The organism is Psychrobacter sp. Ps3 (genome assembly GCF_022129275.1).
GTDB classification, from domain to species: domain Bacteria; phylum Pseudomonadota; class Gammaproteobacteria; order Pseudomonadales; family Moraxellaceae; genus Psychrobacter; species Psychrobacter submarinus.
In genome coordinates this window covers 1-57,671 of the sequence record NZ_JADQAL010000011.1, presented here as the reverse complement: position 1 = coordinate 57,671, position 57,671 = coordinate 1, and the positions used below count along the sequence as shown (strand labels likewise).

44 protein-coding genes and 1 tRNA gene (1 of these 45 running past the window's edge) are annotated in these 57,671 nt (G+C 45.4%); 14 read left to right on the top strand and 31 right to left on the bottom strand.

Translation table 11 applies throughout. The features are described 5' to 3' along the window. The 3 genes in view from I3248_RS05415 to I3248_RS05405 are tightly spaced (at most 45 nt apart) and all read left to right on the top strand, a layout consistent with a single transcriptional unit that may run on beyond the window. Positions 1-1,120, top strand: the 3' portion of a protein-coding gene (locus I3248_RS05415; protein WP_238062845.1) for a cytochrome ubiquinol oxidase subunit I. The gene continues 389 nt to the left of window position 1, outside the view; 1,120 of the gene's 1,509 nt are visible here — the last part of the coding sequence; the start codon falls outside the window, past its left edge; its stop codon occupies positions 1,118-1,120. Further along, positions 1,120-2,136 (top strand): cytochrome d ubiquinol oxidase subunit II, encoded by a 1,017-nt coding sequence (gene cydB / locus I3248_RS05410; protein ID WP_025647067.1) that lies wholly within the window; start codon positions 1,120-1,122, stop codon positions 2,134-2,136. The genes I3248_RS05415 and cydB overlap by 1 nt, the downstream gene beginning before the upstream one ends. 45 nt (positions 2,137-2,181) lie before the next feature. Then, positions 2,182-2,298 (top strand): DUF2474 domain-containing protein, encoded by a 117-nt coding sequence (locus I3248_RS05405; protein ID WP_156923998.1) that lies wholly within the window; start codon positions 2,182-2,184, stop codon positions 2,296-2,298. Between the two features lie 109 nt (positions 2,299-2,407). Here the strand turns inward: I3248_RS05405 and I3248_RS05400 are convergent, their stop codons facing one another. From I3248_RS05400 to I3248_RS05390, 3 genes are all read right to left on the bottom strand, one after another. Further along, positions 2,408-3,157, bottom strand: coding sequence for an MBL fold metallo-hydrolase (locus tag I3248_RS05400; RefSeq protein ID WP_201558057.1), 750 nt, complete (start codon positions 3,155-3,157; stop codon positions 2,408-2,410). Positions 3,158-3,456: 299 nt separating this feature from the next. Further along, positions 3,457-4,185, bottom strand: coding sequence for an N-acetylmuramate alpha-1-phosphate uridylyltransferase MurU (gene murU, locus I3248_RS05395; protein ID WP_238062843.1), 729 nt, complete (start codon positions 4,183-4,185; stop codon positions 3,457-3,459). A 36-nt stretch (positions 4,186-4,221) separates the two neighbouring features. Then, positions 4,222-5,388: a phosphotransferase gene (locus I3248_RS05390; protein ID WP_227501949.1), complete on the bottom strand. Its 1,167-nt coding sequence runs from the start codon at positions 5,386-5,388 to the stop codon at positions 4,222-4,224. Positions 5,389-5,768: 380 nt separating this feature from the next. Here I3248_RS05390 and lptD point away from each other — a divergent pair, with 380 nt between their 5' ends. The 3 genes from lptD (at position 5,769) to I3248_RS05375 (ending at position 11,037) form a co-directional block, all read left to right on the top strand. After that, positions 5,769-8,726 carry an LPS assembly protein LptD gene (gene lptD / locus I3248_RS05385; protein ID WP_238062841.1) on the top strand — a complete coding sequence of 986 codons (2,958 nt, stop codon included), beginning with the start codon at positions 5,769-5,771 and terminating at the stop codon, positions 8,724-8,726. A gap of 101 nt (positions 8,727-8,827) precedes the next feature. Beyond that, complete coding sequence (locus I3248_RS05380; RefSeq protein WP_238062839.1) at positions 8,828-10,225, top strand: peptidylprolyl isomerase; 1,398 nt, start codon at positions 8,828-8,830, stop codon at positions 10,223-10,225. Positions 10,226-10,764: 539 nt separating this feature from the next. Next, complete coding sequence (locus tag I3248_RS05375) at positions 10,765-11,037, top strand: hypothetical protein (RefSeq protein ID WP_238062837.1); 273 nt, start codon at positions 10,765-10,767, stop codon at positions 11,035-11,037. Positions 11,038-11,454: 417 nt separating this feature from the next. Here I3248_RS05375 and I3248_RS05370 read toward each other — a convergent pair whose 3' ends face one another. After that, on the bottom strand, positions 11,455-12,609 hold the full coding sequence (locus I3248_RS05370) for an endonuclease/exonuclease/phosphatase family protein (protein WP_238062836.1): 1,155 nt from the start codon (positions 12,607-12,609) through the stop codon (positions 11,455-11,457). A gap of 320 nt (positions 12,610-12,929) precedes the next feature. On the opposite strand from I3248_RS05370, the gene asd reads away from it, so the two are divergent. Continuing rightward, entirely contained in the window at positions 12,930-14,063 is a 1,134-nt protein-coding gene (gene asd, locus I3248_RS05365) for an aspartate-semialdehyde dehydrogenase (RefSeq protein ID WP_238062834.1), read from the top strand. 238 nt (positions 14,064-14,301) lie between these two features. Next, on the top strand, positions 14,302-15,453 hold the full coding sequence (gene tgt, locus I3248_RS05360; protein WP_238062832.1) for a tRNA guanosine(34) transglycosylase Tgt: 1,152 nt from the start codon (positions 14,302-14,304) through the stop codon (positions 15,451-15,453). Between the two features lie 106 nt (positions 15,454-15,559). On the opposite strand, the gene I3248_RS05355 is transcribed toward tgt, so the two are convergent. From I3248_RS05355 to rimO, 13 genes are all read right to left on the bottom strand, one after another. Further along, positions 15,560-15,694, bottom strand: a complete 135-nt coding sequence (locus I3248_RS05355; RefSeq protein WP_084212669.1) for a methionine/alanine import family NSS transporter small subunit — start codon at positions 15,692-15,694, stop codon at positions 15,560-15,562. A gap of 40 nt (positions 15,695-15,734) precedes the next feature. Next, positions 15,735-17,252, bottom strand: a complete 1,518-nt coding sequence (locus I3248_RS05350) for a sodium-dependent transporter (protein ID WP_238062830.1) — start codon at positions 17,250-17,252, stop codon at positions 15,735-15,737. Positions 17,253-17,535: 283 nt separating this feature from the next. Continuing rightward, complete coding sequence (lpxA, locus tag I3248_RS05345; RefSeq protein ID WP_025647078.1) at positions 17,536-18,315, bottom strand: acyl-ACP--UDP-N-acetylglucosamine O-acyltransferase; 780 nt, start codon at positions 18,313-18,315, stop codon at positions 17,536-17,538. 66 nt (positions 18,316-18,381) lie between these two features. Then, entirely contained in the window at positions 18,382-18,891 is a 510-nt protein-coding gene (gene fabZ / locus I3248_RS05340) for a 3-hydroxyacyl-ACP dehydratase FabZ (protein ID WP_238062829.1), read from the bottom strand. Positions 18,892-19,366: 475 nt separating this feature from the next. Continuing rightward, positions 19,367-20,383 carry a UDP-3-O-(3-hydroxymyristoyl)glucosamine N-acyltransferase gene (gene lpxD, locus I3248_RS05335; RefSeq protein ID WP_238062828.1) on the bottom strand — a complete coding sequence of 339 codons (1,017 nt, stop codon included), beginning with the start codon at positions 20,381-20,383 and terminating at the stop codon, positions 19,367-19,369. Positions 20,384-20,554: 171 nt separating this feature from the next. Next, on the bottom strand, positions 20,555-23,005 hold the full coding sequence (gene bamA, locus I3248_RS05330) for an outer membrane protein assembly factor BamA (protein WP_238062821.1): 2,451 nt from the start codon (positions 23,003-23,005) through the stop codon (positions 20,555-20,557). A gap of 262 nt (positions 23,006-23,267) precedes the next feature. Further along, entirely contained in the window at positions 23,268-24,650 is a 1,383-nt protein-coding gene (gene rseP, locus I3248_RS05325) for an RIP metalloprotease RseP (protein WP_238062819.1), read from the bottom strand. Between the two features lie 34 nt (positions 24,651-24,684). Then, the gene (gene ispC, locus I3248_RS05320) at positions 24,685-25,917 is read right to left on the bottom strand and encodes a 1-deoxy-D-xylulose-5-phosphate reductoisomerase (RefSeq protein WP_238062818.1); all 1,233 of its coding nucleotides are present in this window, start codon (positions 25,915-25,917) and stop codon (positions 24,685-24,687) included. A 54-nt stretch (positions 25,918-25,971) separates the two neighbouring features. Continuing rightward, the gene (locus I3248_RS05315; RefSeq protein ID WP_238062817.1) at positions 25,972-26,781 is read right to left on the bottom strand and encodes a phosphatidate cytidylyltransferase; all 810 of its coding nucleotides are present in this window, start codon (positions 26,779-26,781) and stop codon (positions 25,972-25,974) included. 107 nt (positions 26,782-26,888) lie between these two features. Next, on the bottom strand, positions 26,889-27,638 hold the full coding sequence (gene uppS / locus I3248_RS05310; protein ID WP_238062816.1) for a polyprenyl diphosphate synthase: 750 nt from the start codon (positions 27,636-27,638) through the stop codon (positions 26,889-26,891). 142 nt (positions 27,639-27,780) lie between these two features. Beyond that, positions 27,781-28,335, bottom strand: coding sequence for a ribosome recycling factor (gene frr, locus I3248_RS05305; RefSeq protein WP_025647086.1), 555 nt, complete (start codon positions 28,333-28,335; stop codon positions 27,781-27,783). Between the two features lie 89 nt (positions 28,336-28,424). After that, a complete protein-coding gene (gene pyrH, locus I3248_RS05300) occupies positions 28,425-29,150 on the bottom strand; it encodes a UMP kinase (protein ID WP_025647087.1) in 726 nt (241 codons plus the stop codon). A 203-nt stretch (positions 29,151-29,353) separates the two neighbouring features. Continuing rightward, positions 29,354-30,937, bottom strand: a complete 1,584-nt coding sequence (rimO, locus tag I3248_RS05295) for a 30S ribosomal protein S12 methylthiotransferase RimO (protein ID WP_238062815.1) — start codon at positions 30,935-30,937, stop codon at positions 29,354-29,356. A 160-nt stretch (positions 30,938-31,097) separates the two neighbouring features. Between rimO and I3248_RS05290 the strand changes: the two genes are divergently transcribed. The 3 genes from I3248_RS05290 to I3248_RS05280 all read left to right on the top strand — a co-directional run bounded on the left by I3248_RS05290 (position 31,098) and on the right by I3248_RS05280 (position 34,425). Beyond that, positions 31,098-32,405 carry an ATP-binding protein gene (locus tag I3248_RS05290; protein ID WP_238062813.1) on the top strand — a complete coding sequence of 436 codons (1,308 nt, stop codon included), beginning with the start codon at positions 31,098-31,100 and terminating at the stop codon, positions 32,403-32,405. A 43-nt stretch (positions 32,406-32,448) separates the two neighbouring features. Next, complete coding sequence (locus I3248_RS05285; RefSeq protein WP_238062812.1) at positions 32,449-34,134, top strand: sigma 54-interacting transcriptional regulator; 1,686 nt, start codon at positions 32,449-32,451, stop codon at positions 34,132-34,134. A 206-nt stretch (positions 34,135-34,340) separates the two neighbouring features. Further along, positions 34,341-34,425 (top strand) — tRNA-Leu (locus I3248_RS05280). A gap of 75 nt (positions 34,426-34,500) precedes the next feature. On the opposite strand, the gene I3248_RS05275 is transcribed toward I3248_RS05280, so the two are convergent. Next, complete coding sequence (locus I3248_RS05275; RefSeq protein ID WP_238062811.1) at positions 34,501-35,451, bottom strand: serine/threonine-protein kinase; 951 nt, start codon at positions 35,449-35,451, stop codon at positions 34,501-34,503. Positions 35,452-35,657: 206 nt separating this feature from the next. On the opposite strand from I3248_RS05275, the gene I3248_RS05270 reads away from it, so the two are divergent. Next, positions 35,658-36,638, top strand: coding sequence for an ATP-binding protein (locus I3248_RS05270; protein WP_238062809.1), 981 nt, complete (start codon positions 35,658-35,660; stop codon positions 36,636-36,638). A 265-nt stretch (positions 36,639-36,903) separates the two neighbouring features. Here the strand turns inward: I3248_RS05270 and I3248_RS05265 are convergent, their stop codons facing one another. The 6 genes from I3248_RS05265 to I3248_RS05240 form a co-directional block, all read right to left on the bottom strand. Next, positions 36,904-38,034: an MBL fold metallo-hydrolase gene (locus I3248_RS05265; RefSeq protein ID WP_238062808.1), complete on the bottom strand. Its 1,131-nt coding sequence runs from the start codon at positions 38,032-38,034 to the stop codon at positions 36,904-36,906. Positions 38,035-38,066: 32 nt separating this feature from the next. Continuing rightward, on the bottom strand, positions 38,067-38,294 hold the full coding sequence (locus I3248_RS05260) for a hypothetical protein (protein WP_238062807.1): 228 nt from the start codon (positions 38,292-38,294) through the stop codon (positions 38,067-38,069). A 125-nt stretch (positions 38,295-38,419) separates the two neighbouring features. Next, positions 38,420-39,088 (bottom strand): glutathione S-transferase, encoded by a 669-nt coding sequence (locus tag I3248_RS05255; protein ID WP_201603507.1) that lies wholly within the window; start codon positions 39,086-39,088, stop codon positions 38,420-38,422. Between the two features lie 230 nt (positions 39,089-39,318). Continuing rightward, complete coding sequence (gene rarD, locus I3248_RS05250; RefSeq protein WP_238062806.1) at positions 39,319-40,389, bottom strand: EamA family transporter RarD; 1,071 nt, start codon at positions 40,387-40,389, stop codon at positions 39,319-39,321. 190 nt (positions 40,390-40,579) lie between these two features. Beyond that, a complete protein-coding gene (gene gyrA, locus I3248_RS05245) occupies positions 40,580-43,396 on the bottom strand; it encodes a DNA gyrase subunit A (protein ID WP_238062805.1) in 2,817 nt (938 codons plus the stop codon). Positions 43,397-43,790: 394 nt separating this feature from the next. After that, a complete protein-coding gene (locus I3248_RS05240) occupies positions 43,791-45,530 on the bottom strand; it encodes an alpha/beta fold hydrolase (protein ID WP_238062804.1) in 1,740 nt (579 codons plus the stop codon). Between the two features lie 346 nt (positions 45,531-45,876). On the opposite strand from I3248_RS05240, the gene I3248_RS05235 reads away from it, so the two are divergent. Continuing rightward, on the top strand, positions 45,877-46,152 hold the full coding sequence (locus I3248_RS05235; protein WP_025647099.1) for a hypothetical protein: 276 nt from the start codon (positions 45,877-45,879) through the stop codon (positions 46,150-46,152). Positions 46,153-46,234: 82 nt separating this feature from the next. Then, complete coding sequence (locus tag I3248_RS05230) at positions 46,235-47,113, top strand: methyltransferase domain-containing protein (RefSeq protein WP_238062803.1); 879 nt, start codon at positions 46,235-46,237, stop codon at positions 47,111-47,113. Between the two features lie 35 nt (positions 47,114-47,148). Here the strand turns inward: I3248_RS05230 and I3248_RS05225 are convergent, their stop codons facing one another. The 7 genes from I3248_RS05225 to I3248_RS05195 all read right to left on the bottom strand — a co-directional run bounded on the left by I3248_RS05225 (position 47,149) and on the right by I3248_RS05195 (position 57,491). Then, a complete protein-coding gene (locus I3248_RS05225) occupies positions 47,149-48,579 on the bottom strand; it encodes an ABC transporter ATP-binding protein (RefSeq protein WP_238062802.1) in 1,431 nt (476 codons plus the stop codon). Between the two features lie 165 nt (positions 48,580-48,744). After that, the gene (locus tag I3248_RS05220; RefSeq protein WP_201603502.1) at positions 48,745-50,409 is read right to left on the bottom strand and encodes an iron ABC transporter permease; all 1,665 of its coding nucleotides are present in this window, start codon (positions 50,407-50,409) and stop codon (positions 48,745-48,747) included. A gap of 46 nt (positions 50,410-50,455) precedes the next feature. Beyond that, a complete protein-coding gene (locus I3248_RS05215; RefSeq protein ID WP_238062801.1) occupies positions 50,456-51,571 on the bottom strand; it encodes an extracellular solute-binding protein in 1,116 nt (371 codons plus the stop codon). A gap of 178 nt (positions 51,572-51,749) precedes the next feature. Beyond that, on the bottom strand, positions 51,750-52,538 hold the full coding sequence (locus I3248_RS05210; RefSeq protein ID WP_238062800.1) for a 16S rRNA (uracil(1498)-N(3))-methyltransferase: 789 nt from the start codon (positions 52,536-52,538) through the stop codon (positions 51,750-51,752). After that, on the bottom strand, positions 52,535-54,124 hold the full coding sequence (locus tag I3248_RS05205; RefSeq protein WP_238062799.1) for a 3-deoxy-D-manno-octulosonic acid transferase: 1,590 nt from the start codon (positions 54,122-54,124) through the stop codon (positions 52,535-52,537). Before I3248_RS05205 ends, I3248_RS05210 begins: the two co-directional genes overlap by 4 nt. Positions 54,125-54,257: 133 nt before the next feature. Beyond that, a complete protein-coding gene (locus I3248_RS05200) occupies positions 54,258-55,808 on the bottom strand; it encodes a sel1 repeat family protein (protein ID WP_238062797.1) in 1,551 nt (516 codons plus the stop codon). A 36-nt stretch (positions 55,809-55,844) separates the two neighbouring features. Next, a complete protein-coding gene (locus I3248_RS05195; RefSeq protein ID WP_238062796.1) occupies positions 55,845-57,491 on the bottom strand; it encodes a cardiolipin synthase in 1,647 nt (548 codons plus the stop codon). Positions 57,492-57,671 lie beyond the last annotated feature (180 nt).

Here is a 57,671-nt window from a genome sequence, read left to right as displayed (position 1 = left end):
CAAACGCATGCACTTTGCCTCGACGGCAATTGTCGCTGTCGGCACGCTGATATCAGCCACTTGGATTTTATCAGCTAATAGCTTTATGCAGACGCCGCAAGGCTTTATGATAGGCGCTGATGGCCTTCTGTATCCAACCAATTGGCTTGAGATTATCTTTAACCCCTCCTTCCCTTACCGTCTTGCACATATGGTGACGGCAGCATTTTTGACTACTGCTTTTGTCATCGGTGGTATTGGTGCCTATTACCTGCAGTCCAAAAAGCATCAAGATCATCGCCAACATGGCCGCGTGATGCTAGGTATGGCGATGATTATGGCCATTTTTGTAGCGCCGCTACAAGTGCTCATCGGTGATGAGCATGGCTTGAACACCTTTGAACATCAGCCTGCAAAAGTGGCGGCGATGGAAGGTATTTGGGAAGACGAGCGCGGCGCGGCACTACGTTTATTCGCGATACCTGATCAAGATAACCAAACCAATAAGTACGAGGTGAGTATCCCTTATGTCTCGGGTTTAATTTTGACCCATTCATTAGATGGAGAAGTCAAAGGACTCAAAAATTGGGCTGTCGAGGATCAACCGCCTGTTGCTATTGTCTTTTGGGCATTTAGGATTATGGTGGGTATTGGTATGCTCATGGTACTTGTTGGCTTATTTAGTGTTTACAAGTACTTTAAAAAACAACAATTTAATCCTGAGAGTAAATGGTTCCATAGGGCTTGGATGTTTATGACGCCGATGGGCTTTATTGCGATACTAGCTGGCTGGTTCGTCACCGAAACAGGACGTCAACCCTGGACCGTCTATGAAGTCATTCGTACTAGCGAGAGTATGTCGCCCATTGCAGCACAGCAGGTGGCGACGACTTTGATTGGCTTTATCGTACTGTATATCTTTGTCTTTGGCGCAGGTAGCTTTTACATTATCCGCCTGATTACTCAAGGGCCTAAACCGTACGAGGATCCTTCAGAGGATACTTACTATGATCATTCTGTGACCGAAGCTCAGGGCCGTGCTTTGAGTGGTGATAATGCGCCGCAAGAAAAAACAAAGGATAAGAGTGATGAGCATCTAGACAGTCCTGCTGATGATGTTGATGATGGAGGGTTGCGCTAATGTTTAACTTTGGTGATGTATTAGACTTACCCCTTATCTGGGGCGGACTTATCGCGCTATCGGTCTTTATCTATGTGCTACTCGATGGCTTTGATTTGGGCTGCGGTATTTTGTTTCCCTTTGCAGGCTCAGATAAGAACCGAAGCCGGATAATGAACTCTATCGCCCCATTTTGGGATGGTAACGAGACCTGGCTAGTGCTTGGCGGCGGCGGCTTGTTTGCCGCTTTTCCTGTCGCTTATGGCATTATCATGAGCGGCTTGTATCTACCTGTGACCTTTATGCTCTTTGGACTCATTATGCGCGGGGTGGCCTTTGAGTTTCGCTTTAAAGCCAATACCCGTCGTCATGTTTGGGACACGTTTTTCTTTGTAGGCTCAGTGATCGCTACCTTCTCACAAGGCATTATGCTTGGCGCTTTGGTACAAGGACTCGAGGCCAGCAACCGCTTATATACTGGCGGTCCGTTTGACTGGCTCACGCCCTTCTCTATCGTTTGTGGTTTTGCCATGATTATCGGCTATGCGCTACTGGGTTCCACTTGGCTGATTATTAAGACAGAACACACGCTACAAGTATGGGCGCGCAAAGTCTCAGGTTGGATGCTCTCAGCGCTTATAGCCTCTATGATTGTAGTTACCGCCTTTATGTTCTTCTCTGATATTGAGGCGCTCGAGGGTTGGTTTAGCTTCCCAGGTCTGCTATATCTTGCCCCTATGCCGATTGTCGTATTGGCTCTGTTCTTTTTGATGCGTAAAGACCTTAAAACAGAACGTGAATATCGTCCATTTTTGTTAGCCGTAGCGCTGTTTTTAATGGGTTATATTGGCGTCTGTTTTGCTATATTCCCATATATAGTGCCTTATCAGATGACCATTTATGAAGCGGCAGCCGCCGATACCTCATTGTCGTTTATGCTGATAGGCGCGGTTATCATGTTACCGATTATCTTAAGCTACACTGCGTTTGCCTATTATACGTTCAAGGGCAAATCTGATCACAATCCGATGTACTGATATCTAATCAATAACAGATGTCATAGACAATAAAGGGAGAGGATTATGAAAAAGCTAAGTAAAAAACAAAGCCAATGGGCGTGGTTCGTGGGTTTATATTTGGCAGGGTTTTTAGTCGTTTTTACCTTTGCACAATTAATTAGGCTTGCGATGGGACTATAAACTCCATCAGTAAAAAAACGCAGTCTTGATTATCAAGGCTGCGTTTTTTATTACGCTTATAAGCTGCGTGTCCATTGTTAGTCCTAGAAATTGTTAGTCCTAGAACAGGCTAGCCTTGCGGACTTTGTGTCATTTGGCGACAGTATCCTGCCAAGTTCTCAGGTAAATCCTCTGGACAAACGCCGCACTGCTTATTACCCGGTACCGCATAATCGATAAATTTTGGATACGGCAGGTTTAGATTATTCATAATGACCCTAAACTCCTCTATCGTCGTATCACCGCCAAGTCTTGGGTTGCGCTTTTTTTCTTGCGCAATTGAAGACACAAACCTCTCTTTATAGTCATGTGCAGGATACACTAAGGTCTCATCTGGTAAAGAAAACAGTTTGTCTCTTACAGAATGATACAGGGCGTCTGCGTCACCATTTTGAAAGTCCGTGCGACCGCAGCCTTCAATCAGTAAAGCGTCTCCTGTAAACACCCGCCCATCAAAGATATAGGCAAAATGCCCATCAGTATGCCCTGGTGTATGCAAAGGATGCAAAGTAATGCCATCAAGCTCAAAGGGAACGCCGTCCTCTAAACCAATATCTGCGCACTCCAAGCGATCATAAGCAGGTGCTGCAATCTTACTGCCAACCTCACGCTTCATCTCCAACGCTGCGGTAATATGATCAGCATGAATATGCGTATCAATGGTATAAGCTAGAGTCAAGCCAAGCTTATGTAGCTCAGCGAGGTCGCGATCCATCGTCGCAATGACAGGATCAATCAAGACGGCTTGTCCAGTACTCGTGTCCCCTATCAAATAGGTATAAGTACTAGAGAGCGGTTCATATAATTGCTTAAAAATCATAATCACTCCTTTTTGATATGCGTTGTTTATCGATACTGATATTTTGTAGTTTATCATTTCAGTAAAGTTAATATTTTCTATATTTAATCATTATATATTACATTATAGTATATATAATAATAAATATCTGGGTGCTGTGATAAATTTGGTAACGTACAAGCGATTACTAGTATTACGTTCCATTAACAAGGTTTAATATGCTGTAATCTGAATCAGTACCTGTATTAAAAAGGCTGCACTATTGTAATAGCGCAGCCTTTTTAATGATTGTCACGGTTCAACTGTTCAATCAATGACTTTTAAGAATCAGATTTATCATTTGTAGAATGATGTTTAACAAACGCATTGACTTGCTCTAAGCGCTCAGGCGTACCGACATCTATCCAGTTATCGGTAATCACTTCGGCGGTGATCTGAAACTTAAGCATCGCTTGCTTAAGTAGTGGCGCAAGAGCAGCAGGCTGACCACTGACTAGACCATCTAGTAGTCTTGGTGACATCACACTAATACCAGCGAAAGTATACTTATCCGCATCAGCAATCGGCTGCTCGCTTGCCAAGCCATTATTGATAGCGAAATCACCACCGTTATTATGCTCAGGATTATCAATCAATAATAGGTGCGCGCGTTGATCGGCACTAAGCTCATAGCTTTGTAATTGCGCAAAATCATAAGTCGTCCATACATCAGAATTGACTAAAATAAACGGCTCATCTCGTAGCTTACCCGTTTGCAGCGCCTGAAAAATCCCGCCTGCTGTCTCTAATGGCTCATCGCCTTCTTCTGACCAATGCAAATTTACGCCATATTGTGAGCCATCACCTAGCGCTGCCATCAGCTTGTCAGCGAGCCATGAGATATTGATGGTGATATCAGTAATACCAGCTGCTTGTAGTGCTTTGATATGCCAGACAATCAAAGGCTGTCCACCGACTTCAACGAGTGGTTTTGGTGTCTCAAGGGTCAACGGACGCAGGCGTGTACCTTTGCCTGCTGCTAATATCATCGCTTGCGTTATTGCAGACATATCTGCTCCCTGATGTTATAAATTAGTGTAATAGGTTTAAATATACTGCTGCACAAACTTAGCCTGATAAGCGGGTAATACGGTCTCTTCCATCCACTGCTTAAAGGGAATAAGTGCCTGCTTTACCTCCTCACTACCCTGCTTACTCAGCCAGTCAAGCTCGAAGAGTAAATCGCTCATGACCTTTGGAATATCGGCCAGATAACGACTCTTACCATCACGCTCAAACAAACGAATAAAGATACCGAGCACCTTTAGATGACGCTGAACGCCCATCACATTGACATCGTTTTCAAGCTGCTCAGCACTATCAGTAGTGGTCAGCTCAGCGTTTTTCTGTCTCTGCCAAAAGTCCTTAATCCAGCTAGAGATTTGCACTTCAGGCCAGTCGACATAAGCATCACGGACTAAGGAGACCAAATCATAACTATAAGCGCCGATAACTGCGTCTTGAAAATCGATGACGCCTAAGCGCGAATGATCAGCTTGGTCTTGCATCAGATTACGACTGTGATAATCGCGGTGAACGACGACTTGTGGCTGCCGCAAAATCTCATTAATTAATGTTGTTTTGACAGTCTGCCAAAGACTAGCGTCTAAACTGACCTCAATGTGCGGTATAAACCAGTCACTAAATAAGTCCATCTCGCGATTGAGCAGCTCTTCATTATAATCAGGCAGCTGGTGCTTATCTTTGGCAGTCTCTACCGGCACTTGCTGCAGTGCAATCAAAGTCTGCATAGCCGCTTGATAATACGCATCGACTTGCGCCGGAGTTGCCCCAACCAGTAAGTGCGCAAACTCCACCGTACCAAAATCTTGCAGCACCAAAAACCCTTGCTCCATATCTTGCGCGATAAGGGTTGGTACATTAATCGCTGGTGCCATTAAAGCGGTGACGTTGATAAACTGCTGCATCGCTTGCTGCTCATCAGCTGAGTCCATCACTATATAATGCTCAGCTTCATCACTATCTGATTGGTTTAACCATTGTAGACGATGGTACTGACGACTGCTGGCATCCCCTGGCAAACTGTCGAGCTTAAAGTCTTGACCGGCAAATACTTGCTGCAACCAATGCAGTAGCTGCTGCTGACGCTCATCAGCGGCCTCGGTATCGCTCCCTATTTGCGTTGGGGTTTGGATGCTGATTGTAGAATCAGTATTCTTAAGCATTTTATCTGTCATCGCGCTAGTAGTCATAAAAAAATCGCCGGTTAAATAGAGTGATAAGTCAGGCAAATACTTGCTAAAATAACGAACCATCTGAGAGTGCTTAGTATTTTTATCCGTCTTATTGACTCGCTACTCACGATTAGCCCGCTTATCAATAAGTAAATACCTTGCTGCATTACAAAATTTGCAGCAATAGTGTAGCTGATTTGGTTTTTTTTGACTATCATAAGTCAAAATAATTGTCGCTTTGCTCATTACCCACTCATTGAACAAAGATTAAACTAGTTTTTCGCGTTATAAAGTTGAGTAGCTAACTTTTGGTTTGATACTTGCTTTTAAGATTCATTGACTATCTGTCTCTATCGTCATCCAGTCGGCTAATAGGTTCTACAATCATAGGTGTGCCCTTGTTATATTCTCCGCTCTACCAAAGCATTCGCATGATTTTATTCGGTGCGTTAAGCCTATCTAGCTTAGCCGTTAGTGCTGCTATCACCGATGATGACCAACAGATGAGCGAGCCTTTGGCGACTGAAGGAGCTGAACGCGCAGTGGCGGATCTCGATACAGCTAGCGCTAATGATATGGCCGTGACGTCCCTAGAGAAGAGTACCGCTATAAGCTCAGTAACTGCTGTAGATAACAACACTGCGCTAGAAAACGATGATGCACAAATAGCGGCTAACATGGATACAGAGCAGATTGCGGTTGTTAACTCCACTATCGAGGCTAACACTGATACTGATACTGACATTACTGCTACTAATGTTGAAAATTTAAATTTCGACGACGACACTATTCAAGATAGCTTGATGCGCTTGGCAGAATTTTATGAATTAAAACCCGATAGCGATGTGACTAATGTTAACCAGGCGGCCACCAATACTGCCGCAAGCCTAGTCGATAACGGCGTACCTATCGCGGAGCTAGATAACACCTTAGAGACAAAGCAAACCTTGCCCAAGTTAGGGAGTGATTTAAATGTTGTTCCCATTACTGTCGATACTGCGCCGCGCTGTGAAGGTCAATGGGTCTACCCTGATCGCAATCCAAATTACCAGCGGGCAATAAATGAGGCCAATCGCGACGCCAATGCGCCTCTAAACGATCAAGACTCTATATATGCTGAGTCTGATTATGGTTATTATGATAATGTTGATTATGCTGAGTTGTCTGGCAACGTGATTATCGATCAAGGTGAGCAGCATATCGAGGCCCAAAAAGTAGTTTTGGATCTCAGTAGTGGCGTGGCAGCAGCACAAGGGCAAGTGATGTTCACTGACCAAGCGATTGGCAATGCGCCAAACCGCGGTACGGCAACCGAGCGCCCGGCGGCCACTGTTAATGATAAAGTCTCACAAGGTGGTTTGATTGGCGTCGCTGATAGCTTAGCTTATAATACCCAAAACCAGCAGTCGACGGCCCGCGATGTCGCTTTTGCTAGCGTTCCTTTACAAGCGCATGGTTATGCCAAACAGCTTAACCGCCCTAATGAGAGCCAATACAATCTTGATGGCGTGATGTTCACCACTTGCCCGCCCACTGACCGTAAGTGGCAGCTCGAAGCAAAAAATATCGACTTAGATACCGATACTGGCCGCGGCGAAGCTTATAACACCACCTTTAGAGTCGCTGATGTGCCGGTGCTTTATTTACCTTATTTCAACTTTCCTATCGACTCACGCCGTAGCAGTGGCTTTTTATTGCCTAATGCCAGCATCGATAGTGAAAGCGGCTTAGAGATAGATGTTCCTTATTATTTTAATTTAGCGCCTAACTATGATGCCACGCTCAACACCCATCTTTATACCAATCGTAACCCCATGCTCTCAGGAGAGTTTCGTTATCTAACCGAAAATTATGGTGAAGGTATACTCAGCGGCTCCTATTTGCCTAATGATAAAGAGTATGATGGTGAGGATCGTAGCAGTCTGTTTTATGATCACTATTGGTCCTCTAATAGCATTCCGCGCTTGAGCGGTGATGCCAAATACAGCTATGTCTCTGACGCGGACTATCTTAATGATTTTGATACTTTAGGGTTATCTGACAATACGCTCAACCTGCCGCGCCGGGCTCGGCTCAATTATTACAACGACTATATCAATGGTGAGCTCAAAGTTGAAACCTATCAGACTCTCGACGCTTTTACCAATACTGGCGAGCGCTTAGAAGATAAAGATAAACCTTACTCGCGCTTACCACAGCTATCTCTCAACTATCGCCTGCCTTGGTCTGATAATATAAACTTCACAGGGGTTCATGACTCAGCCTACTTTAAAAAGTCGATTGACGATGGCTCTGAGGCCGAAAAAAGCGGCGTTAGAGTTTATAATAAGCTAAGCGCCGCTTATCCTATCGAGGCTGCGTGGGGGTATATCAACCCTAAGCTGAGTTTACAGCACCTATATACTTCCTATGATCAAGACAGCTTAGACGCTAATAATCTCGATGAAGACGATGGTAGCCAGTCCGTATTTGTCCCGCAAGCAAGCATCGATGCTGGTCTGAACTTTTATCAGTCAGGCTCACCTTTTGGCGCTTTTGATGACACCATGGGTGGTTATCAGCTACTGAGTCCGCGGCTCAAATATACCTACTCTCCTTTTGAAGATCAGAACGATATTCCTAACTTCAACACGCGTATCGCTTCTATTAACTATCAGCAGCTCTTCTCGGACAGCTGGTTTTTGGGGTATGATCGTCTGCAAGATTTGCACGCCATTACCCCTGGTATCAATTATCGTTACATCGATGCAACGGGTGTGACACGTTTTGATGGTAGCATTGCAGAGCAGTTTTATTATGATGATGGCCGAGTAACTTTAGAAGATCAGACGCCAGTATTCGACACTGACTCGTCAGGAATGGTTTGGAATACTAGCACTCAGCCTTATAATAACGTTTGGGTCGATGTCAGCGGCGCGCTAAACAGTAGCTATGATCTAAATTACATCACTACTGAGCTACGGTACCAGCCTTCAAGCAATAGCTTATTCAACGTCGGCTTCGTCAAGCGTCAAGAAGATGAAAACACCAACCAGCTTCCTATTTCAGCGCTAACGGCGTCAGCTATCTTTCCAATAAATAGCAACTGGCGAGTACTAGCACAAGGGCAGTATGACTATCGGCGCAACCAAACCCTCGATGCGTTAGTTGGCATAGATTACGAAGATTGCTGCATTGGCTTTGCCGTTTATGGTCGTCGTTATTATAATGATCTAAATATCAACGATAAACCCAATCAAGCTATCATGGCTGAAATTAGGCTCAATGGTTTAGGCAGTGACAGTGGCCGCTTAACTCGCCTATTAGCAGATAAAGTATTAGGGTTTGAGCCGACACAAACGGCTTGGAAAGACTAGCAAACGATCTACCCTATCGCTATTTAAAGTTGGCTTTTTGCCTACCAGTGCATGCCGCTGATCAACCCATAACCGACATGACGACATCAATAAGGATTATCATGAGACTTTTTTCTTTACGCCAGACGAACCGAGCCATACTCATGAGTATGAGCGCCAGTCTGGGTCTTGTACTCGCGTTGAATGCTCAAGCGGCTACTGTTGAACCGACTAATACTCAAAATGCTAGTGCTCAAAGCCAGAATACCAACCGTCTAACCTCTGCTACCAGTACCGATGGCATCATCGCGCTAGTCAATGATAACGCTATTTTAAAAAGCGATTTGATCAATGCTATCATGCAAACCCGAGCAAGAGCGCAAGCGGCAGGCCAGCCTATTGCCAACTCACCGCAGCTACAATCTGAAGTTCTTAACGGCTTGATTCAGCGCGAGTTACAGCTCTCCCTTGCCAATAGACTTGGCTTACAGCCTGACGATGCGGCTATCAATCAGCGTTTGGCGCAGATTGCTCAAGCAGAAGGCGTTAATAGCCTCGCCGGTCTACAACAAAAACTAGATGCCAACCAGCCAGGTCGTTATGCTGCCCTACGAGCGAAGTTGTTTGAAGATGCCGCTATCCAAGCCTTGCAGCAGCGCCAAGTCAGTAGCCGAGTCCGTATCAGCGAGCAGGATGTCGATGCTTTTTTAGCTTCCCCTGAAGCCAAACGTCTTAACCAAAATGAATATCAGACCATTCACGTGCGTGTGCCTTATATTGACGACTACAGCCGGCTGTCAGCCGCTCAGCGCGAGCAGGCGCTTGCCGTAGCAAAGACTCTGCGCACTCGGTTATTAGAGTCTAATGTCGATGTAGAGGCAGCAATGAGCGCCGCGCAAGGTAGCTACCCTATTCCACTACAAGGTGGCGATATGGGCTTTCATAGCGCTGCTGCGCTGCCAACTGAGCTATCAAGCCAGATTACTAAGCTCGACGTTGGTGAAGTGAGCGCGCCTTTGGTCACTCCAGAAGGAATCGATATCGTCAAGCTAGCCGATAAAACCGTCAATAACAAAATGATTGTGCCCCAATGGGATGTTCGACATATCTTGGTCAAAATCGATGAGTTACAGACTGATAGCCTAGCCCAGCAAAAAATCAACGATCTGTATGAGCAGCTGCGTCAAGGTGCGGATTTTGCCAGCTTAGCCTCGACTTATTCTGATGATCCCGGCTCTGCTGGACGCGGCGGCGATTTGAACTGGGTTGGCGAAGGTGAGATGGTTGGAGAATTCGAAGCGGTAATGAAGAACACTACCGTCGGCGACTATTCTGCACCCTTTAGAAGCCAGTTTGGCTGGCACATACTAAAAGTCGATGATAAGCGCCAACAAGATATCAGTAACGAGTATCGTCGTGACCTAGCTCGCCAAGCCCTGTATCAACGCTTAGCACCACAAGCCACAGAAGACTGGTTACAAGAGCTACGAGCAGGCGCCTACATTCAAGTGATTGAATGATAGCGCTTAGATCGCTCACAGACCCTTATACATTTATCTCATTATCTTAAATCTGTAAGTTCTAGTCTGCGCAGTTACAAAGGGTATATGCCAAAGCATATGCCCTTTTTTTATTCTTCACGCAAAAGTCCATTAGACTCTATTCTAATAATGCTCGAATGATGCAATTATTGCTTCCAAGTCACTATTCGTAACTCATTAAAACCTTGTTAAATCTTTATTGATAATAAGAACTAAACAATTATTCTGCCGATACCATCTAAATCCTAATTATTCACGGTTAGAGTGTACTTTGTACTATGACTCTCTACAATTATCTAGCTTAGCTATAGATTAATTATTAATAAAAACAAACACTTAAATACAAAAAGATGTCTTTTGATACCCAAGTATTATTTTCTATTTTTCATGCTATTGGTAAAATCAACATTAAATACAACCGCTTAGGTTTCGCCACGCTATCAGTGATATTAATAACAAAATACTGATAATAAAGGGCGTACTAATACTAGCGGTAACTAATATCAATAGGAGAATCAGTGATAAATACTGGAGACGTACTCATTTGCACAAGTGGAAATCAATTCTATAAAGAAGGCGAGTTATATACCGTCGGCGACTTTGTGAATGATAAATACTTTATTTTATTTACAGGTCATGACGATGAGCATTGGTATGCCACCATCGGTGAGCAAGGTATATATGTCAGTTTTGAGTGTCTAACTGAAGAGTGCAGCGATGCTTGGTTTGCCGTTACTGAAGACAAGAATGATGACTGGCTTAATGCCTATAATACTCTAGACCACGCTTAAAAATAGCCAAACATTATCTATAAAGTTTTAGAAGTATTAAAAGTTAGCAGCGTGTGTAATTAGCAGCATTTTTTATTAATAAGAGCTTCATCGAAAAAACTATAGATAAGAAAAAACCCGAACCTTGGGCAATAGGTTCGGGTTATTGGTATTTCGTTTTATTATTATTCTATCCTTGATGACTTATAATCAGTCCTCTCTAAGCCATTTTACACCGACTCATAACGCTTGAGCTGACTCAAGGCTATGCTATAAGCCTCAACACTGCATCCTTGACTATCCTTGTGTTGATGAGTCTATTATAGGCTGACCTCACCGCGCAAACTAGACGCCAAAAGCCCTATTTTTTGTACGCTTATGCTTACAGAGGATTTGAGTCATTTGTCTATGTCATATGTAAGTATAATATGAAAATACCTATACCGGTTTTGCTGCCTGGTCTTGTTGTGCTTCGTAGTCTTCTTCAGCATGTTGTTGTGAGACTTTTTCTCCCTCTTCTTTACCTTCTTCGATTTTATGATTGGTCTCTTGGATGTCTTCAGCATCAGCTGTAGGAGCGTTTTGTTCCTGCTTACTGGCCTTTTGCGGCTCGTATTGTAAGGTAGTCATCACCGGGAAATGATCGGAGCCAATAGAGGGCATTCGACTGATATCTACTAGCGTAAAGCACGCACTATGGAAGATATGATCTAACGCCCAACGCAAAAAAGGATATTTGACGTGAAAGGTATTGATAAAATAACGCCCAATACGCGGATCAAGCAAGCCTGAAATGCGCTGAAAACGGCGCGTGGTTTTTGACCATGCCACATCATTGAGATCGCCTGCTAATATAGCCGTTTGCTCATGCTCTTTGATGTGTTTGCCGACCATCAGCAGCTCTGCATCACGCGTCGTGGATTTATCTGCTTCAGTAGGGCTTGGCGGCATAGGATGCAGACAATACAGCCAAATCACTCGGCCACTTTGCAGGCGTAACTGACTGTGAATTGAGGGAATATCATCGATAATCAGATACTTAATCTCAGGATCTATCAGCTCAAGCTTTGAGTACAAGTGCATGCCATATAAGTTGTCTAAGGGAACTTTGACCGTATAAGGATAGTCAGGCTCTATCTGCTCAAGCGCTCGCTCCCACTTCTTATCTGTCTCCAACGCGATCAGAATATCGGGGTTTTTGTCGTTTACCAAATCGACTAAATCTTGCTTTTGCTCATTTGGCGTTAATACATTAGACACCATGATTTTGATCTGGTGCTCAGCCAGCTTTGGGTCATCGGTGGCGTTTTGTACTTCTTTTTTCCATAACTGCGTATAAGGAATCACCATTCTAAGCTGATAAACTAAAGTCAGACTCAAGGCCAAAAACAATAGCCACTGACCTATCTGCCACTCAGAGTAGAATAAAATCATCGCCGCCCAAGCGACGACTCCTAACACCATAATCTGGATGCGCGGAAACTCGACTACTCGGACCCACCAATTATCAAGGGGCATCCAGCCCCAAATGGTCACAAAGGTGATAAACCCTGCTAACCATTGCGCGCCGTAATACAGTAAAGAGATATCCATAATATAGCTAACCATGTATTTAGATAAAAGCTAGGCCAAGAGTAAAGTCTGACTCAATAAATATATTTATTATCATTTTTAATTGTCGTACTTAATTTTCAAACTTACTTTTGGCCTTTTATTAAGAAGCCTACTTTAGCATTTCATTAAGCGAATAAACATTATAAAACGTTACTGTTTAGAGCTCATGAATAGTAACGATATAGCAGTAAAAGAAATTTATCGAAAAATCTTGCTTTTTTGTTCTATTCACGGCATTGTTACGGGTTGTCCTTGTCACAAACTATGTCACAAACCATCGTACAAGAGGAAGGCATTTCATGAGTAATTTAACAGTAGGTTTAGTAGGCTGGCGCGGTATGGTCGGCTCAGTGCTGATTGAGCGTATGCGCGAAGAAAAAGACTTCACCGGTATCACCCCGGTGTTTTTTTCAACCAGTAACAGCGGCGGCGATGCGCCAAGCTTTGATGGTATTAGCCCAAGTAAACTCAAAGATGCTCATGATATTAAGTCTTTAGCGGACTGCGATGTGATTATTACCTGCCAAGGCGGCGACTATACCCAAAAAGTGCACCAGCCTCTGCGCGATAGCGGCTGGGAGGGTTATTGGATTGATGCTGCTAGTACTTTACGTATGGATGAAGATAGCATCATTATTTTAGATCCCGTCAATCGTAGTGTGATTGATAACGCTTTAGCTCATGGCAAAAAAGACTTTATTGGTGGTAACTGTACGGTATCGCTTATGCTGATGGCTATCGGTGAGCTGTTCAACAGAGGCTGGGTGGAATGGGTCAGCGCGATGACTTATCAAGCAGCAAGTGGCTCTGGCGCTAACAATATGCGTGAACTTATCAGCGGTATGGGCGTATTACAAGATGCGGTCAAAGCTGAGCTGTCTGATCCTGCCAGTGCAATCTTGGATATCGATAAAAAGATCGCCGAGACTCAGCGCTCAGCCGATTTTCCTCAGCAGTATTTTGGCGTGCCCCTAGCTGGTAGCTTGATTCCTTATATCGATTCGCAAATGGACAATCAGCAATCAAGAGAAGAATGGAAAGGCGGCGTTGAAACCAATAAGATCCTTGGTAATGATGAACAGAGTAATATTCCTATCGATGGTATGTGTGTCCGTATCGGTGCGATGCGCTGTCATGCTCAGGGTCTGACTATCAAGCTCAAAAAAGACATCCCGCTAAGCGAGATTGAAGAGGCGCTTCAAGGTAGCGATAATAAATGGCTAGATGTAGTTGAGGATACTAAGGAAGCTACAGTCGAGCGTTTAACGCCAGTAGCAGTGACAGGTACTTTAACCGTAGCTCTAGGTCGCCTGCGTAAGCTCAATATGGGGCCTGAATATTTAGGTGCATTTACTGTCGGTGACCAGCTGCTATGGGGCGCTGCAGAGCCTTTACGCCGGATGCTAAACATCATTCGTGAGCAAAACAGCTAAGTTTGACTCAAAGCATCGACTATAAAAAGACAGCATATGCTGTCTTTTTTTATGCATATAGCTTCGCGCTAACACCTAATTGATTGGATCTACACTACCCTTGCTCACATCATTGTCTATATCATTACAGCATGAGCAACAATGGCTTCTCTTAAGCGTATAGAGATAACCGTGCGCAAAAAACCGCTAATAATGATATAATTAGCGCCATTTTCATAGCTCAGATAGCGATTATAATATGCAATTTACTTTACATAAAACTGCTAGCGGCGAGACACGCGCCCGCCGCGGTACCGTTCATCTCAATCATGGCGATGTACAAACGCCTGCTTTTATGCCTGTTGGCACTTACGGCACGGTGAAAGGCATGCTGCCTCGTGATATCGAGGCCATTGGCGCCGACATTATCCTTGGCAATACCTTTCATCTTTGGCTGCGCCCGGGTACTGATATCATCGATCAGTTCGGCGGCCTGCATAAATTCATGCACTGGGACAAGCCAATCTTGACCGACTCTGGTGGCTTTCAGGTCTTCAGCCTTGGCGCAATGCGTAAAATCACCGAAGAAGGCGTACATTTTAAGTCGCCTATTGATGGCGCGAAAGTGTTTTTATCACCTGAAAAATCGATGCAGATTCAGTATAGTCTGAATTCCGACATCGTCATGCAGTTCGATGAGTGTACGCCCTATCCGGCCACGCACGCTGAAGCGAAGAAATCTTTGGAGCTCTCCTTGCGTTGGGGGCAGCGCTGTCTTAATGAGCATCAAAACCTTGGCAGTACTAATGCGCTTTTTGGTATCGTGCAAGGCAGTATGTATAGCGACTTACGTCAGCAGTCACTTGAGGGTTTACTTGAGATTGGTTTTGATGGTTATGCTATCGGCGGTCTCTCTGTGGGTGAACCTAAAGAGGAGATGATGGCGGTATTAGATTACCTACCTGATGATATGCCAGCCGATAAGCCGCGCTATCTGATGGGCGTTGGTAAGCCTGAGGATCTAATCGAAGGTGTGCGCCGCGGCGTTGATATGTTTGACTGCGTCATGCCAACCCGTAATGCACGTAATGGTCATTACTTCATCACTGGTGATGCTGATAACACTGGAGTGGTACGCATTCGTAATAGCCAATATCGTACGGATACAGGCCCACTAGATCCTGAATGTGACTGCTACACCTGTCAGAACTTTAGCCGCGCTTATCTTTACCATCTCAATAAATGCAAAGAGATGTTAGGCGCGCAATTAGCAACTATTCATAACCTACGTTATTATCAGCGCTTGATGGCAGGTATTAGAGACGCTATCGAAGCGGATATTTTTGATGAGTTTGTGAGTGAGTTTTATAGCAAGCGCGGGCAACAAGTACCTGAGCTAACGCTGCATTAAGTCATATAGCTGTTGATAAAGGCTCTTATTTCTGTCTCTGTTCATACTAAAAAAGCCAGTCACTCATATGAGTGACTGGCTTTTTTACATTTATCTAATGATAGTCTTAATAAATTTGATCATCAGGTAGCTGCTGCATGGGAATATCAGGGTGTTTTCTTAGATGTAAAACAGCTAAGAGTAAACCGCCCCATATAAGCAGCATGGAGATAATCATAAAAATAATGGCTGAAGTTGACATAATTTATTCCTATTAAAGTGCTCATCTAAGAGCAGTATGATTAGCGTGCATCATCAAGAGCGCGAGCTTTATCATCTTCTTCGTCATGGATACCTTTCATACGAGAGAGTATAAAGGCACCTAAGCCAAATAGTACCACCACGCCCCAACCAAATAGTAATAAAATGGTTGTTGAGTAGCCTTCATAAGGGTTTTGTACTAAATCAACTAATCTCATACCTAGCGCAATGACCAGTACAACAGGCGTAATAACCGTCAGCATAAATACCCAAGCACCGCCTAATTTGACACTAGACACCTGATTGATATGCGCTATTAAACCTGGGATTTTGCGGCGATTAAACCAAGTGACCAAGACAATAGACATGAGTCCACCTGCGACGATACCGATGTTATTAGCAAAATGATCAATCACATCGACCAATACCAATGAGCTACCCGTAGAGAAAGCTGAGATAGATATAACCGCAGATAGACCCACGATTATGGCTACTGCTTTTTTGCGCGACCAGTCAAATTTACTTTGAAACGCAGAGACGGGTACTTCTAGGATACTAATTAATGAGCTAATACCAGCAACCACCAAAGAGCCAAAGAATAAGAAACCGACAAAGTCGCCACTAGCGCCCATAGTAGAGATGATTTTGGGGAAAACAAAGAAGGCTAGTCCAACGCCGCCACTCGCGACTTCAGCAACATCTTGACCGGTTGACATCGCCATAAAGCCAATAGCTGAGAAGATACCGATACCTGCAATAAGCTCAAATGAGGAGTTAGCAAAACCAACCACTAAGCCTGCGCCTGTTAAGTTAGTGTTCTTTTTAAGGTACGAGGCATAAGTCACCATGATACCAAAACCCACTGATAGCGAGAAAAACACATGCCCATAAGCAGCTAGCCAAACACTAGGATCCGCCATTCTGGTCCAGTTTGGTTCAAAAAAGGCATTCAAACCAACCACAGATCCTGGCAAAGTGACGGCTTTGAAAACCATAATACCAAACAGCACAATAAGTAGTGGTAAGCAGATTTTGTTCGCAAGCTCCACGCCTTTTCGGATACCGCCAAACATAATCAATAGCGCTAAAGCCCAGACAATCACTAGACCTGTAAACATCTGCGGTACAAAGACGGAGGTCAGCTCGCCAGTATGCTGTATAAAGTCACTGACAAAGAAGTTAGTGGTATCCTCGCCCCACTTTTGTCCAAACGAGAAGACCATATAACTACCCGCCCAAACAATGACGGCGGCGTAATAGATGGCAATAACAAAAGAGACCAAAGATTGCCACCAACCGACAAACTGACCAGATGGTGAGAATCTCTTATAAGCTCGCGGCGCGGCGGCGCGGTACTTATGGCCAATAATATAATCTAAAAATAATAACGGGATACCGGCGGTTAATAAGGCGATAAGATAAGGCACCATAAATGCCCCACCACCATTATCATAAGCCACATAAGGAAAGCGCCAAATATTCCCTAATCCAACTGCTGAACCGACAGCTGCTAGAATGAATCCAGTACGACTGGACCAATTTTCCCTTTGCTGTGCCATATAACACTCCTAAAATTCACTGGTGTTCTCTTTTAATGCCCTTTAAGTACCTTAAACGGTGCACTTTAGAGCAGCAAGATAATCAAAGAGACTACCAGTCAGCTATTGGTTAAAATAAGTTACTAAAACCTTACTACATATGACTTGAAAGTTTCTGCTAATCGAAAGCAAATGTCAAGCAATGATAAACACAAAAAGCCATAACGTTATGTTATGGCTTTTAATGATAAAGATTATGACGTTTAGACTCGAAATGATAGTACCAACTGTGCTGAGCTAAATTTTAACGGACGACACCGCGTTTACTGTGCTCTAAAGAGTCAATGAGTAGCTGGATTTTTGGCTCTTTGGGTAGCAGCTCATTTTGTAAAACCTCAAGCGCTTGGACAGTGGTCAGACCAGACCTAAAAACGACACGGTAAGCTTGACGTAAGACGTCGATAGTCTGTTTCGACCAGTCTTTTCGGCGCATGCCTTCTATATTTAGACCATGAGCGCCTGCCGGATTGCCCGATACCATAGTAAAAGCCGCCACATCTTTTAGAATAAGGCTCGCTCCACCGACTAAGCTGTAGTCATCAACGCGGCAGAACTGGTGAATACCAGAATTGCCACCAATGATAGTATGATCGCCGATGGTCACGTGTCCGGCAATGCCAACGTTATTTGCTAAGACATTGTGGCTACCAATGGTACAGTCATGAGCAATATGGGTATTGACCATCAGTAAGTTGTGACTGCCAATCTTAGTGATAGTAGCGTCTTGCGCGGTACCGCGGTGCAAGCTACAAGCCTCTCGAATAGTATTATGATCACCAATCTCAAGCCAAGTACGCTCACCGGCATACTTAAGATCTTGCGGATCCTCGCCGATACTAGCGAACTGATAAAACTGATTGTGCTGTCCTATACGTGTCAACTTAGCCACTACCACATGACGATGCAAGATCGTGTGAGCGCCGATAGACACCTCATCACCAACGATACAATACGGTCCTATAACCGCCGTCTCGTCAATAGTTGCGGAAGGTGAGATGAGTGCTGTAGGGTGAATCTGGCTCATAGTACAGGCCTTAGTATCATCTAATTCAATGGAATAATAAAAGTAGTTCGTGCTGATTTGTCGAGGTTATTTCTCTTGGCGAGCAATCATAATCTGAGCGCTGACGGCGAGCTGATGCTCAACGTGAACCGTACAGTCAAACTTATAAATACCTTGCTTTTGCATAGTAATCTTAGAGCGAATGATAAGCTGATCCCCTGGTATTACTTGCCGTTTGAAGCGCACCTTATCTACTCCGGCAAACAGGTAGAGATAGCCATCCTTAGAGGTCAAACCGGCACTGATAAACCCTAAAACACCAGAAACTTGCGCCATACACTCAACCATCAACACCCCTGGCATAATAGGCTCGTCCGGGAAATGACCATTAAAAAACTCTTCGTTGATGGTGACGTTTTTTATACCGGTAATCCACTCCCCTGGTCGACAAGCCGTAATCCGATCGACTAGCATAAAAGGATAACGGTGCGGTAAATAATGCTTCAAATCATGATAAGTCAGCGGTAAGCTCAAACCGTTTGTTGCTAACTTATTGATATCTTCATCCGTTAACTTATCGAAATCAATGGCACTCATAATGGGCTTCCTTGCGGTACTCGCAATCAAAATATAAATTAGAAATATGCTGTTTTAGGGCGTGTTGAACATTCACAAGAAGGCACTGCTGATAGCTGCTAGTTAATCAAAGCTGTGTTCTAGTCGTCGGGAAAATTGCAGGTAATGCAGATGCCTTAGCTTAATTTTTACAACGACTAGGGCGATTTTAGCATCAGCCCTCACTCTAACAACAGGGACAGGACTCTTTTTTGCCGCTTTATTGATAAAAACTGACGTATAGAATGACTATACTTACAATTTTTATCTGCAAATCGTCTAAAAAATAGTCTCTGTCAGTGCCACGGTCGAATGTCCAACACGCCCTAGACAGACATTTTTAAAACAGATCACTTTAAATCAGTTAAATAAAAAATAGTCACATCTAAAACCAGTTGCTTTTTAAATTGGAGACTTTTAAAACAGTTGCTTTGGCTGTTGGCGTAGGGTTGACTACTCAATCATTACCCATTTGACGAAAACGTACTGCCGCGCGTCGCCATTTGGCTGTAGGCATAGCGGCTGTACCCGATGAATAAGAGCCTGAGGTTTTGATCGATTTTGTCACCATAGTCATACCAGATAAAGTGACATCGTCAGCAATCTCAATATGACCGTTGATACCGACAGCGCCGCCCACGATACAGCGCTTACCAAGGCGAGTGCTGCCTGCGATACCAGTATGAGCGGCGATGGCAGAGCCGTCACCAATATGGACGTTATGCGCTATTTGTACTAAATTATCGATAATCACATGATTACCGATAACCGTATCATCAATAGCGCCGCGATCGATACAGGTATTGCTACCTATCCGTACCTGATCGCCAATGACCACACGCCCTAGCTGAGCAATACGCTCCCAGCCACTATCACTCGGATTTTTGGTCGGGGCGAAGCCAAAACCTTCGCTACCTATACTAGCGCCGGCGTGAATTCTCACTTGGTTGCCGATGATACAGTCGTGACCGATAACCACTTGTGACTTAAAGTGACAACGCTCACCAATACTCGTATCAGCTCCAATAACCACATGGGCGTCAAGACAACTGCCTGCGCCTATCTGCGCGCGCGCGCCAACCACACAAAACGGCCCTATGCTGACCCCTTCACCGATGATAGCACTATCAGCAATGCTTGCTGCCGGGTGTATGACGCCAGTCTCAGGCTTTGACTCAAATAACTGAGTACTACTCGCATAAGCCAAATAAGGATTGGCAACGACCAAGGCTATCGTCGGTGCGCGGGCAATCTCAGCATGCAGCTCACTGACTAACACGGCTCCAGTCTCACTAGCGGCAAGATAAGAGAGGTATTTTGGATCCGCCAAAAAGCTGAGCTGGGTGCTAGTAGCGGTAGCCAAACTGCCGACGCCGCTGATTTCAAAATCAAGCTGCTCAGGGCTTAGCGCCGACTTGTTCAGTACAGGTTGGCGCTGCTCAATTTGTGTAATGAGATGCTCAATGGTAGTCATAGTCAGTAACACTGCTAATAGTATAGTAAAACAATATAGTGAAAATAGGCACTAAGCTAAGATAAGCTAACAGTTTAGCTCAGTCATTCGTAATGCTCTATCGCTTAAGAGCTGACGTGTTAGTCAGCTCTCCATCAAGCCGTTATGGCAGCGCATTAAAAGTAAGGTCAATTAAAAGGTACTACCAATTTGGAACTGGACTTTTTCGGTCTCGTCGCCTTCTTTGTCGCCAATAGGTACCGCATAACTGATCGAAATAGGTCCGATAGGCGTATACCAAGTTACGCCAGCACCGGCGCTAAAACGCAGATCATTGTCTTGCGTTAATAATGGAACATCTACAGGATTATCATCTCCATCTACAGGACGCTCACCCGTTACCGGGTCAACGAAGTTGCGATCTTCTCTATCGGTAGTATCAAAGACTTGTCCACCTTCCGCGAATAATACCGGACGTACTTGATCCGCCCAATCGCCTTTGAATGGCATAGGCAAGATAAGCTCAGTACCAAAGCTTGCTAAGGCGTTACCACCGACCTCTTCGTCTCTGATACGATCACGACCAAGAACCGCATCAGAATAAGCTTTCGATCTAGGGCCTAAACTTGAGGACTCATAGCCACGTACAGAGCCATAACCACCAGCGTAGAAATTCTCATAAAAAGGCAAGTCATTGCCATAGCCAAGCTTAGTATAACCGCGCGCAATCACATCTTTATAAATCGGATAGTAGACGTTACCGCGATAAATGGCTTTTTGATAATCGGCATCGCCAAAGCCAATAGTCGCATCGACGCTATGGCTCATGCCCTTCGTGGGAAACACTGGGCGATCTAGCGTGCTGTAGTCCCAGCCTAGGAGTAAATTATAGCTGGTATAGTCATTCTTAAAGGTAGAAGCACCTTCAATAGGCTTACCATTTTCATCTACAATTTCACTAAATGAGCCCCCATTGTCGACAATCTGGTCGACGTTAGACACGCCAAGGAAGCGCCCGCCGCGAACCTCAGTATTATCGATGTTGATACCAGCGCTTATGCGTTTAGTCTCGTCAACAGGATAGCTATAGTTAAGCGTAGCACCATAAGAGTCGGTGACATAGTTACTGACGTTTCTATCATCATATTTGGTCTCACGGTAATAAGCACTAACCCCTTGTGAGACGCCATTTTCAGTGAAGTAAGGATCGGTATATCCTAAGCTATAAGAGTCGCGCGTCTCTGAGCGTGAAAGTGCGGCATTGACGCGGTTACCGGTGCCCATAAAGTTGTTTTGAGTGAGGTCTAACTGGAAAGTTACCCCGCCACTTTGAGAGTAACCAGCGGCAATCGTTGAGCTACCTGAGGGTTGTTCTTCAACGGTATAGTTCACATCGACTTGGTCTGGCTGATTGGGCACCGATTTAACATCAACGTTAACGGTTTTAAAGAAACCGGTGCGCAATAAACGCGTGCGCGATAGCTGGATTTTTTCGTTAGAGGCCAGCGAGCCTTCTAACTGACGCATCTCTCGGCGCAGTACTTCGTCTTGGGTTTTTATGTTGCCGTTGAAATTAATACGGCGCACATAAATAGGTCTTACCGGATCGATATAATAGTCAACATCGACGATCTTGGTGTCGTCATTAATACGCGGTACTGGGCGAATCTGCGCTAGATAATAGCCTTCATTGCCATAACGGTTTTTGAGCGCAGCAGTTGTTGCATCAAGCTTAGCTTGCGAGTACTGCTCATCGGCATTAAAGGTCACAAGCTCGCTTAGGTCATTGACATCGAATTTGGGCTCACCCAAAAAGCTAATATCCCCAAACTGGTATTGGTCGCCTTCGGTTAAGCTGATTTCAATAAAGACGCTTTTTTTATCTTCACTGATATTGAGTATGGCGTTGTCAACGTTAAAGCGCACATAACCATCGTTTTGGTACAGCGCTTTTAGGTTCTCTAAACTTGCGCCTAGCTTTTCTTTGGCGTAGCGATCTGACTTAGAGATGATATTGGCCCATGAGGTTTCTTTTACCGCGAACACATCTTTAATCTCTTCATCACTAAAGTGCTGATTACCAATAATATTAATATCAACTACTTTGGCCGCTTTGCCTTCGATGAAGCGCACGTCAAGCTTGACCCGATTACCATCTAGCAAAGTCTGATCCACTTCGATACTGCTGTTGTAATAGCCTTGAGAGATATACTGCTGCTGCAGCTCATTAGCGACACCTTGTAGCGTCGCTTGCTTGAGTACGTCGCCGACTGATAGGCCAGCGTTTTCTAGGCCTTGCTCTAGCCCTTCTTTGGGAATAAGCTGGTTGCCCTCAAAATTGACTTCGGCAATGACAGGACGTTCAACGACATCAAAAGTCAGCTGACTACCCTCGACACGGCTTTGAATGTTAGCGAAGTTGTCAGTAGCATACAAAGCTTTAATACTAGCCGCTAAGCTGGCATCGGTCACCGTATCACCGACGCTAATGGGCAACACTGGATAAAGACTATCGGGAGTCAGGCGTTGTAATCCGGTGAAACCAATGTCAGTTGCCACAAAATCTGCCGCTTGTGCAGAAACACTCATCATGGCTACCACTAACGGCAACCCAGCCGCGCTCGTAAGTAAAGGCGTACGCATAAATACTATCCGTCAATAAAAAACTTGCTTAAGTTAAGGTAAAAAAGCATATTTTGTCTACCTTATTGAGACTTTGCTTATGGCTCATTAAGATAGAATTAGAACACTTTATATAAAACGCATCATAAAATAAACTAAAAATTACGTTAAATAAAGCTTAGCTACTATGAGTATTGTTTATTGCTATTTGTATAATGTTAGGCACAATCCTGCGCAGGCGTTAGTGTAGCGCATTTGGCTCGATATGTCGCGCCACGTTCGCCTAAAACAGCCGGCTAATATCATTACCAATCGCTAACACCATGAAACCTACTAGCAAGAGTAGACCTATATTTAAGCCTGCGATTTGCACCCCTTCTGGTAGAGGTTTGCCTCGTATAAGCTCAATAGTGTAGTAAACAATATGACCGCCATCCAATATCGGAATGGGTAATAAGTTCAATACGGCAAGACTAAGACTTATCAAGGCGGCAGTAGATAGTACCATCTCCCAGCTGATATCGAAGCTTTGCTTAGCGACTTTGGCAATAGTAATGGGGCCAGATAAGTTATCTAACCCTATCATACCTGAGAGCATCTTCCCCATTGAGCTGACCGTCATTACCGCTAACTGTTCGGTTTTCTCAAATGACTTCATCAGTGATTCACCAGGACCATAGACGACGGTATTTTTATAAGCATCAGGGATGACAATATCAGTCTGAGCGACCATCGCGCCAATCTGCCCATAGCGATTGCCTAAATTGTCTTTTTTGCCTTGTGGCATAATCTGTAACTGCAGCGGCTCGCCATCACGAAGCACGGTGAAAGTGAGTAATACCTCTGGGCTATCACGGATAATACGTGTGGCACTAATCCAATCATTAATAGGGGTATCATCGATAGCGGTAATTTCATCACCGACCTGCATACCCTGTAAACTTGCCGCACCATCAGCAGTCAAATCGCCAATAATAGGCTCAATAGTTGGCTGCCACGGTAGCGTGCCAAAGCTTGTCAGCGCGTCTTTGCCTTGCGCCTGCCCTTGCATAAAATTAGTCACCGGCGCTTGGTAAGTGGTTCGCTGAGCGCTTGCCGCCTCTGCCACTTGTGATTGTAAGGTAACGCTCACATTATCGGTCTCACCCATGCGACTTGCTAAGCGATAGTTGATGTTCTCCCAAGTCTGCACTTCATGACCGTCGATAGCGACAATCTTCTCACCCTCTGGCAGCTGCGCCATAGCGGCTGGTGTGTCGGGCAGTACCTCACCGATAGTAGTCGCTAGCTGCTCTGAGGGCGTCATAAATAACACCCAAAATAAAGCAATGGCGATAATGAAGTTCATGATGGGGCCAGCGGCGACGATAGCTATTTTTTTTAAAGGATGCTGACGATTAAAGGCTAAGTGCTGCTCATGTTCAGCCACCTCACCTTCACGCTCATCAAGCATCTTGACATAGCCGCCAAGCGGCAAAGCAGATACTCGGTAGTCTATACCGCTGCGCTTACTGGTCCAGCCTGCAAGCTTAGGACCAAAGCCAATAGAATAAGTTAACACCTTGACGCCGCATAAACGCGCAACGATATAATGCCCCCACTCGTGCAAAGCAATCAGAGGTCCTAGTACAAATATAGCGGCAAGCAGCGTTAATATAAAAGTCATGGATATCTCAAATTAGGTATAGATTTAAGCGACCTCAAACCATCTGTCCCGCTATCTGGCCCGCCATTTGGCCAATAAGCGTCTGTGTGTAGCGGCGTGCGGCGTCATCAATAGCTAAGATATCATCGATACTAGCATCAGCAGTTAAGCTGGCTACTTTGACTTGGCTCAGCGCTTGCTCATTGATATCCGCTATATCAGTTAAGCGTATCCGCTCTGCTAAAAATGCCTCGACCGCAATCTCATTAGCCGCATTCAACACAATAGTCGCCTGAGTGCCCGCCTGCATCGCTTGCCGTGCTAAGCGCAGACAAGCAAATTTCTGCAAATCTGGAGCAATAAACTCTAAAGCACTTAGCGCAAATAAATCTAACGGCTGTGAGCCGCTGTCGATACGCTCAGGATAGCTTAGCGCATGGGCAATGGGCGTCTTCATATCGGGACTACCCAGCTGAGCCAAATAGCTACCATCGTTATATTCTACCATTGAGTGAATGATACTTTGCGGATGAATCACTACGTTTATCTTATCTTCTGGTAAATCAAACAAATGACAGGCTTCAATCAGCTCCAAGCCTTTATTCATCATCGTCGCTGAATCGACAGATATCTTCTGCCCCATGGACCAGTTAGGATGCTTTACTGCTTCAGCGACCCCAGCTTGCTGCATATGCGCGAATGAATGCTGCAAAAAAGGTCCGCCAGAAGCCGTCAGCCAAAGCTTATGCACCCCATAAGAGGATTTGTGAATCTGCGTATTATCTTGCTGAATAGACGGCGGCAAACATTGAAATATGGCATTGTGCTCAGAATCAATCGGTAATAAAGTTGCGCCATGAGTCTTAACCAGTGAGATCATCACTTGCCCGGCCATGACTAGCGCTTCTTTATTGGCTAATAAGATACGCTTACCGGCGCGCGCGGCTTTAAGCGTCGAGGACAACCCTGCCGCGCCAACGATAGCCGCTACCACCGTATCTACTTCACCGTCAGACGCGATATCATCAAGACCGGCAGGACCACCAATAACCTCGGAGTCTAAGCCTGCCTGCGCAAGCTTGGCGGCAAAGTCATCGACCTTATCTACAGGCACACAAACGCGCGCAGGGTTGAACTGCTGGCACAGCTGCAATAGCTTATCTAAACGCTGATGACCTGATAAGGCATAGACATCAAAGTTGTCACTATGCGCTGCTAAAATAGCTAAGGTGCTATCGCCGATGGAGCCCGTCGCGCCAAGTACAGCGATGCGTTGTCTGTTAGTCATAAGCTTAAGGGCCTATAGTGTTATCAATAATAGATGAAGAATAAAGAGACTTAATCAGCCTACAAGCAGACCAAGCTGCTGTAGACCTAAGAATCCTAAAGCAAATATAGGGGTGGCCGAGAGCAATGAGTCAATACGATCTAGCACGCCGCCGTGTCCTGGTAGGATAGTTCCTGAGTCCTTAACTTTAGCGCGGCGCTTGAGCATCGACTCAAACAGATCGCCTAACACCGATATCAAAATAGTCACCACAGATAAAGCGGCAAAAGACAGCAGTGCAGTACCGGACAATTGCAGCATAAAGACGCTAATACCGATAACGACTAATAAACCGGTAACGACTCCGCCTGCCAGTCCTTCCATGCTCTTATTGGGCGAGACATTTGGCGCCATTTTACGTTTGCCAAGCTTACGGCCAACGAAATAAGCCCCGCTATCAGCGCACCAGACCAATAAGAACACATACATCAGCCACCAAGGCGACTGCTGCCACAAAAAGAACATAGCAGTAATGGAGGCAACCAGTATCACCATTCCCATGGCTGACAGTCTGCGGCCATACCAGCTGGTATGAGTCGGAAACTTACTCACCCAAGATAAAGCCATCAGCCATATGATTAAAGAAGCTATCCACCATAATACCCAGGTCATCGGAAATACGAGCGAGATGAGCGTCAGCGCCAAAACAATTAACACAAAAATCGTCGGCTGACGCCATTTTGGCATGAGCTTAGTCCATTCATGGGCTGCAATCGTCACACCAATAGCCAGTAGAGGCGCAAAAAATATAGGGGTTTGGCTTGCAAATAGCGCAATACCTACAATGATAATTAAGACGACTGCTGTTCTAATCCGTTGCCACATACCAATCAAGCCTTATACTCATAGTTGACAGAACTTCAGGGGGTATAGGGTATCTGAGAGTTGACAGACACTTATAACGTTCTCACTCACTCTTTTTGTACTATTCGCTAATTAGTCGTTGTACTAGCGACTTGCTCACTAGTCTTGCCAAAGCGGCGCTGACGCTGACTAAACTCCTTTAGCATACCATCAAGCTCTTCTGCGCTAAAATTCGGCCATAATGTTTGCGTAAAAAACAGCTCAGCATAAGCGGATTGCCATAATAAAAAGTTCGATAAGCGGTACTCTCCGCCCGTACGAATCAGCATATCGACCGCAGGCTCATCTGCTAGCTGTACATATGCGCCTAATTTTTCTTTGGTTATCTCTTCCACCACCAACTGTCCTGTTTGGACTTGCGCGGCGAGCTGTTTTGCAGCATGGGCAATATCCCACTGACCACCATAACTAATAGCAATCACCAATCTCATAGCATCATAGTGGGCAGTCTGAGCCTCTGCATCGGCCATCTGCGCTTGTAAATCGTCAGACAACTGGCTACGATCACCAATAAAGCGTAGCTGGATTTGATACTTCTGCATAAGTGGCAGCTGCTCACTAATAGTCACCGATAATAAGTGCATGAGTAATGCCACCTCGCTCGGTGGTCGCTGCCAATTTTCACTAGAAAAAGCAAATACCGTCAGTACTTCAATGCCTACTTCGCGGCAGTACTCCACTACAGGGTCCAGCGCGTCTTTACCTTTTATATGGCCTTCGCCTTTGCCTAATTCGTGTTGTTTGCCATAACGATTGTTGCCATCCATAATAATAGCAATATGTCTGGGCTTTAGGTCTATGTCAGTTTCTGTAAGCATTCTTTAGCCATCTTAGTAGTAATAAATTCTTAGCCATAAAAGCTAACTAATAAAAAACTGGCGTCTCGACAATACCACTTGCAAGAGGCCAGTTCTTCATTGACATTCAGGTTTCGACTTTGCGTTGAATCTAGCAAGCCACTTATACTTCCATCAAATCGCTTTCTTTTGTGCTTAAACGCTTATCAATGGTGTCGATATATTTGTCAGTGATTTTTTGAATATCATCATTAGCGCGGCGCTCATCGTCCTCTGAGATCTCTTTTTCTTTGGCTAGATCTTTGATGTCATTCATCATATCACGGCGAATATTACGAATAGAGACGCGGCTGCTTTCCGCTTCACTACGAGCGAGTTTTTGCATATCGCGGCGAGTCTCTTCGGTCAGTGCCGGCATAGGCACACGAATCACATCGGCGCTCATTGGGTTAAGACCCAAATCAGCTTCGCGAATGGCTTTATCTACTGCTTGTACCATAGTGCGATCAAACGGCTGCACCAGTAAGGTGCGTGAGTCTTCAACGTTAACGCTAGCGACTTGGTTCAATGGCGTGTCGGCACCGTAGTAGCTGACCATGATCCCTGATAGCATGCCAGGATGGGCACGGCCAGTACGCACTTTACTAAAAGTATTATCAAGCGCCTCTAGCGTTTTTTTCATGCGCTCTTCGCCGTCTTGTTTGATTTCTTTAATCATCATATTTCCTTAATTTATCTATACGACAATAGTCATAGTTGCTTATTTTGAAGAGATACGGTTATAAATCGTGGACTGCCGATTTATGACTAGTGATAAACACGAGTGCCTTCATTTTCGCCCATAACGACATTCAATAACGCGTTAGGCTTAGTCATATCGAATACTTGTAGCGGTACATTGTGCTCACGGCATAGGGCAATAGCGGTCAGATCCATGACGCCAAGCTTTTGCTCGAGCACCTCATCAAAAGTGAGGCCATCGTACTTGGTCGCATCGCTATGCAGACTTGGGTCCTTATCATAAACTCCATCAACCTTAGTCGCTTTTAAGATCAGACCAGCTTCAATCTCAATACCGCGCAGGCAAGCAGCGGTATCTGTGGTGAAGAAAGGATTACCGGTACCGGCAACAAAGATACAAACCTCGCCGTTTTTGAGATAACGAATGGCATTACGGCTGCTATAGCTCTCAGTGACTTCGCCAATAGGTAAGGCTGACATCAAGCGCGTTTTGATATTGCGGCGCTCAAGTGCATCACGCATCGCAAGGCCATTCATAACAGTCGCCAGCATCCCCATCTGATCGCCTGTGACTCGGCCTACCAGACCCTCTTGTTGTAATTGGGCGCCGCGATATAAGTTACCACCACCGACGACGATACCGACTTGCACCCCAAGGCCACGTAGATGAGCGATAGACAGACTCATCTTATCGAGCACCTCAGTATCAATACCCATGTCTTTGCCGCCCGCTAAGGCCTCGCCTGATAGTTTAAGCAAGATACGCGAAAAACGGGGATTTTTATCAGACATAAGAGCACCTTTTTATCATTAAATATTATCGTTAAATTACTATCAAAACTGTCATCAAGTCGCTGATAGCTTGATCAGCACAGCAAATCAGGCTAAATTGCGCTAATTGTAGCAAAAACTATCCCTTATTGGGCAATTTTCATTCACTGCTTTTGTCATTATGCCTGACGGATATACGCTTTTATTGAGCCTTAACCTCAATCTTAACCTTGAAAGCTTGCAAACAAATCGTATTCGCTAGCGTCATCGATAGTCACTGTTAAAAACTGGCCAACTTTTACCGTAGCGTCAATATTGTCGACATAGACATGACCGTCAATCTCTGGCGCGTCCGCGTAACTGCGGCAGATAGCGATATTCTCTTCCACATCAATCTCATCAACTAATACTTGTAGCGTCTTACCGATTCTCTCTTGTAGCTTTTGCGCGGAGATCTCTTGTTGGAGCGCCATAAAGCGCTCATAACGCTCCTGCTTCACCGCTTCGGGAACGGGATTTGGCAAGTCATTGGCGACAGCGCCTTCGACTTCTGAATAAGTAAACGCTCCGACTCGGTCTAGACGGGCTTCTACTAGCCAGTCGAGTAGGCACTGAAAGTCCTCTTCGGTCTCACCGGGGAAGCCGACCACAAAGGTTGAGCGAATGACAATCTCAGGGCAAATCTCACGCCACGCTTTGATACGCGCCAAGGTGTTTTCGCTATGCGCGGGGCGTTTCATGGCTTTGAGGATTTTATGACTGGCATGTTGGAATGGGATATCCAGATATGGCAGCAGCTTACCCTCGCCCATTAGCTCAACCACTTTATCGACATGCGGATACGGATAGACATAATGCAGGCGCACCCATATGCCTAATTGATTAAGCGCTTGGCACATATCATAAAATTTGGATTTGAGCGGCATACCGTTCCAAAAGCTGGTCTTATATTTAAGATCTAAGCCATAAGCTGAGGTATCTTGCGAGATGATAAGTAGCTCTTTGACGCCAGCATTTTTTAGCGCTACCGCTTCATTCATCACCTGATCTATGGAGCGCGAGACTAAATCGCCGCGCAGGCTTGGAATAATACAAAAGGTGCAGCGGTGGTTGCATCCTTCAGATATCTTTAGATAAGCATAATGGCTTGGCGTCAGCTTGATGCCTGCCTCGTCGATCAGATCGATTTTGGGATTGTAGTCTTTATCTTGCTCTTTAGTAGGGCGCGGCACATGCTGGGCAACAGCAGTAATGACCTCGTCATAAGCATGCGCGCCGGTCACTGACAATACGGCTGGGTGCATAGTACGGATTTTATCCGCTTCTTTGCCCAAGCAGCCGGTGACGATCACTTTGCCATTTTTACTGATGGCTTCACCGATAGCGTCGAGCGACTCTTGTACTGCCGACTCGATAAAACCGCAGGTATTGACGACGACTAAATCTGCGCCGTCGTAATCACCGGCTACTTGATAGCCATCGCGGCTCAGCTCAGTGATAATGCGCTCGCTGTCTACCAAAGCTTTTGGGCAGCCAAGCGACACAAAACCGATTTTGGGCGCAGTGACAGGCGAGCTTGCATGAGCTTGAGCGCTGCTGCTACTTTGTTCGATACTACGGTTTTGGTTATGATTGGCTTTATGATGATACGCTTGAGTAGTGCTGGAGGCTTGCTCAGGACTCTCGCTACTCGGTACTTGCGCAGGATTGAATACTGTCGCGGTGTTTTTTAGCGCGGCATTAGCTGGCGATGGCGCTACCGAATCGGCTAAAATAGTATCATCTGATGGCATAGAATTTTTGGACATAGCTGACCTTGCTTGAGATAAAATGGCTGAGCGCATTGTACGTTTTTTTTGTGATAACTGCTAGTTTTGCCGTGCTATGCTGTTGATTTATGGTTAAATGTTATTGATTTAATACATCATCTCTATGAACCATGCCCCCTTTTACTCTATAGGCTTTTTTATGAGCAGCCATTCGCTAGCCTCTGCTACTACGCCCGACTTAGCTTTTATCTCCCAGCAACTATTCACCGCCATCTTATGGGTTGATGACTCCTTAGTTATCGAGTGGATCAATGCGCAAGTAGAGCAGCTACTGGCTATTAGCCGCGGTAGACTGTTAGGGCAATCTATACTCAAATTACTCGCACCCGAAGAGTTAGAGCATATAGCGACAAACCTGTCTATAACGACAGATGATGCTCCAACCGGCCTACTGACTGAGCGTTTTTATCAAGCGCAGCAGTATCAGCAGCCCTTTGTCACTCATGATCATATAATAGATTTTTCTTCTGATAGCCGTGATGTCCTACTCATAGACTATAGCGTAACGCCGGTTGTGTATCAGGAAAGACCCTATTTCATCGTTGAGATGTGGGGTAAAGATCGGCAAAGCCGCATCACGGAAGACCAGCGCCAACAGCAGCAATACGAAGTCGCTCGGCAAATGCTGCGCTCGGTGGCTCACGAAGTCAAAAACCCACTTGCCGGTATTCGCGGAGCCGCGCAGCTACTCGTGCGCCAGTTCAATAAAATCCAAAAGCTAGACGGCGACCCCAATGCTCTCTCGCTAAGCTCAAACGACAAAGCCACCACCGCTACGTCTAATATACTATTAGATAAAAGTATGCTTAAAGACAAGCTTCATGGGTATACTGATATCATCATCTCCGAGACCGATCGCTTAACGCAGCTCATCGGTCAGCTGCTAGGGTCCAACCAGCCTGCGCATTGGCAACTCATTAACATCCATCAGCCACTAGAGCATGTCTTGGCCTTAGTCCTTAGTCAGTATCCTAAAGTGACTATAAAGCGTGATTATGACTTATCTCTGCCAGAGCTTACAGCTGACAAAGACCAGCTGATTCAGGTATTTTTAAACTTACTTAATAATGCTTGTGAGTCGATGACCGAATTTGCGCAGTTGCAAGTCGATGCAAACTATCAGCCGCAGTTAGCCATTCAAACACGTATTGCATTTCAGCACACTATCGGGCAGCAGCAGCACAAACAAGTACTACAGCTCTCTATCACTGATAACGGCGGCGGTATAGAATCAAGCTTGCTCGGACAAATATTCTTCCCGATGGTGACGAGCCGCGCGGCGGGTACGGGGCTTGGCTTGTCGATTGTACAAGATATTCTCAGCCGGCATCATGGTATGATTGAAGTGCACTCTAAACAACATAAGAGTGGCAATTCAACTTGCTTTACACTGTACTTGCCGTTTACTCAGCCACTGCACTCACTTAATGCTGTCAGTTATAAATAATCCCTACTGCTAATAATGACAATAACGATGAGTTAATAACACTATGACCACTCTTGCTACTCTATGGCTTATCGATGACGATGCCGCACTACGCTTGGTATTGGCCGACACTTTTACCGAAGCTGATCTGACGGTGATTAGCTTTACACAAGCGCAAGCGGCCTGGACGCGCCTCAATGATATTTTACAAAAGCGCGAGCCTGCATCGCAGCTCCCTGATGTTATCTTGACTGACATTCGTATGCCGATGATGGATGGCCTGTCATTCAGCGATTGGGTGCATAAGCACTTCCCTGAACTGCCTATCGTCATTATGACTGCACATTCCGATCTGACGTCAGCCATCAATAGCTATCAGGCAGGCGCGTTTGATTATCTAGCCAAGCCCTTCGATTTGGATGAGGCTGTCGCGATCATTTATAAAGCGCTCAATCATCAGCCAGATAGTGACACTCATCAAGACCGCTTAATGGATCAAAGCCGCACGGCGATAAATAAAGAACCTATAGCATCAGACTCTACTCAGAATGCAGACAACCAGCAAAATACTAAAACTGCTAGCGATGTTAAGAAGCCTGCCTCTACACCAAGCGATAACACCAATCCGAGTGGTATTATCGGGCAGTCGCAAGCCATGCAGACCGTGTTTCGCGCGATTGGCCGTTTGGCTCATTCGCCGATTACTGTACTGATCACCGGTGAGTCAGGTACAGGTAAAGAGCTAGTGGCAAGCGCCCTACATCAGCACTCGCCGCGCGCCAAGCATTCCTTTATCGCGCTAAATATGGCAGCGATTCCGCATGACTTAATTGAGTCTGAACTATTTGGCCATGAAAAAGGCGCTTTTACTGGCGCGACGACGCAGCGCCAAGGCCGCTTTGAGCAAGCTGATGGCGGTACGCTGTTCTTAGATGAAATCGGTGATATGCCGTTTAGTACGCAAACGCGGCTACTGCGTGTGCTCGCGAATGGCGAGTTTTATCGGGTCGGTGGTCAGCAGCCTGTTAAAGTTGATGTGCGTATCATCGCTGCCACCCATCAAAACCTAGAGCAGCTCGTCCAGCAAGGCAAATTTCGCGAAGACTTATTTTATCGCCTCAACGTCATCCGTCTACCGCTGCCGCCTTTGCGAGCCCGCCGAGAAGACATCCCGGCCTTAGCCAGTCATTTTATGCAGCAAGCAGGCAAGCAGATGAACACCGCCGTCAAACAGTTAAGTCCTGATGCTCTGCGTAGTATGCAATCCTTTGACTGGCGCGGTAATGTACGCCAGTTAGAGAACGTTTGTCTTTGGCTGACAGTGATGGCGGCTGGGGATACGGTGCTTACCCAAGATCTGCCTCCTGAACTGCTTGCCGATAATGCTGCGGACTCATTAAGTAATAATAACGCTCAGGCCGCTCTTGCTACTCAAGCAATTCCATCCGCGCAAACCTCGAATAGTACCTTGCCTATCCATTCGCATACTTCTACAGCGATTACTGAAACTTCGATAAGTTGGCAGCAAGCGCTAGCAGACTGGGCTAAACAGTCTTTGCAAGCGGGTGAAACGGACATCCTACAGTTAGCGACCCCAGAGTTTGAGCGTGTACTGTTGAGAGAAGCGCTTAGCCATAGCGGCGGGCGCAAGCTAGCTGCGGCTCAGCTATTGGGTTGGGGCCGTAATACGTTGACACGCAAGCTAACATTGCTTGATGTATCGTCGAGCAAGCCTACTACAGAGGAGTAGCCAAGTCTTTGATTAGCTTGCTTTTCCTATAAAAGGAGTACAGATTTTCATTTAATCTGCAAAAAAATTAAATTAATTTGCAAAAAGGGGTTGCCAAAACTGCGAAACTCTATATAATAGCCAACCACTGAGACGCACTACCGAATCAGTTATCTGTCTGTTAGACGTTTGAATTTAAGCGCTGACGATGATAGAGTGACGATAATGGGGCTGTGGCGGAATTGGTAGACGCACCAGATTTAGGTTCTGGCGCCGCAAGGTGTGAGAGTTCGAGTCTCTCCAGCCCCACCATTTTCGGTTAGTACATCTTAGACCAAATATCAAAGCCTGCTTTTTAGCAGGCTTTTTTGTGTTTGTACGTTTATTTTATAATTGTAAGTCCTTCAAAACTGCTTTCATGCTTAGATATCTCTCACTGGTTCGTTTCGCCAAAGCCTTATCCAAAATATCTTGATAATGACTATATTGAAAAGGCAAATTAGGTATCGGCTGCTGACAATGCTGAATCGCCCAGTCTCGCCATGGCTGCGTAGTTGACGACTCAATAGCATAAGGCCTGTCGCCCGCCAAAACCTCATACATCATAATCCCAAACGCATAGATATCACTTTGCACCGTACTGCTCTGCCCTTGCCATAGCTCTGGCGCAAGATAAGCTGGCGTACCCGCGCTGTTTTTAACTTGTAGCTTGTTTTTAGAACTATTTGCAATTGGCCTCGCTAAAGCAAAGTCCGTTAATAGTAAGTTCTGCTCTTTATCCATTAAAATATTACTAGGCTTAATATCGTTATGCAGCCACTCTTTATCATGTAGAGACTTTATAAGCGCTGCCGCTTTGACGATAATTAAGTGCTTTTGTGCAAGGGTTAGTGGCTGCTTGAGATGTTGCGCCAAACTGCCTTGCGTGTAATAAGGTATAGCTAGCCAAGTGAATGACTGCTCTTGTCCAAGTATATTTAAGCGCAAAGTGCCGTAAGCAAGAACGGGCGGCGCGGTAGTGTTTTTTTGAGCGGCTTTATTGCTACTTTGCAAACGGTTTACTACTTTCAGCACCTTTATTTCATGATTCAATGATGCTGCATCTAAAGAGCTATCAGGGCTCAGTTGCCATTTTATCATCACCTGACCAAACTGAGCGTGAATAGCGCGGCTTAAGCCTTGATAGGTTTTTGCAGTGTCGTTTGGTTGGCTCAGCCGTTGATGCACGATATTAAGATAGCCTAGTTGCATAAGCGTATGAGTTATCGTAGGTAAGAGCTTATCAGCTTGCAGTTGCAGCTCTTGTTTTTTTGACCCATGACTTTCTTCATCTTTCATAGTAAAGTAAAGCCCTTATGTGGCTATAGTAGACCTGATTAAAAGTGTTATGCGTTTGATTGACCAGCAAGACTGATAAAATTTTCTGGCGTGCCGTGCCTACGCAGACAAGGCTGCAATAATTCATAGCAGCCTTGCCATAACATTTTCATAGTGAACTGACTATATTATCTGCATTAAATTTAACCCAAACGATTAGAATAGATATGTCCGAATCCAAGCCGAACGATCACTACGCCCTACCCGCACCGTTACTGACATTGCTAGAGCAATACTTACAAGAGCGCGTCACGCCAACCATTCAAATCGACCCCGAACAATTGGCTTATCGCTGGGTCGGTGGTCGCAGTGGTCATCTTGAACCCTTAGCAGTAAATCTGTTTTTAAGCTTAGATGACTTACAAGGTATTGAGACCCAAAAAACAAAACTGGTTCAAAACACGCGTCAATTCTTAAAAGGCTTTCCGGCCAATCACGTACTGATGACCGGAACTCGCGGCGCAGGTAAATCATCGCTAATACGCGCTCTACTGCAAGAATATCATAGCGAAGGGTTACGCATTATCGAGATTGCCCGTGATGATCTACAAGTGCTCGATAAAATTCGCGCTGCTATCAATGCACTGCCTGCTGACACTCAGTGCCGCTATGTCGTGTACTGTGATGATTTGGCCTTTAACGGGCAAGATGAGAGTTATCGGGCGCTGAAAAGCGTGCTTGATGGCGCGCTTGACTCTGAGCAGGACAAGCTTTTAGTATATGCAACCAGTAACCGCCGCCATCTATTACCGCAATTGATGAAGGATAATATTAGTATTTATGATGGACAGACCGATGAGGTTAACCCTTATGAGACTATAGATGAGACCGTGTCTTTATCGGATCGTTTTGGTCTTTGGTTATCCTTTCATCCGATGGATCAACATACTTACCTTCAAATTGTGCAGCATTATCTGCAATTAGAGCAAGCGAAAATATCGGGTGCTTTAGAAACTCATTCAGAAAATCATAGTGAGGCTAAAACGACTACGATTGGCAAAGAAGAGCCGCCTCTAGCTGACGATATCAGAGCCGCGGCTTTACGCTGGGCATCAGAGCGCGGCGGCCGATCAGGGCGAGTTGCTTATCAGTTTAGTCGCTACTTTAGCGGCAAAGCGCAATTGGCTGCGGCTGATAGTGACCCTTAATAGAGTAAAATAATTTTAATCTTAGCTAAAGTTAACATGGAATGGAAAAGCTACTTTTATAAACGCATTCTTATAGTCTTACTTTATTTGCGTAGGCTGTGGCTTTAGCCCTGAGAAACGTTGAAAAATTGCACTGCAACTTTAGTTTCGCAAGAGAAATTCTTTAAATAGAATTTCTTTAAGAGACCTTACAAAGTTACAATGCTGAGCTAAAGCCAATGCTGGGCTAAAGCCACAGCCTACACTACCTCGTTCTGAATAAAGATTAGTCTCTATCAAGCACTGAACCTAAATACTGAACGCTGGATTTGGCAGTGTGCTCACTACCTTTGTTAGTAGTAATTGGTTCGCCTTCGACCGTATATTGCGCAAAGTCCTCAGCTAACCATAACTGATTTTGATAATACCTTTGCGCTTCTAAACGAATATGACTCATATTAGCAGTAGTGCTATTAGGCTTATCAAAGTTTTGATAACGGGCGCTAAAATGGGTCAAGATTAAATGTTGTAGACCGCTATCCTTTGCAAATTGTGCCACTTGCTGAGCGCTACTGTGCATGGGATCGAAGCCTGCGTTGCCCATATTGCCAGAGTTTTTGGCTAAAATACGTACTTTTACCGCATTAGTATAAGTCGCTTCGTGGACGAGTAGATCCGTGTTTTTGACAGCGGCACTTAATAGCTCTGGACTGTCGTTATCCCCTGCCACCACTATTCGTGTGCGCCGCTGATTATTATGGACATAATCAGCTGATGCCAACTGTCGTCCGTCTTCTAAAATGACATCATGGCCTTGCTGTAACTGACCCCATAAAGGGCTAGCGGGAATACCTGCTGCTTTGAGCTTATCTGTATTTAGCACCCGCTGATGAATCGTTTGCGTCACCCCAAAAGCATGCGAAGCCACCCGGTGCGACAGTTTCGTGATATCAATCTCGAGCTGTTGCTGATTGTCTAAAGCCAGAGAGATTTTAGCTCCATCATCAGACAGAACCTCTTCTATCGCTATAAAGTCGATCGCAAAAGGAAAGTGTAGCTCAGTAGTTGATTTTACCGCGTCAAGAAAGTCGTGAATGGCTTTTGGCGCAATAATGGTTAAGGGCGCAGTGCGTCCTGACATTGCGGCACTTGCAAGCAAACCTGGCAGGCCATAACAGTGGTCGCCATGCACGTGCGTGATACAGATAACCGTCAGCTGATGCAAAGACAGCTTAGTCTGAAGCAGTTGCTGCTGCGTGCCCTCGCCGCAATCGATAAGTAGCCAAGGTCGTAATTTTTTGCGGGATTGGTTTTGACTAGATAAATAAGGATTTAGGCATTCGATAGCGAGCGCGGTGACATTACGCTGTTTAGTTGGTACGCCTGCCGAAGTGCCCAAAAAGGTCAGTTGTAGCATAGCTCGCTGCTTACTCCTTAGAGTCCAAAAAACTAGGGAAGCTCACAGATAAAAGTGCGCTTTCCTTCAATTATTTGTCCGCCACTAGCATAACACTCGTTTGCCATATTAGACTCATATGACTTCCAGCCACCATAAAAACTAGCAATGCAAAGCAGCGCGACAAGGAGCTTTTGGCCCCAAGACTTGAGCGAGATCGGTTGTTGCTCGATGATTTCTTCCTCAAAAGGCTCGTCAGTTACTTTATTTAGCTCTTTCATTATCCTACCTTTTTGAAGCGTTTAATTGTATTCGCTAGCCATTATAACCAAAAAGCGCATCATCAACGAATTGAATGACACGCTTTTGGCTTCTACCTAAAAATCTATTTTACGAGTTTAACCGCTTAGAAGTTAAGACGACCGCCCTTCTCTTCACTACGTTTAAAGGCCGGACGCTCTTCACTGCGTTTAAGCCAGTTTAAGATGTTGGCATATTTTTTTCTATTTAAACCTTCACCCGCATTGGCCCCTAACACTGCTAGATGCATCTGAATATCTGCCGCACTGAATTCAGCACCCGCAAACCACTGATTGTCTTCTAAGTGCTTCTCCATCATCGCAAATATCGGATCTAAGCTTGATTTGACCATGTTCTTTTCGATTTGTGCTTGAATCTTTTTGCTGACCGGTTTGATGAGCATCGGCGATTGCTGCACTACTTTGGTAAATACCAAACGCATCACTAACGGCGGCATGACTGACGCTTCTGCAAAGTGTAGCCAAAAGGTATAATTCTCCCAAGCCGCTTCGTTATCGTCACTAGGCTTAAACTGCTGCTCCTTGTCATAGTGCTTGAGTAGATATTCGATAATAAAGCCTGACTCTATCAGCGTCCGTCCATCCGCTTCTAATATAGGCGCATGACCTAGCGGGTGCACCTCTTTTAGACTATCAGGGGCACGGTAGGCTTTGGTACGATTATAACAAGTCAGCTGATAATCAGCCCCCAACTCCTCTAATAACCATAAAATACGAAAAGAGCGCGAGTTTTCTAAATGATGAAGATGCAACATAAATTCTCCTAATAATATTTTGATAAATTGGGCTAGCTGATAAATAGTGAGTGATAAATATAAAAATCAATACTTTAAGATTTTGCTACTTTAATATCATCATATCTCAGTCAAACCGCCATTAATACCAGCAAAGCCCATTACAGTTACCAAAAATAATATCTAACCGGTCAAAATTTTGCCGCATTAGGGTCTATCTATAAATACAGAGTGCGCTCGAAAGCGTTGGCTTATTTTGTATTTAACTTCTCAATCTTACGCGTCATTTTCGCTATTTTTCGTTGATAGCGGTTAATTTTACGAAAACGCCTAGCCGCTAATATTCCCTCGATACGGCGATTTTTGAGACGTTGACGCGAAGGAAAACTATGCACCAATGGCTCATTATAGCCATGCAAGCGATCCTCGCGGCGACGATATAGATAACCTCTAGCGCTGTCTATAATCATAATCGTTAAAGCCACTATAATCATACTATACATAAATAATGAGCCGCCCTCATGAAGCCCTTGACTCAAAATCGTAATAGAAAATATAAATAAGAAAATCGGCTCTAAATAGCTCAGCGTTCCAAACAGTGACACCGGCAACTTACTACTCGCCACCATCGTTAGCGACATCGCAAGCGCGCTAAATATTCCTAATAATGGCAGTAAATACCAAAACTTGTTATCGCTGAGCGCTGTACCAAAACCGCCACTGCTATACAACGCAAAAAGCACCACCGGTAATAGTAAAGTTAGATCTGATAATAGACCAGTAATCGGTGGCACAGCTAGCTTGCGGCGCATCAAAAAGTAAGGCGGGTATCCTAAACAGACAAATAAAGTCGCCCAAGATATCGTACCGTATTGATAAACATCATACGCAACGCCGAGCGCCGCTATTAGCGCAGCTAGCCACTGTAGAGCGCTCATATATTCTTTATAAAAAAATCGTCCTACCATAATCATCACTAATGGCAGTAAAAAATAGCCCAAAGTGACATCGAGCCCTAAGCCATTGACCGGCCCCCACATAAATAGCCAAATCTGACCGCCCAAAATCGGCGTCGGTAAAATAAATATCAACCACTCTTTTGGGGTTTTTATGGTCTTTAGATAATCAAAAACATGCTGCCACTGCTTCGTTAAGCTGACCAATATTGTTAGGCTGATCAGCATCATGATGACCCGCCATGACGCTACTTGCGTGCCCGTTAAAGGTTGCATCAATAAACCAAATAAGAATAATAGCGAGAATAAAAAACTCGCAGACGCGCCAGCTACCGTTCCTTGAAAAGTTTGATTGTTAGTTAGCATAACAACAGCCTTTTAGATTTACCGTCCTTATTAAAGCGATGACTTAACGCTTTAGAACATCGAATTAAAGAGTATTAAAAATACAAATAAGAAAGTTAAAAACCTCTAACGATAACGTTAGAGGTTCTATGTGAAATGTGAAAACCAGAATGACCCTGTTTAGATTGGCGACTTAACTCTCGCCCTTAACTTAGCTATCTCCATCGACGCCAGTTTTTAAGTCATAGTCATTAGCGATATCGACAGTATCACTGATATCATCGTTTGCGCCGCTTGCGGTAGTGGTATCGATATCTGCCTGCTCCTGAGCTTCAGCGCCAAAGGTACCATCCTCACGCATGGCTTCAATCAGCTCATTATCGTCCTCTTCGTGCTCGACCCTTGCCATAGCGACTAGCGTCTCATCTTTAGACAGACGAATCAAGGTTACGCCCTGCGTGTTACGACCAGCACTTGCGACGTGCTCGACTGGCGTACGCACTAAAGTACCTTTATCAGATATTAAGATAATGTCATCTTCTGGATCGACCTTAGTTGCGCGTACCAAAGCGCCATTACGCTCACTGGTTTTGATAGCGATAACCCCGCCGCCGCCGCGATTTTGGGTATTGAACTCTTCAATGAAAGTACGCTTACCAAAGCCGTTTTCACAAGCAATCAAAATCTCGCGGACGTCATCTTCGATAACGACTAAAGATTTAATAAACTCATCATCTTTTAGACGCATACCGCGCACACCTTTAGCGGTACGGCCCATAGCGCGAGCATCGTTTTCATCAAAACGGATAGCTTTACCGCTTGAAGCAAATAGCATCACCTCTTGACTACCGCTAGTGATACGCGCGCTCACAAGCTTATCACCTTCCTCTAAGCTTACAGCAATCAAGCCATTAGAGCGAATATTGGCAAACTGCTTGAGCTCTACCCGCTTCACCGTACCATTCGCCGTTGCAAAGAACACAAAAGGCGGCTCAGCAGTCGTGCTGCCTTCTAACGAGTCATCGTCTGTCTCGTTTACAGTCAGCTCACTTGTAGCGGAGGACTCTTCTACCATCTTTGGAATAGGCAGTATCGTCGTCACTGACTCATCAGCACTGAGCCCAATTAAGTTCACCAAAGGACGACCGCGCGAACCGCGACTGGCAATCGGTACTTCAAAGCCACGTAAGCTAAAGACGCGGCCAGTATCTGTGAAGCACAATACGGTCGCATGAGTAGACGTGACAAGCAGATGATCGATAACATCGTCTTCTTTCATCGCCGTCGCTGACTTACCTTTACCGCCGCGTTTTTGTGCGACATAATCATCGATAGGCTGAGTCTTGGCATAGCCGGTGCGCGAAACGGTCATCACCACCGTCTGCTCTGGGATTAAGTCTTCGCGGCTAAAGTCACTGCGCGAATCGATAATATCAGTACGGCGCTCATCACCGAAGTTGTCTCGAATCTCAATCATCTCATTAGAGATAATAGTCATCAGCTTATCAAAATCCCCTAAGATAGCTTCTAGGTTAGCAATCTCACGTAACAAGTCTTGGTATTCTTCAGTCAGTTTGTCTTGCTCAAGGCCAGTCAAGCGATGCAACTGCATCTCTAAAATCGCATTGACCTGCTCAAGTGATAAGCGATAACTTTGCTCGCCTTTAGTCGTATCATCGATAAGCCCGAATGGCGCTTTAGGGTCTTCGCCTTCGATATACTCAGGACGTACCGATTGGCTACCGGCGGCCTTTAGCATAGCGACGACACTACCTGAGCCCCAAGTATTACCAAGTAAGCTCTCACGCGCTTCACCGCGGCTAGCAGATGCTTTTATCGTGGCGATAATATCATCGATATTAGCGAGCGCTACCGTCAAACCTTCGAGTAGATGTCCACGAACCCGGGCTTTGTTAAGCTCATATATAGTACGGCGCGTCACCACTTCTTGACGATGGCGCACAAAGGCAGCAATCAGTTGACGCAAGGTTAATAGCTTGGGCTGACCGTTATCAAGCGCCACCATATTGATACTAAAACTGGTCTCAAGCGGCGTCTGCAAAAATAAATTATTAACGATGACTTCAGCGGTCTCACCGCGGCGCAAGTCGATAGCGATACGCATACCGTCTTTATCAGACTCATCGCGTATCTCAGTGATACCGTCAATCTTTTTATCACGAACCAGCTCTGCGATACGCTCAATCAGCTTGGCTTTATTGGCCTGATATGGCACTTCAGTGAACACAATGCGCTCGCGATCACGGTTGACACCGGTAGTACTCATCGGCTCAATATGATAGCGACCACGTACGTGTAAGCGGCCTTTGCCCGTGCGATAAGCGTCTTGAATACCAGCGCGGCCATAGATGATACCGCCCGTCGGGAAATCAGGACCTGATATATGCGTCATCAGCTCTTCACCCGAGATTTGCGGGTTCTCAGCGTAAGCCAAGCAAGCATTGATCACTTCGGTTAAGTTATGCGGTGCCATATTGGTCGCCATACCGACCGCAATACCGGTTGTGCCATTGACCAAAAGGTTGGGCACGCGCGCAGGCAATACGCTTGGCATACGCTCAGAGCCATCGTAGTTGTCTTCCCAATCGACGGTATCTTTATCCAAGTCGCCAAGCATCTGATGGGTCAGCTTGGTCATGCGTACTTCGGTATAACGCATCGCCGCCGGTGGATCATCATCGATTGAGCCAAAGTTACCTTGACCATCCACCATCGGGTAACGCAAACTAAAGCCCTGCGCCATACGTACGATCGCATCATAGACCGCGATGTCGCCATGCGGATGGTATTTACCGATGACGTCACCGACGACACGCGCTGACTTTTTATAAGGCTTGTTGTAGTCGTTAGAGAGCACATGCATAGCATACATAACGCGGCGATGCACCGGCTTGAAGCCATCACGGACATCAGGTAGTGCACGCGAGACAATCACACTCATCGCATAATCTAAGTAGGACTGTTTTAATTCATCTACAATGCCAATAGGACTGACCGACTCGCTCATATACACTCCTTCACTCATATCCACTTTATTAATTTTGCAGGCTTTATAGATCGCTCACCACACTAAGCTGGCTTTGATAACCATCAAAGAATTAGCCAGTAAAGCAACACCATAAAGCGTGAAAAATCTTGGGAAAATGATGATCGTTTTAGTAGTAAATAAAGAGGACTATTTTAGCACAAATCTGCAAGCTTAGGGGTATCTATATACCAATAAAATCAAGCAAAACAGCTGATTAGCGGGCTTTATTTGCACTTGACAAAACGCTAGTAATATTACTCTAATAACCCGTCTGTTTTTCTATATTTATAGCTGCTTTATCAACAAAAAAACTGCACCTTTTCGGATGCAGTTTTTTGGATGACGCTAGTATCTTCAGATTATCAGTTTAAGACTATCTTGGAACCACTTGAGAGGCGCTAAAATCTTGATCAAAGAACTCACGCGTCGCTTGAGTACAAGCGGTGCTGACTAGACCACCATGATAATCGCCTAAGAATGCTGCACCTGCTGCGCGTGTTGCTGACTCAACCGCCAATGCATTGGCTTCAGTTTGGCTTTTACCCTCTTGAAGTGCTTTTGTATACGTTTCCGTATAAGCTTCAGTGTATGCGGTAGTCTGAACTGACTGCACTTTAGTAGCAAATCTACTTTGCACATCATTGGTAACTGCTTGTATGTCCCAAGCATTCATCGAAGCTTTACCTATCATAACCAAAGAAGGCTGGTTTGGTCTGTTATCTTCGTTAGTTGCATCGACATCTAATATCGTAACGTTGATATTTTTTGCGCTTGGATCAAGAAGATTTGCTGCGCGCAATAAGCCATTTACCGCCCCAGTATTTAGATCATAAAATACCGTTGGATCCTGATTGCCGCCGCACAATAATGTTGGCATATTTGGTCTATAACTACGTAGATCGTTGTCTTTTAAAGCCTTACGTAGTGGGTTTTGTGGATTGGCAGCCGTCTTACCGCTATTCATAACTGTTGGTATCAAACCATCGGGATTGGCTTTCGAATCCTCTATGAATGCAGCTCGAAAATCAGTATTGATAAGATAGTTTGTATCATCAAATCCTAACGGCGCAAAGGGCAGGTTAGATGGAGGTAGAGAAACTAAGGTTGGATTGCTAGGAGTTCTTTCAAACAATGCAAATTCAGGTAGTTTATTGGCTGTTACAAGCTCACCAAAACTCAATATGTTTGGCAACTTAGTATTAGCGTAGTTGCTAGTAAATATCTCACTAGGGTTTTGATAAATATTATATTTTTTCTGTAAACCAATCGCTAACAAAGGCGCAAAACGAGTGGCACCGATATTAACATTACCTCTGAATATAAAGTCACCAAAGGCAGCTAATGCGTAAGGGCCAGATAATGGCGCTATAGCAGTGACTGTTTCGCCATCTTGCTCTAACGCTCTAGCTGTGGCCATAGCCACGTGACCACCTTGTGAGTACCCACTGATATACAGTTTGCCAGAATCCTCAATACCAGTGTAATTCGCGTTATTATTGTCTTGTTCATCATCAATGATATCGCGTGCACTCTCTAATGCATCGATCATATCAGTAGACTGCTGCTCAGCGACGAGATAAGGGTGATAATCGAGATCTGACTCATCATAACCGGCGTAGTTGGGTGCGACAACGATATACCCTTGTGCAGCAAAGTTTGCCGCGATTAAAGTCGCTTCACCCACTGCTGAATTTTGCGTATTACCGACTTGAGCAAAATCGTAGTTTTTGTCCGTCGTGGTACCATGCGCATAGAGCAAAATGGGTCGATCACCTTGACAGTCAGCACTATCACCACTTGGTAGCATCAGCGCTGCGGTCGCATTGGTACGCTCGCCTGCAGCGCCAACAGTCGGATAGCTGACCTTTTCAATGGTGACGCCGCACTCAGCATCAGGAGTGTCAGCAGTATCGCCAATAAGAGTATCTATTTGATCTTTGCTAAAGGCATTTATAAACTCTGAAGTAGTTGGAGATTCTGTTGATATTGGCGCATTAAAATCATTATCATCATCGCCGCAAGCCGTTAGTAGTAAGCTACTGGCGACAGCTACCGATAATAGACAGCGCGACATCGTTGGGATTTTAGACAGATTGGCATGGGGAATGGTCATATTCGCTATCCTTAGCATTGAGTGACAGGGTTTTAATGTTAATTTTAGAATATTAATACAGCGCAATAGCCACTTTATCAAAAACAGCTTTAGTGATTAATAATCTATAATGCATACACCTTACTGTTTATACCGTAAAAGGTTAGAAAAAGATACTGAGAAGTTGATAATTCCGGCTCTTGTACAAGTTCTTGAGCTTTAAGCACTCTAATATCGTTCATTCTAATATAGTTCATTCTAATATAATCATAGACAAAATATTCTTAATCGCTAAACTGACTACTGGTTTTGCCTAGGGTCTGTTAAAGATTAACCCTCAAACTATTATCTTATAGGTCAATATTTTATGGATATCGTTTTAGCTATTGTTTGGATTTTGGCAATGGTGCTCTATAGCTTCTCTAGTGATTATGCCCAGTACTTTCCTGATCATAATAATCGCGCACTACCTTTTGTACGTTGGGGTTCGCTATTAGTCGCGATGGGCTTATCTGCATACCTTGCTCAAGCCTATCAACAACACTTACAAGGCACTGGTATTTGGGTCTTTGTCATTGTCGTCTTCGTTATTATCATATTATCTAAACTCGTCTTTAAATGGGTGCTCAAACGCCGCCGCTAAAGTACAAAATAAAGCTCTAATAAAAGTAAACTAAACATAACTACGCAGCGGTAGTCAATTTAATAATAAAGAAAATCAATTTATGACAGACAGCAAAAGAGATAACTCACAAAACCAGCAGAGAGCGACACGTACCGATCGTAGCTTTGAGCCGATTGCTGATCATTTTGAAAAAAAGGTCTACAGCGGTTTAAAAGGAGCGATTCGGCTTGCGGTATTGCGCCGAGATATTTTTGAGTATGTGGAGACACAAAGTCAAAACTTAGGACGTCCGCTGCGCATATTAGATGTCGGAGCCGGCTTAGCGCAAATCGCTATAGAACTGTCAGCGCAAGGTCACACGCTTGTCATCAATGATATCTCTGCCGCTATGTTAGACAAAGCGCAAACTCATGCTGCCGCCCTTGAGACAGACACCAAAACCAAGCTAGATATCAGTTGGCTGGTTTGCCCTTATCAGGAGCTTGCATCCAAGCTTGCTACAGACAGTACTGCAGAAAACAGCGATAGTAAGTTTGATCTCATCCTTTGTCACGCGCTGCTCGAATGGCTGGCCAAGCCGGCTGAGGTAATGAGATTTTTTGATACTCAGCTACGCCCTCAAGGCGCATTATCACTCTGCTTTTATAATCCAGCGAGCTTCGATTATCGCAACCTAATTATGGGTAATTTTAATCTGCTAGATAGACAGCTTGAAGGCAACTATGCCGCCGACAATAAAAAAAGCCTAACGCCCAATCATCCGGTCGCCAGACAAGAGGTAGAAGCGTGGCTACAACAACATCATTATAAAGTAGTGCTTGAGAGCGGGCTACGTGTCTTTCATGATTACGCGCCGCTTAAGCGCGGCGGTCATAACGACCCTGAAGCAGTGATAAAAATGGAGCTACGCTATTCTCAGTTAGAACCGTACAAATGGCTAGGACGCTACTTGCATATCTTAGCGACTGCGAACGGCTGATATTGACTGATATGTTTACTCCTGTTTAAGCGCGCTCAATGTAATCTATCGTACTCTGACCACGTGGTGGCATTGACGTCTTTTTCATCGAACACCACCACATGCTCAAGTAACGGCAAGATACCGATATGGCTACCAACTGCGTGGTTATGGTGGCTCGCGACTAACGACAATACCGTCTGACCACTGTCTAATTGCAGCCGATACAGATAGTTAGCACCGCGAAACACTCGTCCAACGACTAATGCAGTTTGCGGGCTATCATCATCATGAATGATATCATCAGGACGCACAAGCACCTTAATGGGCGTGCCATTAGGATAGTCATACTCGCAGTATTGCGGCTGCCCTGAGGCATCGTACACCTCCATGCGCCGATAGATATCGCCAAGCGCCGTCTCGACATGACCTTCTTTGATAATACCATCTATCATCGCGCCCTCGCCGACGAACTCAGCGACAAAAGGACTAACCGGCTCGTGGTACAGCTCGCTTGGCGTTGCCCACTGTACCAGCTTGCCTTGATGCATAACCCCGACTTTATCTGCGAGCGCAAACGCTTCGTTTTGGTCATGAGTCACTAAAATAGCAGTAGTATTGGTGCGTTTTAGAATATCACGCACGCTCATCGCTAATGATTCGCGCAGCACCACATCAAGGTTAGAAAAAGGCTCATCAAGTAATAGTAACTTTGGCTTAGGAGCCAGTGCTCGAGCTAACGCCACGCGCTGCTGCTGACCACCCGATAGCTCAGCGGGACGTTTATCAGCGTGCTCGCTCAGTCCCACCAGCTCTAACATCTGCGCCACGCGCGCTTTTTTATCAGCGCTAGACCATTTATTAAGACCAAATCCAATGTTTTTGGCGACGCTGAGATGACCAAATAGCGCATAGTCTTGAAACACCATACCCATACCGCGCTTGGCAGGAGCCACCGCAAAGGAATGGCGGTTATCTTGTTCGGTTAGACGCTGATGATTGAGCTCAATTTTGCCTTGGCGGGTAGGCTCAAGCCCAGCAATAGCTCGCAGCGCTGTGGTTTTTCCGCAGCCGCTATACCCCAAAAAACAACCGATCTCACCTTGTTGCAGGCTCAATGACAAGCCATTGACAATAGTCACATCATCGTAGCCCACGATTAAGTTTTCTACTTTTAAAAAAGGCTCAGTATCGCTCTTTGAGGCGCGCGGGTCACGGTAGTTACGTTGCTCGTCGCTCTGCTCACTGCTGCTATCACTACCCGTATCCGCTTCACCAAGCGTTTGCGTATTTTGTATAGTTTGGCCTTTTTGCGGTAACGCTGATACCGGGAGCACAGATGATTTTTTGCTCACTTCTAGCCTAGCTTTGGCTTTGATAAGCTTTGGATCTAGACCTTTTGTAAGGGATTGACGGTCTTTAGAAGAAGGCTGTTTTGCATAGCTCTCCTCGGTATCTAAAGTATCATTAGTCAAGTTGGTATACATAGAAGGTTCTCGTAAGCGATAAATAAATGAGACGGGCGATAATAAATATTAGGGATACTCAATATTAGAGGTGCTCGCTGCTATTTAAAGGTGACAAAATTAAAGGAAAAATCTAAAAGTGCTCATACTAACATGTTAATTATGAACGATTACCATTTATGCAGATTAGCTATGCTTTTCACTTTGGCGTAGTAATATCCATACAGGTATTAGCCCCACCAACACAATCAGCAAACTCGGTAGCGCCGCTCTCGCCCACATGCCTTCGCTTGTCATTTCAAACACTCGTACCGCCAGCGTATCCCAGCCTTGCCGACGCGTCATTAGGGTGATTGGCATCTCTTTCATCACCTCCACAAAGCCCATTAGCAAAGCCGTCAGCACTCCCGGACTAAGTACCGGCAGCACCACTTGTCGCCAGCGCTGGAACGGACTACTGCTTAACAGTTCAGCGGCGGCTTCTTGATTGACCGTCAGTCGCTGTAATTGCCGATCGATCGGCTGAAAGCTCACCGTCATAAAACGTGTTGAGAGTGCTAATAGCATCACAATGACGCTACCTGATAATACTTGCTTGGTGGTAATACCAAAAGCGATCAGCTGATTGTCCAACCAAGCAATAGGAATAAACACGCCAACTGCCAGCACGGTGCCTGGTACCACATAGCCCAAATTAGCAAGCGTGGTCATCAATTTCGTGCTCTTATCGGCATACTGACGCTTAATCCAAGCAATAATAATAGCGAGAAAGGCAATCAGCACTGTGGTCATGCTCGCAATAAGCAGACTGTTGGTGACAAAATCGATATAGCGCGCATCAAAGTCTTGCCGGTAGTTCATCGCCGTCCAATACAGTAGCTGCAAAAACGGTACTAGAAATGCCAATAAAAATACCAGACTACAAAGCAGCGTCATGCCCCATTTAGCTGCTGCGTTACTCGTCAGGCGCTTATTACTGCTTTGCGCGGTTATCGAGCCGCGACGTGCCTGCCAATACTGCTCAAATATCACCACGATAAACACTACGCCAATAAGTAAAGCCGCCAATTGCGCGGCAGTAGTCAGGCTAAAAAAGCCAAACCAAGCCTTATAGATAGCAGTGGTAAAGGTATCGACATTAAATACTGATACCGCACCAAAATCCGCTAGCGTCTCCATGCTGGCAAGTAAAAGTCCACCAATAATCCAAGGCAGTGCTTGCGGCAGCGCCAAACGAAAAAACACGCGGCTACGACTGAGCCCAAGCATCTGCCCCGCTTCGATCGCGCGGTGACCTTGCGACAAAAAAGCTTGCCGCGCTAATAAGTAAACATAAGGATAAAAAGCAAGCGATAAAATAAAGCCTGCGCCCCAAACGTTGCGCACTGAGGGAATAGCAGTGGTCACGCCCAGCTCTCGCAAGCTCGTCTGCAAAGGCCCACTAAAATCAACCATACCGACAGTGACAAAGGCGAAAACATAGGCGGGTATTGCAAGCGGCAACATCAGAGCCCAAGAAAAAAACCGCTGACCTGGGAAGCGGTACATACTCGTAACCCAAGCCAGCGAAGTACCCACGCTACCCGAGATGACCGTCACCATCGCTAATAAGATAGCGGTATTTTTTAATACTTGCGGCAGCACATACTCGCCCATATGTGGCCAGATATCAGCCATCGGCTGTGTCCAAGACAGTAGGACGATCAAAATCGGTATCAGCATAAACAACGAAATCAGTCCTAAGACTGATTTCGATAAAACACGTTTAAGAAGGGTGCGATCCTTAACGACGATAAGGTCTGGAGCCCCTATATCGTCTGCATGTTCGGACGCTTTTGGTATCGTTACCATATTACTACCATCTTCTACCCTCTATAGCGACGCTAATGAACAAGCCTTACTTATAGCCTGCTTTGTCCATCATTTGAATCGCTTGAGTTTGTAGCGAGCCAAATTTTTGAACATTGATATCATCTTCTTTAAAGCTGCCCCAAGATCTGAGCATCTCTGACTCATCAACGCCCTGTTTTACTGGATACTCTTTATCGGAGCTGGCATAGATACCTTGCGCTTCATCAGACGACAACCACTCCATCAATTTAAGCGCGCCATCTGGATTGTCTGCTGCCGCAACTACGCCCGCGCCAGAGATGTTGACATGGGTGCCAGTTGTGTCTTGATTGGCCCAAAATATCTCTACTGGAAAATCAGGGTTTTCATCAAGGATGCGGCCATAGTAGTAGCTGTTAGCGATACCCACTTCACACTGACCAGCCGCAATAGCTTCTAGCATACTCGTATCATCGCTGAACACATCAGTGGCTAGATTATCTACCCAGCCGCGAATCACCTCTTCAGTTCTTTCAGGGCCCAAGTGCTCAATCATACTAGCGACTAGTGACTGGTTATAGACCTTTTTTGAAGTGCGCAAGCATAGCTTGCCTTTCCACTTTGGATCAGCCAGATCAGCATACGTCGATAGCTCCTCGGCATCGACTTTGTTAGGGTCATAAAAGATAGTACGAGCGCGTAGCGACAGACCTGTCCAATTACCCGCTGGATCACGGTACTTCGCCGGAACGTTAGCATTTAGAGTTTCTGATGCTATCGGCTGCAATAAGCCCTGCTCTCCTGCTTGCCATAAGTTACCGGCATCAACGGTTAATAGCATATCAGCTGGGGTGTTATCGCCTTCTGCTTGTAGGCGCGCCATCAGTGGGCCTGTTTTATCAGTTACCAGCTCAATCTCAACGCCAGTCTCTTCGGTATAGCGATCTAATAACGGCTTAATCAGCTGCTCATTACGCGATGAATAAATCGTCACCGACTGATCGCTATTGGCCGTTGCCGCTTCAGTTTCAGTTGTTGATGCCTCGCCTTCAGCCGTCTGTTCAGGTGTCTGGCTTTGATTACAACCGACCAAACCTAACATCATACTAAACATAGCCACAGATAACGTGGTCTTTATGGGCTGACTTACCGCAACTGAATCATTAAGCGCTTGTAACGACATGGCTTTCTCCAAAGCTGGATTATAAATAAAAGAACATCGATAGGGGGTTATAAATAACGAGATAAACGGATTAAAACGAGCAAATACATACTAATAGAAATGATATTAATTATCAATAACTTTATGCGACTCGCTCATAAGAGCAGAAGCTATAATGTGCTTGATGTTGCAAGGTTTGTTAATGAGGTAACAGCCACTGCCCGACAATGACGTTGACTGCCGCTTCAGTACGCAATATTCTTGAGCCTATAGTAAGCGCTTGACAGCCTTGTGCAGCTAGTAGCTCAATCTCATAGTCGATCCAGCCGCCCTCGCTACCGATAAAAACTATCTTAGGTAAGCTATCAGTAGGCAAGCCACTATTATTAGCTGATCCGCTAGCAATAGACGCTCGCTGTAAATATGTTGACAGCGATAACGCACCATAAGGATGAGCAACGATCGCCTGTCCATCTATGTCTGTGAGCAAACGCGGTAGCTTGTCTTCTACAAAAGGTTTAAAGCGTTTCTCTAAGGTGATGGACGGCGCGATAGTATCAACGGATTGTTGTAGTCCTTCGAGTACAAACTCGTCAAAACGGCCAAGCATTGGGCTTTGCCAGTAGCTTTTTTGGCTGCGATAGCTGTTTATTAAGATGATGTGTGCCACCCCAAGCGCTGTCATATCCATAATTAATCGGCGCAGCACTTTTGGGCGTGGCAGTGCTAAAACAACGGTGAGGTCTAACTTAGCGGGCGGTGCAAGGGTGAGCTGCACTTCGCGTAGCTGAATGGCAGTTGGTGTCATATCATCGATAATCGCGCTGCCCAGCTTGCCGCCTAATTGTCCAATCTTTAAGCTATCGCCTACCTGCAAGCCTAATACCTTATGGATATGATCGATTTGTTTAGGGTCGCTGATATAAGCTTGAGCGCTTGCAGCGTCAGCATTTACGAAGTTATCGATGGGTAATAGTAAACAGTTCACAGCACTTCTCTGCCCGATATTCCTTGCAATGACTGACTAATGACCGTCTCAATCATCTCAAGTTGCTGCGTAAGCACCGCTTGTTGCTTACTTGTCAATTGCGCGCCTGCCTGCCCTGCGCGCTTAGCGGCTGATAAATCACTCAGCCAAAGCTGTAACTGACTATACATCTTAACCTGATCTGATGAGTTTGCGCTCTTACTAGTGTTTGATGATTGGCTCTTGCTAGTCTTTTGCAAAGCATCATTCTTTGAATTTTGAGAGAGCAATTGCTGATGGTCTTGATAAAACTCATTATTAGGCTGATAAAGCGCCCCTACCTCTGCCAGTTTATCCACCACACTCTGACAAGACTGCGTATATTGGCCCATTAGCACAGGCGTCGCTACGCTCGCAGGCTCAACAGGATTATGACCGCCGATATCTACCAACGAGCCGCCGACCAAAGCCACATCAGCTTGCTCATACCAGTGCATCAGCTCGCCCATCGTATCCGCAAGATACACTTGGGTCTGTTCAGTGATAGGCTCATCCAAACTACGCCTTGCCATAGCGAGAGTGGTAGATGTGATAAGCTCAGCGACCTCAGCGAAACGTTCAGGATGTCTAGGTACGATAATCAGTAGCGTATTGGCAAGCTTAGGATCTGACAGCAACTGCTGCTGCCATGCCAGCGCAATACCCTCTTCGCCTGCATGGGTACTTGCTGCTATCCATATCGGCCGATTGAGACCCTTTAGCGTCATACTATTTGTAGACTCTTGCTCTACTTGCATATTTGTGGCTACTGGTTTTGGCGTGTTAATCACCCATTTTAATGAGCCGGCTACTCGTATCTGTGAGCTTAATGCGCCAAGTTGGCGAAAGCGTTTCGCCGACTCATCGTCCTGCGCGATAATCAGCGTCAAATTTTGCATCATGCTCGCACTGACCGATTCGATCTTTTGATAGCTTTTGAATGAAGAGGCGGATAAGCGTCCATTGACCAAAATACTAGGAATTTGCTGAATCGAGAGTTTGGTTAAAATATTGGCCCAAAGTTCAGTTTCGATAAACAAAGCCGCCATCGGCTGTACGTGACTTAAAAACTTTTCAATGACAGCCGGACTATCTACCGGCACGTAACTATGAGTCAGCCGTCCTTGCGCGATATCGTCAGCAAAACGCTGAGCGGCACGCGCAAAGCCCGTCTGCGTGGTATTGGTCAACCAAATCTGGTAGCCCTTCGCTAGTAAAGCGTCTAATAAAGGCGCGGCGGTGTTGGTCTCGCCTAAAGACACCGCATGACACCAAATTATTTTTTGAGTCGAGATATCTGCCGTTGATGGAACTGCGAGCGCCGGATACTGCTTACCAAAGCGCTGAGCCACTTCTTGCTGATAGTTGTCGCGCTTATGCGAGCGGCGCCAGACTTGCAGGCGATATAAGGGTTTGAGAATACCAATCGCCACCCGATAATACCAAGGCGGGCTTTGCGGAGTACGCATAGCAAGCTTCATCGGCTCAGCGTAAACTTCGACTAAATCGACGGTAGGCTCCTGTGTCTCTATATCTGTTGAAGACGGCGGGGTATAAGAGGACGGCATGACATGAGACCCGTTTAATAAGGGATAAGACGGCAGCAAACACAGCCGACACGTTAACTTAAGCAGACAAGACGAAAAACTAAAAATGAGCGTGACAATTTTACCGTAAACCTTAGTCAATGAGAATTAGCCATTAGACAAATATAATTAATAAAAGCGCCGCTACCACTATCGCGCCAATAAGCCATTGATAACGCTTAAAGCTGTGCTGCTCTTGTTTTTGTGTCTCGATCAGCATTTGCGCTTGTTGCCACTCCTTATTCAGGGTGATGGCTTCTGGATGACCATTGTCCGCCGCTTGCTCGAGCCAATATCTGCCCATGTCTATATCTTGCGTCAGTCCAAACCCTTGATAGTATAGCTTACTTAACAAGCGCTGGGCGCGGCTATCATTGGCGTTGGCGGCTTGTTTGACTAAGCTTATACCCTTCTCCTTACTCGCCTGATCTATGCTAGCCCGATCTGTACTAGCTTTGTCCTTATCAGACTCGCTATCTATATTTAACTTAGCGGTACCTTCGCCTAATAGCTCATGCATCGCAAGTCGGAGCATAGCGGCAGTATGGCCGGCGTTAGCTGACTTTTGTAGTAAGCCTAATGCCTGCAGACGGGCGGCTTGATGAGTATCAGAGAATTTAACTTGCGCACGTGGTTTGTTTTGTTTTGCGATATGACGCTCGAACTGATCGAGTATATGACAAGCTTGCTCATATTCCTTGTTTCCAGCATTTTGCGGTACTTTAATCTCATCCAGCTCTTTTAACAAACGAGTAAAGATCTCAGGCGTCGGTTGGGCGTTTTTATTAGCAACTTTATTATTTGCGGTCTGGCTATTAGGGCTTTTATGAGCAGGGTTATTAACTTCATTATTGGTTGCAATTTTAGGATGGTTATCGCTATCCCTTGGCTTTAACTGCGCTGTGGTTGACGGTAAGACAGACTGAATAGGCAGCTTAGCGTTTATCTGCACTGATTCATCTTGTCCTAGATCTTGCTGATATTTTGGGTTATTTTCCGTATTCGCTGGCAGCCTTTGAGTCTCTACTGTGGTATTCGCCGACTGAGATGTTTGAGATATTTGCGAAGACGCTTGAGGCAAGCGCTCTTTGACCGCTTGATATAGGCCGCTAGCAATCTGTCCTCCTTGAGCGGCGACAAATTGCCTATCAATATGACCAAATAGGCGCAAACCGATTGGCTCTAAAGCAAAAAATAACGCCGCTGCATGAGCGCTTACCTCATTTAAATCATCGTTTACCTGAGCACTGTCTTCTCGATAAGCTACTGCCATGTCTTGATAAAAATCATCGGCAGATAGTCTCAGCTGAGGATAACGGCGGCGCAGCTCAGACTGACTGTACCAATGCGGCAAGCTTTGCCACTCACCGGCTAAAATGCGGCCGGCATAAAACGCAAGGAACCATAATAGATGGCGAAAGCGATCATCTGCTAATAAGTGCTGCTCTGTTACTGCGTTTTTAGCATTATCTCGGCGTATCTGTAATAGTAGCGTGTCCACGCGCTGCAAACTCGCTAGCGTCTCATCTAACTTACAAGCCTGCAGCTCAGCCTCATAAGCGATACCGCCTGCGATAGGACGCTGAACCAAGAAGTCCTGCCAGTACCCTTCAGCGATATAATCCAGTGAAGTCTTGGCTACAAATGAATCAGAGCTGACAGACATAGCGAAACGTATCCTATGGGTGAATAAACATGCAAATTATAATAAGGGACTAAACAAGCGTATCACATTATCGAACAAGCTTTTAGAACGAGGGCGCTGCTGCCAATAATGCAACTCCAAAAACTCACAATTCTCCAAATAAGCGTTTTGGCAGCTCAGAACTTGCGCCACCATCTCTGAGGTATAAATCGCCAAAGTCACCTCCATATTCAGATAAAAGCTACGCATATCGATATTCACTGTACCAAACAGGCAGTAATCATCGTCAATGACCACGGTTTTGGTATGTAGCAAACCGCCTTCAAAGCGTGCAATCTTCACGCCCGCCTCTAACAGCTCTTGATAATAAGCCTGCGAGGCATGCTGTACCAGAAATGAATCTACTTTCTTTGGCACAATCAACGTCACATCGACGCCGCGCCTTGCAGCTGTGGTTAGCGCCCCAGATAAGGCTTCGTCTGGCACGAAATAAGGCGTAGTAATCTGAATGCGCGTATTAGCACGGTGGATAACCGTGACTAGCGTATTATAAATGACATGCCCGGTCAGCTGCGGCGCTGATGGGATCAGCTGAGCGATAACGTTATTGACTGTTGGCATAGGCGCAATATCTATCAAGTTTGTCCCCGCTAATGGCTGCACGGCACTCTCTTGCGTATGCCCCTGCTCATCAAGCAATTGCACCCGACTGTTCAGATCGTTGATAGTAGGATGCATCACATAGAGCTTACGCGTGTAATTATTTACCCGCTTATCAAGCTCATAGAGATTATCTTGACTCTCAGCGCCAATATCGGTGACCACCACTTTACTCATAGCCGTCGCGATACTAATCGGTTGCACGCTTGTGCTCCGAATCATCACATCGATCCACTGGCCGACGTTTTTATCTTGTTTAAAATAGTTAGGGTCAACCAGATTGAAGCTGCCGGTATAGCCTATATACTCATCGATGACGATAATCTTGCGATGATTACGCAAATCTGAGCGCTTAAACAAGGTCTTAAGCAGCCCTACTGGCAGCGACTGATAAACAAAGACACCGGCATTTTCTAATGCTTCTTGGTGCTTACGATTAAAAAACCCTAGACTACCAACACTATCCGCTAGTATGTGACACTCTACCCCGCGCCTCGCGGCACTCATTAAAGCCTGCAGTACTTCAAGCACTTGGCCTCTCGGGTAGATAATATAAAACTCCATATAAATGGTGTGAGCAGCATTATGAATATCAGCAATAAGCTGATCAAAAATAGCGCTTGGACTCGTCAGCAGCTGCATTTGATGACCAGCAAATACGCCAAAGCCGGTCTTTCGCGTACCGATAGAGCTCACCCCGCGATAATGATCGGACAATAGATCTTGGCCTTGATCAAACACCAAACGCTCGCGCGCTGCCATATCGTTGGTCAATAGCTGCGCTTGGTCAACGCGCTGCCGATAACGCCGCCCAATCATCGGCTCGCCTAACAAAAGATAGGCGACAAAGCCGACTAAAGGCAGCGTGTAGAGCATAGCAATCCAAGCAATAGACACGCCAATATTGCGCTGCACTGTGACGATACGCAGCGTCATAACGACCATCAAAGTAATATGGAATACTAAGCCAAGACCGGCCAAGTCGATCCAAGACCAAGGCGCAAGTGTCTGTTGTGTCGCTAAAGGGTCTATAATACTCTCCAATGATTAAGGTGTCCTAAGCTTGCAGCATCTATTAGCGTATATACAGCTTATATAGCACGTCTATCTATAGGTATGAAAAACAAACTGCTATAGTAAGCCTCCCTCCTATAGTTTATCAAATGTAATTTATCATCTAGCGCCGTAAAACCACGTCCTTCTAGGGCGTGGATATCAGGCGTC

Excerpts from the sequence above, each read along its gene's own strand:
- cydB (WP_025647067.1), top strand. The coding sequence starts at position 1,120 with ATGTTTAACTTTGGTGATGTATTAGACTTACCCCTTATCTGGGGCGGA.
- I3248_RS05405 (WP_156923998.1), top strand. The coding sequence starts at position 2,182 with ATGAAAAAGCTAAGTAAAAAACAAAGCCAATGGGCGTGGTTCGTGGGT.
- I3248_RS05400 (WP_201558057.1), bottom strand. The coding sequence starts at position 3,157 with ATGATTTTTAAGCAATTATATGAACCGCTCTCTAGTACTTATACCTAT.
- murU (WP_238062843.1), bottom strand. The coding sequence starts at position 4,185 with ATGTCTGCAATAACGCAAGCGATGATATTAGCAGCAGGCAAAGGTACA.
- I3248_RS05390 (WP_227501949.1), bottom strand. The coding sequence starts at position 5,388 with ATGACTACTAGCGCGATGACAGATAAAATGCTTAAGAATACTGATTCT.
- I3248_RS05380 (WP_238062839.1), top strand. The coding sequence starts at position 8,828 with ATGAGACTTTTTTCTTTACGCCAGACGAACCGAGCCATACTCATGAGT.
- I3248_RS05370 (WP_238062836.1), bottom strand. The coding sequence starts at position 12,609 with ATGGATATCTCTTTACTGTATTACGGCGCGCAATGGTTAGCAGGGTTT.
- asd (WP_238062834.1), top strand. The coding sequence starts at position 12,930 with ATGAGTAATTTAACAGTAGGTTTAGTAGGCTGGCGCGGTATGGTCGGC.
- tgt (WP_238062832.1), top strand. The coding sequence starts at position 14,302 with ATGCAATTTACTTTACATAAAACTGCTAGCGGCGAGACACGCGCCCGC.
- I3248_RS05355 (WP_084212669.1), bottom strand. The coding sequence starts at position 15,694 with ATGTCAACTTCAGCCATTATTTTTATGATTATCTCCATGCTGCTTATA.
- I3248_RS05350 (WP_238062830.1), bottom strand. The coding sequence starts at position 17,252 with ATGGCACAGCAAAGGGAAAATTGGTCCAGTCGTACTGGATTCATTCTA.
- lpxA (WP_025647078.1), bottom strand. The coding sequence starts at position 18,315 with ATGAGCCAGATTCACCCTACAGCACTCATCTCACCTTCCGCAACTATT.
- fabZ (WP_238062829.1), bottom strand. The coding sequence starts at position 18,891 with ATGAGTGCCATTGATTTCGATAAGTTAACGGATGAAGATATCAATAAG.
- lpxD (WP_238062828.1), bottom strand. The coding sequence starts at position 20,383 with ATGACTACCATTGAGCATCTCATTACACAAATTGAGCAGCGCCAACCT.
- bamA (WP_238062821.1), bottom strand. The coding sequence starts at position 23,005 with ATGCGTACGCCTTTACTTACGAGCGCGGCTGGGTTGCCGTTAGTGGTA.
- rseP (WP_238062819.1), bottom strand. The coding sequence starts at position 24,650 with ATGACTTTTATATTAACGCTGCTTGCCGCTATATTTGTACTAGGACCT.
- ispC (WP_238062818.1), bottom strand. The coding sequence starts at position 25,917 with ATGACTAACAGACAACGCATCGCTGTACTTGGCGCGACGGGCTCCATC.
- I3248_RS05315 (WP_238062817.1), bottom strand. The coding sequence starts at position 26,781 with ATGTGGCAACGGATTAGAACAGCAGTCGTCTTAATTATCATTGTAGGT.
- uppS (WP_238062816.1), bottom strand. The coding sequence starts at position 27,638 with ATGCTTACAGAAACTGACATAGACCTAAAGCCCAGACATATTGCTATT.
- frr (WP_025647086.1), bottom strand. The coding sequence starts at position 28,335 with ATGATTAAAGAAATCAAACAAGACGGCGAAGAGCGCATGAAAAAAACG.
- pyrH (WP_025647087.1), bottom strand. The coding sequence starts at position 29,150 with ATGTCTGATAAAAATCCCCGTTTTTCGCGTATCTTGCTTAAACTATCA.
- rimO (WP_238062815.1), bottom strand. The coding sequence starts at position 30,937 with ATGTCCAAAAATTCTATGCCATCAGATGATACTATTTTAGCCGATTCG.
- I3248_RS05290 (WP_238062813.1), top strand. The coding sequence starts at position 31,098 with ATGAGCAGCCATTCGCTAGCCTCTGCTACTACGCCCGACTTAGCTTTT.
- I3248_RS05285 (WP_238062812.1), top strand. The coding sequence starts at position 32,449 with ATGACCACTCTTGCTACTCTATGGCTTATCGATGACGATGCCGCACTA.
- I3248_RS05275 (WP_238062811.1), bottom strand. The coding sequence starts at position 35,451 with ATGAAAGATGAAGAAAGTCATGGGTCAAAAAAACAAGAGCTGCAACTG.
- I3248_RS05270 (WP_238062809.1), top strand. The coding sequence starts at position 35,658 with ATGTCCGAATCCAAGCCGAACGATCACTACGCCCTACCCGCACCGTTA.
- I3248_RS05265 (WP_238062808.1), bottom strand. The coding sequence starts at position 38,034 with ATGCTACAACTGACCTTTTTGGGCACTTCGGCAGGCGTACCAACTAAA.
- I3248_RS05260 (WP_238062807.1), bottom strand. The coding sequence starts at position 38,294 with ATGAAAGAGCTAAATAAAGTAACTGACGAGCCTTTTGAGGAAGAAATC.
- I3248_RS05255 (WP_201603507.1), bottom strand. The coding sequence starts at position 39,088 with ATGTTGCATCTTCATCATTTAGAAAACTCGCGCTCTTTTCGTATTTTA.
- rarD (WP_238062806.1), bottom strand. The coding sequence starts at position 40,389 with ATGCTAACTAACAATCAAACTTTTCAAGGAACGGTAGCTGGCGCGTCT.
- gyrA (WP_238062805.1), bottom strand. The coding sequence starts at position 43,396 with ATGAGCGAGTCGGTCAGTCCTATTGGCATTGTAGATGAATTAAAACAG.
- I3248_RS05240 (WP_238062804.1), bottom strand. The coding sequence starts at position 45,530 with ATGACCATTCCCCATGCCAATCTGTCTAAAATCCCAACGATGTCGCGC.
- I3248_RS05235 (WP_025647099.1), top strand. The coding sequence starts at position 45,877 with ATGGATATCGTTTTAGCTATTGTTTGGATTTTGGCAATGGTGCTCTAT.
- I3248_RS05230 (WP_238062803.1), top strand. The coding sequence starts at position 46,235 with ATGACAGACAGCAAAAGAGATAACTCACAAAACCAGCAGAGAGCGACA.
- I3248_RS05225 (WP_238062802.1), bottom strand. The coding sequence starts at position 48,579 with ATGTATACCAACTTGACTAATGATACTTTAGATACCGAGGAGAGCTAT.
- I3248_RS05220 (WP_201603502.1), bottom strand. The coding sequence starts at position 50,409 with ATGGTAACGATACCAAAAGCGTCCGAACATGCAGACGATATAGGGGCT.
- I3248_RS05215 (WP_238062801.1), bottom strand. The coding sequence starts at position 51,571 with ATGTCGTTACAAGCGCTTAATGATTCAGTTGCGGTAAGTCAGCCCATA.
- I3248_RS05205 (WP_238062799.1), bottom strand. The coding sequence starts at position 54,124 with ATGCCGTCCTCTTATACCCCGCCGTCTTCAACAGATATAGAGACACAG.
- I3248_RS05200 (WP_238062797.1), bottom strand. The coding sequence starts at position 55,808 with ATGTCTGTCAGCTCTGATTCATTTGTAGCCAAGACTTCACTGGATTAT.